The sequence below is a fragment of the Streptomyces atratus genome, assembly GCF_040655115.1.
GTDB lineage: Bacteria > Actinomycetota > Actinomycetes > Streptomycetales > Streptomycetaceae > Streptomyces > Streptomyces atratus_D.
The window spans coordinates 167,040-224,710 of the sequence record NZ_JBFAJH010000001.1; the positions used below are offsets into that span (position 1 = coordinate 167,040).

Annotated in this window: 44 protein-coding genes and 3 pseudogenes (2 of these 47 cut by a window edge); 19 read left to right on the forward strand and 28 right to left on the reverse strand. The window is 71.4% G+C overall.

Annotated elements, in window-relative coordinates:
• The 7 genes from AB0I23_RS00830 to fxsT all read left to right on the forward strand — a co-directional run.
• On the forward strand, positions 1 to 1,895 hold the 3' portion of the coding sequence (locus AB0I23_RS00830; protein WP_359105509.1) for a trypsin-like peptidase domain-containing protein. It extends 130 nt beyond the left edge of the window; the window shows 1,895 of its 2,025 coding nt (coding positions 131–2,025); its start codon lies off the left edge, out of view; its stop codon occupies positions 1,893 to 1,895.
• 115 nt (positions 1,896 to 2,010) lie between these two features.
• Positions 2,011 to 3,057 (forward strand): AAA family ATPase, encoded by a 1,047-nt coding sequence (locus AB0I23_RS00835; protein WP_359105510.1) that lies wholly within the window; start codon positions 2,011 to 2,013, stop codon positions 3,055 to 3,057.
• A 7-nt stretch (positions 3,058 to 3,064) separates the two neighbouring features.
• On the forward strand, positions 3,065 to 6,529 hold the full coding sequence (locus AB0I23_RS00840; protein WP_359105513.1) for an SAV_2336 N-terminal domain-related protein: 3,465 nt from the start codon (positions 3,065 to 3,067) through the stop codon (positions 6,527 to 6,529).
• Between the two features lie 181 nt (positions 6,530 to 6,710).
• A complete protein-coding gene (fxsA, locus tag AB0I23_RS00845; protein ID WP_436846854.1) occupies positions 6,711 to 6,956 on the forward strand; it encodes an FxSxx-COOH cyclophane-containing RiPP peptide in 246 nt (81 codons plus the stop codon).
• 217 nt (positions 6,957 to 7,173) lie between these two features.
• A complete protein-coding gene (locus AB0I23_RS00850; protein WP_436846855.1) occupies positions 7,174 to 8,397 on the forward strand; it encodes an FxsB family cyclophane-forming radical SAM/SPASM peptide maturase in 1,224 nt (407 codons plus the stop codon).
• Positions 8,394 to 9,785, forward strand: coding sequence for an aKG-HExxH-type peptide beta-hydroxylase (locus AB0I23_RS00855; RefSeq protein ID WP_359105518.1), 1,392 nt, complete (start codon positions 8,394 to 8,396; stop codon positions 9,783 to 9,785). The genes AB0I23_RS00850 and AB0I23_RS00855 overlap by 4 nt, the downstream gene beginning before the upstream one ends.
• A gap of 101 nt (positions 9,786 to 9,886) precedes the next feature.
• Positions 9,887 to 12,883, forward strand: a complete 2,997-nt coding sequence (gene fxsT / locus AB0I23_RS00860; protein ID WP_359105520.1) for an FxSxx-COOH system tetratricopeptide repeat protein — start codon at positions 9,887 to 9,889, stop codon at positions 12,881 to 12,883.
• 89 nt (positions 12,884 to 12,972) lie between these two features.
• Here the strand turns inward: fxsT and AB0I23_RS00865 are convergent, their stop codons facing one another.
• From AB0I23_RS00865 to AB0I23_RS00905, 9 genes are all read right to left on the reverse strand, one after another.
• Positions 12,973 to 16,824 (reverse strand): multifunctional oxoglutarate decarboxylase/oxoglutarate dehydrogenase thiamine pyrophosphate-binding subunit/dihydrolipoyllysine-residue succinyltransferase subunit, encoded by a 3,852-nt coding sequence (locus AB0I23_RS00865; protein ID WP_359105522.1) that lies wholly within the window; start codon positions 16,822 to 16,824, stop codon positions 12,973 to 12,975.
• Between the two features lie 259 nt (positions 16,825 to 17,083).
• Positions 17,084 to 18,160, reverse strand: a complete 1,077-nt coding sequence (locus tag AB0I23_RS00870; protein ID WP_359105524.1) for a HAMP domain-containing sensor histidine kinase — start codon at positions 18,158 to 18,160, stop codon at positions 17,084 to 17,086.
• Positions 18,157 to 18,894, reverse strand: coding sequence for a response regulator transcription factor (locus tag AB0I23_RS00875; RefSeq protein WP_037689162.1), 738 nt, complete (start codon positions 18,892 to 18,894; stop codon positions 18,157 to 18,159). Before AB0I23_RS00875 ends, AB0I23_RS00870 begins: the two co-directional genes overlap by 4 nt.
• 236 nt (positions 18,895 to 19,130) lie before the next feature.
• On the reverse strand, positions 19,131 to 19,823 hold the full coding sequence (locus AB0I23_RS00880) for a spermidine synthase (RefSeq protein WP_359105526.1): 693 nt from the start codon (positions 19,821 to 19,823) through the stop codon (positions 19,131 to 19,133).
• Positions 19,824 to 19,937: 114 nt separating this feature from the next.
• Positions 19,938 to 20,546, reverse strand: coding sequence for a hypothetical protein (locus AB0I23_RS00885; protein WP_359105529.1), 609 nt, complete (start codon positions 20,544 to 20,546; stop codon positions 19,938 to 19,940).
• Positions 20,543 to 21,856 carry a hypothetical protein gene (locus AB0I23_RS00890; RefSeq protein WP_359105531.1) on the reverse strand — a complete coding sequence of 438 codons (1,314 nt, stop codon included), beginning with the start codon at positions 21,854 to 21,856 and terminating at the stop codon, positions 20,543 to 20,545. The genes AB0I23_RS00885 and AB0I23_RS00890 overlap by 4 nt, the downstream gene beginning before the upstream one ends.
• The gene (locus tag AB0I23_RS00895) at positions 21,853 to 22,656 is read right to left on the reverse strand and encodes an ABC transporter ATP-binding protein (protein WP_359105533.1); all 804 of its coding nucleotides are present in this window, start codon (positions 22,654 to 22,656) and stop codon (positions 21,853 to 21,855) included. Before AB0I23_RS00895 ends, AB0I23_RS00890 begins: the two co-directional genes overlap by 4 nt.
• A 10-nt stretch (positions 22,657 to 22,666) precedes the next feature.
• Positions 22,667 to 23,611, reverse strand: a complete 945-nt coding sequence (locus AB0I23_RS00900; RefSeq protein WP_359105536.1) for a hypothetical protein — start codon at positions 23,609 to 23,611, stop codon at positions 22,667 to 22,669.
• Entirely contained in the window at positions 23,608 to 24,207 is a 600-nt protein-coding gene (locus AB0I23_RS00905; protein ID WP_359105539.1) for an RNA polymerase sigma factor, read from the reverse strand. Before AB0I23_RS00905 ends, AB0I23_RS00900 begins: the two co-directional genes overlap by 4 nt.
• Before the next feature lie 167 nt (positions 24,208 to 24,374).
• Between AB0I23_RS00905 and AB0I23_RS00910 the strand changes: the two genes are divergently transcribed.
• The 3 genes from AB0I23_RS00910 (at position 24,375) to AB0I23_RS00925 (ending at position 28,238) form a co-directional block, all read left to right on the forward strand.
• Entirely contained in the window at positions 24,375 to 25,169 is a 795-nt protein-coding gene (locus tag AB0I23_RS00910; RefSeq protein WP_359105542.1) for a rhomboid-like protein, read from the forward strand.
• A 324-nt stretch (positions 25,170 to 25,493) separates the two neighbouring features.
• Positions 25,494 to 27,914, forward strand: a complete 2,421-nt coding sequence (lon, locus tag AB0I23_RS00920) for an endopeptidase La (protein ID WP_359105544.1) — start codon at positions 25,494 to 25,496, stop codon at positions 27,912 to 27,914.
• A 114-nt stretch (positions 27,915 to 28,028) separates the two neighbouring features.
• Entirely contained in the window at positions 28,029 to 28,238 is a 210-nt protein-coding gene (locus tag AB0I23_RS00925; RefSeq protein ID WP_359105546.1) for a hypothetical protein, read from the forward strand.
• 11 nt (positions 28,239 to 28,249) lie between these two features.
• Here the strand turns inward: AB0I23_RS00925 and AB0I23_RS00930 are convergent.
• Positions 28,250 to 28,459: pseudogene (locus AB0I23_RS00930) on the reverse strand (polysaccharide deacetylase family protein); the annotation flags it as partial.
• A 48-nt stretch (positions 28,460 to 28,507) separates the two neighbouring features.
• A complete protein-coding gene (locus tag AB0I23_RS00935) occupies positions 28,508 to 29,359 on the reverse strand; it encodes a lysozyme (protein WP_359105549.1) in 852 nt (283 codons plus the stop codon).
• A gap of 226 nt (positions 29,360 to 29,585) precedes the next feature.
• Between AB0I23_RS00935 and AB0I23_RS00940 the strand changes: the two genes are divergently transcribed.
• On the forward strand, positions 29,586 to 30,083 hold the full coding sequence (locus AB0I23_RS00940; RefSeq protein WP_436846856.1) for a MarR family winged helix-turn-helix transcriptional regulator: 498 nt from the start codon (positions 29,586 to 29,588) through the stop codon (positions 30,081 to 30,083).
• Between the two features lie 140 nt (positions 30,084 to 30,223).
• On the opposite strand, the gene AB0I23_RS00945 is transcribed toward AB0I23_RS00940, so the two are convergent.
• Positions 30,224 to 31,009, reverse strand: coding sequence for a hypothetical protein (locus AB0I23_RS00945; protein ID WP_359105551.1), 786 nt, complete (start codon positions 31,007 to 31,009; stop codon positions 30,224 to 30,226).
• Between the two features lie 367 nt (positions 31,010 to 31,376).
• Here AB0I23_RS00945 and AB0I23_RS00950 point away from each other — a divergent pair, with 367 nt between their 5' ends.
• From AB0I23_RS00950 to AB0I23_RS00970, 5 genes are all read left to right on the forward strand, one after another.
• Positions 31,377 to 34,286 (forward strand): sensor histidine kinase, encoded by a 2,910-nt coding sequence (locus tag AB0I23_RS00950; RefSeq protein WP_359105553.1) that lies wholly within the window; start codon positions 31,377 to 31,379, stop codon positions 34,284 to 34,286.
• Entirely contained in the window at positions 34,283 to 34,765 is a 483-nt protein-coding gene (locus AB0I23_RS00955; protein WP_359105556.1) for a roadblock/LC7 domain-containing protein, read from the forward strand. Before AB0I23_RS00950 ends, AB0I23_RS00955 begins: the two co-directional genes overlap by 4 nt.
• Positions 34,762 to 35,175, forward strand: coding sequence for a DUF742 domain-containing protein (locus tag AB0I23_RS00960; protein WP_037689183.1), 414 nt, complete (start codon positions 34,762 to 34,764; stop codon positions 35,173 to 35,175). Before AB0I23_RS00955 ends, AB0I23_RS00960 begins: the two co-directional genes overlap by 4 nt.
• Positions 35,156 to 35,806, forward strand: coding sequence for a GTP-binding protein (locus tag AB0I23_RS00965; protein ID WP_359105558.1), 651 nt, complete (start codon positions 35,156 to 35,158; stop codon positions 35,804 to 35,806). The genes AB0I23_RS00960 and AB0I23_RS00965 overlap by 20 nt, the downstream gene beginning before the upstream one ends.
• Positions 35,807 to 35,875: 69 nt before the next feature.
• Entirely contained in the window at positions 35,876 to 37,123 is a 1,248-nt protein-coding gene (locus tag AB0I23_RS00970; protein WP_359105560.1) for a styrene monooxygenase/indole monooxygenase family protein, read from the forward strand.
• 851 nt (positions 37,124 to 37,974) lie between these two features.
• Here AB0I23_RS00970 and AB0I23_RS00975 read toward each other — a convergent pair.
• The 6 genes from AB0I23_RS00975 to AB0I23_RS01000 all read right to left on the reverse strand — a co-directional run bounded on the left by AB0I23_RS00975 (position 37,975) and on the right by AB0I23_RS01000 (position 44,760).
• A complete protein-coding gene (locus AB0I23_RS00975) occupies positions 37,975 to 38,409 on the reverse strand; it encodes a DUF5959 family protein (RefSeq protein WP_359105563.1) in 435 nt (144 codons plus the stop codon).
• 362 nt (positions 38,410 to 38,771) lie between these two features.
• A complete protein-coding gene (locus AB0I23_RS00980; RefSeq protein ID WP_359105565.1) occupies positions 38,772 to 39,941 on the reverse strand; it encodes a C40 family peptidase in 1,170 nt (389 codons plus the stop codon).
• A gap of 195 nt (positions 39,942 to 40,136) precedes the next feature.
• Positions 40,137 to 42,749, reverse strand: a complete 2,613-nt coding sequence (locus AB0I23_RS00985; RefSeq protein WP_359105567.1) for an outer membrane protein assembly factor BamB family protein — start codon at positions 42,747 to 42,749, stop codon at positions 40,137 to 40,139.
• 121 nt (positions 42,750 to 42,870) lie between these two features.
• The gene (locus AB0I23_RS00990) at positions 42,871 to 43,137 is read right to left on the reverse strand and encodes a hypothetical protein (protein ID WP_359105570.1); all 267 of its coding nucleotides are present in this window, start codon (positions 43,135 to 43,137) and stop codon (positions 42,871 to 42,873) included.
• A 33-nt stretch (positions 43,138 to 43,170) separates the two neighbouring features.
• Positions 43,171 to 43,710: a TetR/AcrR family transcriptional regulator gene (locus AB0I23_RS00995; protein ID WP_359105573.1), complete on the reverse strand. Its 540-nt coding sequence runs from the start codon at positions 43,708 to 43,710 to the stop codon at positions 43,171 to 43,173.
• A gap of 114 nt (positions 43,711 to 43,824) precedes the next feature.
• Positions 43,825 to 44,760, reverse strand: coding sequence for an AurF N-oxygenase family protein (locus tag AB0I23_RS01000; protein ID WP_359105576.1), 936 nt, complete (start codon positions 44,758 to 44,760; stop codon positions 43,825 to 43,827).
• Between the two features lie 270 nt (positions 44,761 to 45,030).
• Here AB0I23_RS01000 and AB0I23_RS01005 point away from each other — a divergent pair.
• Both AB0I23_RS01005 and AB0I23_RS01010 read left to right on the forward strand, forming a co-directional pair.
• A pseudogene (locus tag AB0I23_RS01005) lies at positions 45,031 to 45,207 on the forward strand (aminobenzoate oxygenase); the annotation flags it as partial.
• 149 nt (positions 45,208 to 45,356) lie between these two features.
• Positions 45,357 to 45,767: pseudogene (locus AB0I23_RS01010) on the forward strand (ADP-ribosylglycohydrolase family protein); the annotation flags it as partial.
• A 263-nt stretch (positions 45,768 to 46,030) separates the two neighbouring features.
• On the opposite strand, the gene AB0I23_RS01015 reads toward AB0I23_RS01010, so the two are convergent.
• The 8 genes from AB0I23_RS01015 to ligD all read right to left on the reverse strand — a co-directional run bounded on the left by AB0I23_RS01015 (position 46,031) and on the right by ligD (position 55,174).
• Positions 46,031 to 46,501: a DUF3291 domain-containing protein gene (locus AB0I23_RS01015; protein WP_436846861.1), complete on the reverse strand. Its 471-nt coding sequence runs from the start codon at positions 46,499 to 46,501 to the stop codon at positions 46,031 to 46,033.
• Positions 46,502 to 46,594: 93 nt separating this feature from the next.
• Positions 46,595 to 48,052, reverse strand: coding sequence for a peptidoglycan D,D-transpeptidase FtsI family protein (locus AB0I23_RS01020; protein ID WP_359105582.1), 1,458 nt, complete (start codon positions 48,050 to 48,052; stop codon positions 46,595 to 46,597).
• The gene (locus AB0I23_RS01025) at positions 48,049 to 49,428 is read right to left on the reverse strand and encodes an FtsW/RodA/SpoVE family cell cycle protein (protein ID WP_359105585.1); all 1,380 of its coding nucleotides are present in this window, start codon (positions 49,426 to 49,428) and stop codon (positions 48,049 to 48,051) included. Before AB0I23_RS01025 ends, AB0I23_RS01020 begins: the two co-directional genes overlap by 4 nt.
• Before the next feature lie 55 nt (positions 49,429 to 49,483).
• Positions 49,484 to 50,809, reverse strand: a complete 1,326-nt coding sequence (locus tag AB0I23_RS01030; RefSeq protein ID WP_359105587.1) for a HAMP domain-containing sensor histidine kinase — start codon at positions 50,807 to 50,809, stop codon at positions 49,484 to 49,486.
• The gene (locus AB0I23_RS01035; RefSeq protein WP_359105590.1) at positions 50,806 to 51,561 is read right to left on the reverse strand and encodes a hypothetical protein; all 756 of its coding nucleotides are present in this window, start codon (positions 51,559 to 51,561) and stop codon (positions 50,806 to 50,808) included. The genes AB0I23_RS01030 and AB0I23_RS01035 overlap by 4 nt, the downstream gene beginning before the upstream one ends.
• Positions 51,562 to 51,674: 113 nt before the next feature.
• Positions 51,675 to 51,992: a zinc-ribbon domain-containing protein gene (locus AB0I23_RS01040; protein WP_359105592.1), complete on the reverse strand. Its 318-nt coding sequence runs from the start codon at positions 51,990 to 51,992 to the stop codon at positions 51,675 to 51,677.
• Positions 51,989 to 54,145 (reverse strand): HEAT repeat domain-containing protein, encoded by a 2,157-nt coding sequence (locus tag AB0I23_RS01045; RefSeq protein ID WP_359106226.1) that lies wholly within the window; start codon positions 54,143 to 54,145, stop codon positions 51,989 to 51,991. The genes AB0I23_RS01040 and AB0I23_RS01045 overlap by 4 nt, the downstream gene beginning before the upstream one ends.
• 141 nt (positions 54,146 to 54,286) lie before the next feature.
• Positions 54,287 to 55,174, reverse strand: coding sequence for a non-homologous end-joining DNA ligase (ligD, locus tag AB0I23_RS01050; protein WP_359105595.1), 888 nt, complete (start codon positions 55,172 to 55,174; stop codon positions 54,287 to 54,289).
• A 70-nt stretch (positions 55,175 to 55,244) separates the two neighbouring features.
• On the opposite strand from ligD, the gene AB0I23_RS01055 reads away from it, so the two are divergent.
• Positions 55,245 to 56,303, forward strand: coding sequence for a Ku protein (locus tag AB0I23_RS01055; RefSeq protein ID WP_359105598.1), 1,059 nt, complete (start codon positions 55,245 to 55,247; stop codon positions 56,301 to 56,303).
• A gap of 134 nt (positions 56,304 to 56,437) precedes the next feature.
• On the opposite strand, the gene AB0I23_RS01060 is transcribed toward AB0I23_RS01055, so the two are convergent.
• A complete protein-coding gene (locus AB0I23_RS01060; RefSeq protein WP_359106228.1) occupies positions 56,438 to 56,608 on the reverse strand; it encodes a DUF397 domain-containing protein in 171 nt (56 codons plus the stop codon).
• A gap of 37 nt (positions 56,609 to 56,645) precedes the next feature.
• Positions 56,646 to 57,671: the 3' portion of a DUF262 domain-containing protein gene (locus tag AB0I23_RS01065; RefSeq protein ID WP_359105601.1), read on the reverse strand. It continues 834 nt past the right edge of the window; the window shows 1,026 of its 1,860 coding nt (coding positions 835–1,860); the start codon falls outside the window, past its right edge; its stop codon occupies positions 56,646 to 56,648.

Genomic DNA, 57,671 nt, shown 5'->3' on the forward strand with positions numbered 1-57,671 from the left:
ATGTCGCCATGCAGGGGGAGGGGCGGGAGGTGAACGTGCTGTTCAGGGCCGACCCCTACGACGCCGAGCTGACCGAGGTCCCCGGCGTGGTGCTTGCCGCGCTGCCCGAGACCCGGCCGGCCGGCGACCGGGGCTGGCCCGCGCCCGACCTCGCGCTCATCCAGCTGCGGCGGCCCGTCGAACACCCCTGCGTGTATGTCACCGAGCGCTCGGAGGCCATGCTCCGCGGTCGCAAGGTCCGCGTCGTGGGCTGGGCGCCCGCCCCGGGTGGCGGTCTGACGACGCTCAGCGGCGACTGCGAGGTGAAGGGCACGTTCGGCGGCTGGGCCGATGCCGACCAGCAGATCCGGCTCGCCGAGGACTGGCTGGCGCCCGGGATGTCCGGCGGCCCCGTCGTGGACGTCACCCGCGGCGAGGTCGTCGGCGTGATCAAGTCGCGGCTCGACGGCCACCAGGGCGGCACCGCCATCGGAATCGAGCGGCTCCGCTCCCTCACCGTGCCCGCCGGACCTGTGGAGACCGAGACGGACGACACGTACCAGGCCGTCTTCCACGCCCACGACCGCTACCACGCCGACCGGCACAACAGCCCCGCGTCCACCGAGCGGACCTGGGCCGATGTGCAGAGCGAGCTCCCCGGCCCGCCCGGCCGGGTGCTCAGTCCGAAGCGGCGGATCGACCTCCTGGGCAGGCTCGCCGAGTTCCCGCCGCCGGTCAGTACCCGCAATCTGCTGCGGCTCCTCGACGGCCTGCCGAACGTCCACGCGCGCGATCTCCGTCCGGCACCGCGCGGCTGGCGCGACGGACTCGGCGCGCTGTACGACGCCCGCGTCCGCGACCGCGACGCCGCACTCGAACTGATCCTGCGCTACTGCATGGGCGTCCTCGCCGCCGACCGCCCGTACGACGTGCCGTCCACCCGGGCCGCCACGAAGTCCCTGTGGGAATGGGTGAAACGGATCGCCGACGAGGACCTGTCCCGCGACTTCCGGCAGGAACTCGTGCTGCACTGGCGCGCCGTCCGGCAGAGCCGGGACCAGGAACACCAGCGGGCCCCCGAGCCGAGGGGTGAGCCGACCCGGTACGGCGAACGCGCCTTCGTCCTGCTGGAACTGGAACCGCGGGGCTGGGAACGGGACCGTTACGACTGGCGGATCGGCGTCGCCCGCCGCACCGGGGAGGTCCTGCCCGTCGCCGAGGACAGCCAGGGCACGGGGCTCGGCGCTCTCCCGGACCGGCTGGCAGCTCCGCTCGCCGAGGCGTTCCGGCGGTGCGACGAACCGGACAGCCCCGCCATGCTCCAGGTCGCGGTCCCACCGGCGCTGCTCGGCCTGGACGTCGACAACTGGCAGGTGACCCCCGACGGGCTGCCGCTCGGGGCCGTACGCCCGGTCGTCGTCCGCCGCTCGGACCGGGGGCAGCTGCCGGACGGCGACGGGGAAAGACGGCGCATGGCCCGCTGGAACAGCACCCGGGACTCCTCGATACGGGCCGAAGTCGTCGACTGCGAGGACGGAATGGGGGTACGCGTACCGGAGGTCGGGAGGCTGCACACCTTGGCGTACGAGACCGTGCCGGTCCTCTGCCGGTACGGCGCCCGGCCGGACCCCGAGACCACGGCCGGACTGGTGCGGATCCTCGACGGCGGCTTCGGGGTGGCCCTGTGGCGGCGGACCGGGGAACCCGACGGGGTCTGCTCCGAATTCCATCGGCGCGCCCTCAACACCGTCGCGGAGGCCCGCACCGCCGACCGGCTGCCGCAGAGGATCCACGAGCTGAGACGGGACGTGAAGGCGGAACGCGCCGATGCGTTCTGGTCCTACGGCGTCGTCCTGTTCTACGACGATCCGCACCATACGCTGCCCGGCTCCGATCAGCTCCTGGAGGCGCCGTGAACAGCGCCGGCAGGCCCCTTACGGGGGAGTTCACGGATCGATACCGTAAGGCACGTTCGACGGCTGCTGCCCCTCACACCGGACCTGCCGGACGAGTGACGACGAGGAACACGCTATGAGTGAACCCAGCGAGTGGCTCATCTACCGAGGGGCCGGTGAACCGCACGACGGCATCGAACAGCTGCCGTCCCCGCCGCCCTGGCGGGACTTCGCAGCACGCGATGTCCCGGACGCCGGCGAGGACGGGGCCGGGGGCGAACGCACGGACGGGTCCGCCACCCGACGGCTTGGTGGCCACCGGCACATCGCCGAACTCCACCGGCCCGGCGCCGAAGAACTCGAAATGATCAACGCGGCGCTGTACCTGCGGCGCCCGCTGCTGGTCACCGGCAGCCCCGGCGCCGGAAAGAGCACCCTGGCCCACTCCGTCGCCCATGAACTCAGGCTAGGCCGGGTCCTGCGCTGGCCCATCGTCAGCCGGTCCACGCTCCTCGACGGCCTCTACCACTACGACGCGATCGCCAGGCTGCAGGACGTCCAGATCGCCGCGCACGACGCGGCGGCCGGGGCGGCGGGCTCCGACGCGGCGGGGAACGTCGGCAGCTACATCCGGCTCGGTCCGCTCGGCACCGCACTGCTGCCCTCCGACCGGCCCCGCGTGCTGCTCATCGACGAGCTCGACAAGAGCGACATCGACCTGCCGAACGACCTCCTCAATGTGCTGGAGGAGGGCGAGTTCGGCATCCCGGAACTGGAGCGCGTCGCCGACCGGCTGCCCGACGGGGAGGCCGAGGTGCTGACCGACGACGGCACCAGGGTGACGGTCAGGGGCGGCCGCGTGCAGTGCGGGGCGTTCCCGTTCGTCGTGCTCACCAGCAACGGCGAGCGCGACTTCCCGGCTCCGCTGATGCGCCGCTGCATCCACCTGGAGCTGGGCCGCCCCGACCACCAGCGGCTCGCCACCTTCGTCCGCGCCCACCTCGGCGACGAGGCGGCGCGCTCCGGAGACGATCTCATCGCCCATTTCCTGGAGCGGTCGCGCAGCGAACTCCTGGCCACCGACCAGCTGTTGAATGCCATCTACCTCACCGACGCCGCCGCCCCCGCCGGCCGGGACCGGCTCGCCGACCTGCTCATCCAGCGACTCGACCGGCCGAGGTGATGAGCTGATGCCCGACGCCACGGCACGCCACGGCCCGGACGGAGCAGGGGGAGGGCGTCCTGCGGAACCGGAGCCGTACGACGGAGGCCTGCTGCCCGCACTCGTCGCCCGGCTGCGCGGGGCCGGGCTCGACCCCGACGCCGAACAGCTCTGCGACGCTCTCTGGCTCGCCCGATGGACCCGTCACGCCGACACGCCGGAAGGGGCTGAGGAGCAGGGTGGCCCCGCCGTTCTGTCCTCACGCGCCGAGCCTTCCGACGCGGGACCGACCACGCCGCCCGCCCGCGCCACGGCCGGGCCCGGTGCGGACGCCGCGCCGGACGACGGCGAGCTCCCGGAGCAGGGGGATCCCGCGGCCGCCGACCGCCGCGTAGCGCTGTATCCCGTACCGCCCGCGGACTCCGTCCCGCACCGCGAAGGGCAGCGTGAGGGCGGCGGACCGCACGGCCTTGGGCGCCGCAGCGCCACCACCCTCACCCTCGGCGTGCCCGCCGCCCCCGCCCTGCCCGCACCTCTCGAACTCCAGCGAGCCTTACGCCCCTTGCAGCGCTATCGCCCCGCCGCACCTCCCCTGCGCCGCACCCTGGACGAGACGGCCACCGCCGAACTCAGCGCCCGCGCGGGAGGGTTGATCATGCCGGTGTTCCGCGGGGTGTCCCGGGCCGACGCGCTGCTGCAGTTCGTCATGGACGCCTCCTCGTCGATGCGTGTCTGGGACCGGATGTTCGGTGAACTTCAGCAGATATTCGGTCAGTTGGGAGCCTTTCGGGATGTCCAGGTGCGCTATCTGCACCGTGGTCCCGACGGTTCCTGCGCGGTCAGCCGCAGCCCCGACCCGGCCGCCGCCCCGCTGAACTCCGCGGACCGGCTCAGTGATCCGACCGGCCGCCGCGTCACCGTCCTGGTCAGCGACTGCGCCGGTCCGCTCTGGCACAGCGGGCGCGCCCACCGGCTGCTCCACCAGCTGGCCCGGCAGGCCCCCACTGCCGTACTGCAGCCGCTGCCGCAGCGGATGTGGAACCGTACCCGGCTACCGGTGACCTACGGTGCGCTCTCCCGCGGCGATGGACCCTCCGGGGCCGCGGTCCTGAAGGTCACCGAGGAGGCGGGCGGGTCACCCACCGCACGTCCCGGCGCCCTCGCCGTCCCCGTACTCCCGCCCGTGGCGGGCGCGCTCGCCGCGTGGGCGCGACTTCTCTCCGGAACCGGCGCCGGCCGCATCTCCGGGGCGGTCGGCTGGGTCAGGGCCGACCAGCCCGCCGCGCCCGCACCACGCCCCGGCGACCGGCCGTCCTCGCTCCAGCTGGTCAGCCGCTTCCGCTCGGCGGCCTCCCCGGTCGCCGGACAGCTCGCGGTCTATCTCGCCGCGGCACCGCTCTATCTGCCGGTGATGCAGCTGGTGCAGCGGACGATGCTGCCCGGCTCCGGCCCCTCCGAACTCGCCGAGGTGCTGCTCAGCGGACTGATCTCGCGGAGCAAGGGCGACGGCGTGGGCGACGGGCAGTGGTACGAGTTCGCGCCCGGCGTCCAGGAAGCGCTGCTCGGACCGCTGGGACGGGACGAGGCGCTGCTCGTGCTCAAACACTGTTCGGAGTACATAGAGCAGCGGTTCGGCAAGGGCGGTCCGAACTTCCCCGCGCTGGCGTTCGCCCAGCTCGGGGACGGCCGGCGCGCCTCCTCGTACGCCGCCGAGCCCGGCCGTCACATGCAGAGCGACGGTATCGGGCCGAACGCAGAGAACGCAGAGAACGCCGAGAACGACGAGGGCGACGAGAACGGGGAGAGCGACGGCAGCGGCGGGTCGCGTGTTCCTCACCCCTTCGCCGAGGTCGCGGCTCGCGTACTGGAGCGCTTCATGCCGCTGCCCGAGCAGTTCGCCCTCTACGGCGACCGGGGTGGCCGCGACGCCCCCGGCCGGATGACACACACGGCGGTGGAGAGCGCCCGCGCACTCCTGCGCCGGTTCGACTCGGACAGCATGGTGCAGTACCTGATCGACGCCGTGCAGCTGCTCCGGGGCGCCACCGAGCGCGAGCGGTACCCGGGCGCCGACCCCGAACTGTGGGCCGAGTACGCCCGCTGCGTGCTGCGGCTGTGGGAGGTCCAGGGCGGCGACGACCTCCTGCGCGAGGCCGAGAACGCGGCGGAACGGGCCGCCGCGCACCCCGGGACGGTACGCGAACGGGCGGTGCTGGCCAAGGTGCTGCACGCCGCGGCCGACGACCGGCGGCGGCGCGGCGACCGACGCGGCGCACTGGCCCTGCTCCGACGCGCCGACCGCGAGTACACGGTCGCCTGCGCGGCCCCCGGCCTCGACCCGGGCGAGGCGCTCCGGCTCACCCTGGAGCGGGTACGGGCCCTGGAGGCGCAGTGGCGCCTCGGCGGCGACAGCGCCCTGTTGCAGGCCGCGGCTGGAATGCTGGAGGCGTTCGCCGACGCCTGGCCCGACCAGGAGAACCGTCCGGCCACGCTGCCGCTGGCGCACGGCCGGACCCTGCTCAAACTGGCCGGGGCGACCGTCGACAGCGAACAGGCGCGGGTGTACGCGGGGCAGGCGGCCCGCTCGCTGCGCACCGCGTTCGGGGCGGGTGGCGGCCGGCACACCCTGGGCACCGAGGTGCGGATCCTGCTGGACCTGGTGGATGCCCTGCTGGCCTCCGGCGGCGAACCGGACGAGGCGACGACCCTGATCGACCAGGCGCTGGAGACCGTGCGGGAACAGCGTCAGCGCGCCGCGCTCCAGACCAGGGCGGGCCGGGTCCGGGTCGCCCGTTACGACCAGCTGGGCGCACCGGACGAACTCGTGGCGGCCGCCGAATGGTTTGCCCGCGCCTCCCGCGGTGTCCCGCGCGACTCCCGGGCCCATGCGGATCTGCTCGCCGAATGGGGCGGGACCCTGTTGCGGCGTGCCGGACTGCCGGACGGGCGTGAGTACATCGGCGCGGCGGTGCGGGTGCTGCGCGACTGCCGTACGGAGACACCGTCCGGCAGCGCGCGCCAGGCCGAGCGGCTGCTGATGCTCGGGCGGGCCCTGATGCTGCGGCACCGAGCCACCGAGGACCGGGTCGACCTGCGGGAGGCGGAGCACCTCTTCGGCGTCGCCGCGCAGGAGGCCCGCGATCCGCTGACCGCGGCGCGCTGCTGGCTGGCGCTGGGCCGGTCCCATCTCGATGCCTCGCGGGTGCTGCAGCGGCCGGCCAGGCTCGACGACGCGGCCGAGGCGTTCCGGGACGCGGCCGAGTCCGCCCGCACGGCGGAAGCGGAGCTGGAGAGTCCACAACAGTGGCAAGAGGCGGTGGAGTTGGGTGCTATGGCCAACCACTGGCGGGGTATGACGTACGAGAAGGCGGGGCGTCCCCGGGCCGCGCGGGAGGCGTACCGGGCGGCCGGCCTCGAATGGCGCAAACTGCCGAACGGCGGCGGCGCGGCGGGCGAGTCGACCGCCGCGCGGTTGGCCGAGCTGGAGCGCTGAGCGCACGACGGTGTGCGCGCGGCGGGTGTACGGCGTGCGCCGGGCTGCCTGAACCGGGGCGTCCGGTGCGGGAGGTCCGGTCCCGGGCGTTCGGGGCCGGGCGAGGTGTGCGAGGCAGCGGTACATACGTGGGGCAGGGACGGGAGCTCGACGGAGGGCGCTCGACGGTGAGCGTGCGACCGTGAGCCCGGTGCAGCGGGAACGGGGAGATGTGATGGGCGAGTCGCGTGAGGTGTACGGGCCGATCCGGTCGACAGCCGACGGCGGGCCGGGCGGTGAACTGCCGGAACTGCCGGATCTGCTGGAGCTCGACCTGGAAACCCTGCGGACGCTGGACCATCCGGTCCTCGCGGCCGTGGTGGCGGATCTGCGGGGCAGGGCGAACCAGCCGCGGGAGATGCTGTGGGGATTCACCAGCGCGCTGTGAACGATCCGAGTCGTCAGGACAGGCCGCCGAAACGCGTCCGGAGCCGAGCCGACCCGCATGGTTTCGGCCCCGGACTCCGCCGAACAGGACGTCGCAGCCCGGCCGGGTTTGCCCTCCCGGAGGGCCAGGGATACTCGCTTCAGGCCGGCACCGAGAGCCGTCCACGCGGCCGTACGCAGGAGCTGTCCCAAGGGTCCGTGCAACAGGGGGTGCCAGGTTGTCCCGACAGGCGCCCCCTCGCGTGCCGTGGCACACCGGCTCTGTGAGCCGCACCCCCGTCCCTTTCGGCCAGTTCATCGTCAAGGTGCACGGCCGCTGCAATCTGGCCTGCCGCTACTGCTACCTGTACGAGGGCCCCGACCGGTCCTGGCGCGACCGCCCGTCCGCCGCCGCGCCCGCGGTCCTGGAGCGCACCGCCTCGCGTATCGCCGATCACGCCGCGGCTCACCGGCTGCGGGAGGTCGCCCTCGTGCTGCACGGCGGCGAACCCCTGCTCGCGGGTGCCGACCGGCTGGCCGCCTTCGCCGACCGGGTTCGTGACCGGGCGCCGGCCGACTGCACCGTACGCGCCACTGTCCAGACCAACGCCACTTTGCTCACCGACGCGCGCATCGCCACACTGGCCCGGCACCGCATCGGCATCGGCATCAGCCTGGACGGCGGTCTGCCCGCCCACAACACCGAGCGCACCGACCACGCGGGGCGCCCCTCCTGGCCGGCGGCCTCGCGCGGCGCCCGGTTGCTCGCCGACCGGCACCCCGAGGCGTACGCGGGCATCCTCACCGTCGTCGACCCACGGACCGACCCGGTCGAGATGTACGAGTCGCTGCTGGCCCTGCGCCCACCGGCCCTGGATCTGCTGCTGCCGCACGGCAATTGGACGGCCCCGCCGCCAGGCCTGGCCGCCACGCACCCGGCGCACTCCGCACACCCCGGCGGAATCGGACGTCCTACCCCCTACGGCGACTGGCTGTGCACCGTTTTCGACCGCTGGTGGCCGGCCGGGCGACGGGAGACCAAGGTCCGGCTCTTCGAGGAGTGCCTCGCCCTCCTGCTCGGCCTGCCCGCCGCCACCGAATCCCTCGGACTCGACCCGGTCAACGCCATCGTGGTCGAGACCAACGGCACGATCGAGCAGATCGACTCCCTCAAGTCCGCCTATGACACGGCCGCGGCCACCGGACTCGACATCTTCCGCCACACCTTCGACGATGCCCTGCGGCACCCCGGCGTCGCCGCCCGCCAGGCCGGCGCCGATGCGCTCGCCGCCGTCTGCCGCACGTGCCCGCTGCTCACCGTCTGCGGCGGCGGTCACTACGCCCACCGCTACCGCGCAGGACACGGCTTCGCCAACCCCTCCGTCTACTGCGCCGACCTCGACCGACTGGTCCGCCATGTGGCGGCCCGGCTGGCCGAAGCGACTGCAGGAGACCCCCCATGAGTCCCACCCTCCCCCACCGCGCGCTGCGCGAACTCGGCCGCACCGAAGGCGACGCCGAGGCCCTGGAACTACTCGTCCGAGACCAGGACACCCGTCGGCTCGTCCTGCTGCGCGCCCTGCTCGACGCGGCGGCGGCCGCCCCCGTGACCATCTGCCCGCCGGACCTGCTCGACCGGCTCCACGAGGACTGGGCGCTGCTGGCGGCGGCCGAGCGTACCGACCGGGCAGCCGCACGTTCCGTCCTGCTCCATCCGCTCGTGGGCCCCTGGGCCGAGCGCTGCCTGAACGGTCTCACCGCCGATGCGCCGGTCCCGGAACTCCGTACCGATCTCGGCCACTTGGGTGCGCTGGCCGCCGCGGCCGCCATCCGCGCCGGGCTGCCCTTCGCGACACGGCTCACCCCGCGCGGCGCGGTGCTGCATCTGCCGACGCTCGGCGCCGCCCACCTGGGCCCGGGCGCGGTCGCTCTCTCGGCGGACGGCGGAGAGGTGAGGCTCCGCCGGGGGCGTTCGGCAGACGTCTCCGTAGGGGTCGACTCCGGCGTCGCGAGTTCCTTGGACCCACGTTGGCTGCCCGTGTCCGCGCTGCCCGCCGTACTGCCGGGCGACAACCCCGTACCGCTGGACGATCTCGACCCGTACCGCGCCGCGGGCGGCGGTCTCGAGCGCCATGGACTGAGTGGCACCATCCACCTCGACGACGACGGGCGCAAGGCCTGGGCCGCGTCCTGGTCGGGCGTGGAGCCCCTGCTCCGGATCGGCGGCGGCCACCGGTCGACTGAAGCGGCCGTCCTGCTTCGCTGTCTTGTGCCACTGGCCCCGCCGCCCGGGTCCGCTCCCTCCGGCGAGGGCGCGGCGCACTGCAGCGGCACCCGGCGCGAGGCGTTCGGGGCCGTCCTCAGCAGCAGGCCGGCCGACGCCGTTCACTTCGCCTCGACTCTCGTGCACGAACTCCAGCACACCAAACTGGCCGCGCTCAGCGCCCTCGTACCCCTGCACCACGAGGACACCGCGCCCCGGCACTTCGCACCCTGGCGGCCCGACCCGCGGCCCTTCGACGGGCTGCTCCAAGGGGCCTATTCGCACATCGCGCTCGCCGACTACTGGCAGCGGTTCGCGCTCGGCGCGGAACGTGCCACCTACACCCAGCGCGATCTGGCGTGGTCCGAGCACGCCCGCCGCCGTGAGCAGGTCGGCGCAGTCCTGCCCGTTCTCGCCGGATCCGGCGCGCTGACTCCCGAAGGCCGTGTGATCGTCAACGAAATGATCACGCTCTACCACCGACTGGCGGATTGGCCACCCCCAACGGGGCACTTGGCTCGCGCGAGGGCGTACGTGGCCACGGCCCGGGTGATATGGCAGCAGAGGAACTATTCGGAGCGAGCGTGACCGGGTGCCGCGGATCAAGCGGCAACAGACTTCAGAAGGAGGTCCGACCCGGTCGCCGGTGTATGTTGACAGGGCTTGTATCGATGCAGGGAGACGGCCGAATGCCCGTAGCGCGTAGACAAGTTGGAGCAACGGGGGCGTCCACCGTCACCATCAGTTTCGCCGGGTTCAACCGGGCCTGGGCGGCCTGGATCGGGGACCGTCTCGAACGGCGTGGTGTGCGCGTCGTGTTCCAGCGCTGGGATCCCCCGGTGGAGACCCCGCTGGAGGACTCGTTGCAGGACCTGATGCTCGCCCCCGGCCGCATCCTCGTCATTCTCAGCGACTGGTACTTCCAACTGGGACCCCGCAGCCACGGCGAGTGGAACGGGGCGCTGCGCGAAGTGGTCGCCCCCGATGCCGAGCGCTTCGCGGCCGTCTCCATCTCCGCCTCCGTCATGCCCGGCGCCACCTCCGTCTTCGCTGCGGCCGACCTGACCAACGTCGGTGCGGACGAGGCCGAGCGGCGCATGCTCGCCCGCCTCGATCTGACCGGCGACCCGGTGCCGCAGTCCGCCGACGCGAAGCCCGGGCCCCGCTTCCCGGCCGACACCCCCGAGGTGTGGGGCGGAGTGCCGCGCCGCAACATCCGGTTCACCGGCCGTGAGGGGCTGCTCAACGAGGCGTACCACGCACTTCAGGAGGCGGGCCCCGGTGCGGGCGTCGTGACACTCCACGGCATGTCCGGCGTCGGCAAGACGCAGCTGGCCGCGGAGTACGTCTACCGCTTCGGCTCCGAATACGACGTCGTGTGGTGGGTCCCCGCCGACCGCCGCGCCCTCTACCGCCAGAAACTCGCCGAACTCGCCCCGGAACTGGGCCTGCCCACCGGCGCCGAGTACGGCGAACGGCTGCGCGCGGTCAGGGACTCGCTGCGCCGCGGTGAACCGTACTCCCACTGGCTCCTCGTCCTCGACGGAGCCGACGACCCCGAACAGATCTGGGACCTGGTGCCGACCGGTCCGGGACACGTCCTGATCACGTCACGCAACCCGGAGTGGGGCGAGCACAACAGCAACCTCCTCGAGGTGCCGATCTACAGCCGGGACGAGTCGGTGGCCTTCGTCCGCCGCCGGGCTCCACGGCTGACGCACACCGAGGCCGCTCAGCTGGCCGAGGCGCTGGAGGACCTCCCGCTGCTGCTCGACCAGACGGCCGGCTGGCTCAACGACTCCGACATGTCGATCGAGGAGTACATCGAACTCCTCCAGGGCGGCATCGACCAGGACGTCGTCAAGGTCTCCAGGGACTTTCCGATCGCCTTCCAGACCGCCTGGTCAATACTGCTGAACAAGCTCAAGGAGACGGTCCCCGAGTCCATCGACCTGCTGCGGCTGTGCAGCTTCTTCGCACCGGGCTCCATTCCCGTACGGCTGCTGAAGGAGATGCCGCCCGGTGAGCTGCCGGAACAGCTCACCGGCCTGATGAACGATCCGCTGCTCTGGAACAGGGCGATCAGCCAGCTGCGGCAGTACTCCGTGGTGCGGCTGGAGTCCCACGAGTCGGTGGACGAGGAGGCCTCGTCCTCGGGAGAATCGCTTTATCTGCACCGCATGGTCCACCAGATCGTGGGCAAGGACATGCCGGAGCGGGACCGGGAGGAGTTCATCGACGTCGTCCGCCGGGCTCTCGCAGCCGCCGACCCCGGACGGCCCATCGACGCCACGCAATGGCCCGCGTACGCCGAGATCACTCCTCATCTGAAGTGGGCCGGCGTCCTGGAGAGCACCGATCCCGCGGTGCACACCCTGGTCCTCAACTGCCTGCGCTACATGTACTTCTCGGGCGAGTACCGGGCGGGCATCAAGCTCGGCGGCCGCGCCATGACGGCGTGGCGCGAACTGCTGGGTGCAACCCACCCCAGGCTCTGGGACCTCAGCTACAACTACGCCAACCTGATGCGGGCCGTCGGCGACTACGCGGGCACCGAGGCCATGGAGCGGGCCGTGGTCGACCACCTGCGCACCGAGCGCGGGGGACAGGACCTCGAACATCTGCGGGCCGCCAGTGGCCTCGCCGCGGACCTGCGGGGCCTCGGCCGCTACGAGGAGGCGCTGGAGATGTCCAGCTGGATCCTCGACACCTACCGCGAATTGCTCGGAGACCAGGACTCCCGCACCGTCAACGCCCAGAACAACCTGGCCATTTCGCAGCGCCTGCTCGGTCGGTACGAAGAGTCCCGGGAGCTCAACCGGCGCACTCTGGAGGCGCGGCGGCAACTGTTGAGGGCCCGGCACAGCTGGACCCTCCTCTCCGAGATCAACTACGCCACGGATCTCCGGCTGCTCGGCCGCTACAGCGAGGCCGAATCGCTCCAGGCGCAGAGCGCCCGGGTGCACCGGATCGTCCTGGGTGAGGACAACCCCCAGACGCTGCTCGCCGAGCACAACCTCGCGCTCTGCCGCTACCGCAACGGCGAACGTGGCAAGGCCGCGCCCGCGTTCACCCGGGTCCTCGAGCGCGGCGAGCGGGTTCTGGGTGAGGGCGACCCCCTGACCTTGATGTTCGCGGCCAGCCAGAGTTTCTTCGCGCGCGAGCACGCCGACATCGACCAGGCCAGGACGATAAGTGAGTACGTCGTCGACGGGTACACCACGATGCTCGGTGAGGAACACCCGTACGTGGCCGGCACCCGCGCCAACCACGCTCTGATCCTCCGCAATGTCGGCGAACGGGACCATGCCCACCTGCTCACCGAAGAAGCGCTCGCCCAGATGACGCGAGCCGTGGGCGAGAACCACCCATGGACGCTCGGCTGCGCGATCAACGCGTCGGCACTGCGCAACCTGGTCGGCGACCCGGAATCCGCCGCCGCGCTGACCGACGTCTGCGTCACCCGGGCCATCGAGACCCTCGGCCGGACCCATCCGCTCACGCTCTCCGCCCGGATCGCCCACGCGGCGGACCTGCGGGGCATGCGGGAGAGGCAGCGGGCCGACAAGGTCGAGAGCGAGGCATTGGGCGACCTCGTCGCCACGCTGGGCGCACAGCACGTCCACACGGTCTCGGCGCGGTCCCGCAACCGCCCGTACTGGGACTTCGAGCCGCAGATCATCTGATTCGATCACCGAAGGAACGGCGATATGCCGGAGGGCCCGGCCCCGCGAATCGATCGCGGGGCCGGGCCCTCCGTACGTACAACCGCCGGTCAGGCCTCGAAGACCTCGGCGACCAGCTGTGCCTGCTCGGCCTGGTGGCGCTTGGCCGAGCCGACCGCCGGGGAGGAGCCGTGCGGCCGCGAGATGCGACGCAGGCGCTCACCGTGCGGGACGTCGGCGCCGACGGCCAGGTCCAGGTGGTCGATCAGGTTCAGGGCGATGAACGGCCAGGCACCCTGGTTGGCCGGCTCCTCCTGGGCCCAGAGATACTTCTCGGCGTTCGGATACTTGGCGATCTCGGCCTGCAGCTCGGCACCCGGCAGCGGGTACAGACGCTCCAGCCGGATGATCGCCGTGTCCGTCACGCCGCGCTTCTCGCGCTCGGCATCCAGGTCGTAGTAGACCTTGCCGGCGCAGAAGACGACCTTGCGGACCGCGCTCGGGTCGACCGAGTCGTCGCCGATCACCGGGCGGAAGCCGCCGGTGGTGAACTCCTCCGCCTTGGACGCCGCCGCCTTGAGGCGGAGCATCGACTTCGGGGTGAAGACGACCAGCGGCTTGTGGTGCGGGTTGTGCACCTGCCACCGCAGGAGGTGGAAGTAGTTCGACGGGAGCGTCGGCATGGCGACCGTCATGTTGCTCTGCGCGCACATCTGGAGGAAGCGCTCCGGGCGGGCGGACGAGTGGTCCGGGCCCTGGCCCTCGTAGCCGTGCGGCAGGAGCAGCGTGACGCCTGAGGTCTGGCCCCACTTCTGCTCGGCCGAGGAGATGAACTCGTCGACGACGGTCTGCGCGCCGTTGACGAAGTCACCGAACTGGGCCTCCCAGATGACCAGCGACTCCGGGCGGGCCAGCGAGTAGCCGTACTCGAAGCCCATCGCCGCGTACTCGCTGAGCAGCGAGTCGTAGACGTTGTAACGGGCCTGTTCGTCGGAGAGGTAGAGCAGCGGGGTGTAGTCCTCGCCGGTCACCTGGTCGACCAGGACCGCGTGGCGCTGACCGAAGGTGCCTCGGCGGGTGTCCTGGCCGGCGAGCCGGACCGGGGTGCCCTCCATCAGCAGCGAACCGATGGCCAGGGTCTCGCCCATGCCCCAGTCGATCGTGCCGTTCTCCACCGAGGCGGCACGGCGCTGCATCTGCGGCATCAGGCGCGGGTGGACCGTGATCCGCTCCGGGATGTTGACCTGGGACTCGGCGATCCGCTTCACGACCTCCGCGGAGACCGCGGTGGTCACGGCGACCGGGAACTCGGGCCGTGCTTCCGGGACATGGGTCTGGGCCGGGTGCGAGGTGGCTTCGCGGACCTCCGCGAAGACCTTCTCCAGCTGGCCCTGGAAGTCCTGGAGCGCCTGCTCGGCCTCTTCCAGCGTGATGTCGCCGCGACCGATGAGGGACTCGGTGTAGAGCTTGCGCACCGAGCGCTTCTTGTCGATCAGGGTGTACATCTGCGGGTTGGTGAACTCCGGGTTGTCGCCCTCGTTGTGACCGCGGCGGCGGTAGCAGATGAGGTCGATGACCACGTCCTTGTTGAACGCCTGCCGGAATTCGAAGGCCAGCCGGGCCACGCGGACGACGGCCTCGGGGTCGTCTCCGTTGACGTGGATGATCGGCGCCTCGATCATGCGTGCCACGTCGGTGGCGTACATCGAGGAGCGGGAGGACTCCGGGGCGGCGGTGAAGCCGACCTGGTTGTTGATCACCACGTGCACGGTGCCGCCGGTGCGGTAGCCGCGCAGCTGCGACATGTTGAGCGTCTCGGCGACGACGCCCTGGCCCGCGAAGGCCGCGTCGCCGTGGAGCGCGACGGGCAGGACCGTGAAGTCCGTGCCGCCCTTGTTGATGATGTCCTGCTTGGCGCGGGCGATGCCCTCGAGGACCGGGTCGACCGCCTCCAGGTGCGAGGGGTTGGCCGCCAGCGAGACCTTGATCTGCTCGCCGTCCAGACCGGTGAAGGTGCCTTCGGCGCCCAGGTGGTACTTCACGTCGCCGGAGCCGTGCATCGACCGCGGGTCGAGGTTGCCCTCGAACTCCCGGAAGATCTGCGCGTACGACTTGCCGACGATGTTCGCCAGCACGTTCAGACGGCCGCGGTGGGCCATGCCGATGACGACCTCGTCGAGGCGGGCCTCGGCGGCGGAGTCGATGACCGCGTCGAGCAGCGGGATGACGGACTCGCCGCCCTCCAGCGAGAACCGCTTCTGGCCGACGTACTTGGTCTGCAGGAACGTCTCGAACGCCTCGGCGGCGTTGAGGCGGCGCAGGATCCGCAGCTGCTCCTCGCGCTCCGGCTTGGGGCGCGGACGCTCCACCCGGTCCTGGAGCCACTTGCGCTGCTTCGGGTCCTGGATGTGCATGAACTCGATGCCGGTGGTGCGGCAGTACGACTCACGCAGCACACCGAGGATGTCGCGGAGCTTCATCATCGTCTTGCCGGCGAACCCGCCGACCGCGAAGTCCCGCTCCAGGTCCCACAGGGTGAGGCCGTGCTCGGTGATGTCCAGGTCGGGGTGCTTGCGCTGGCGGTACTCCAGCGGGTCGGTGTCGGCCATGACATGGCCGCGGACCCGGTAGGAGTGGATCAGCTCGAAGACCCGCGCCGCCTTGGTGACGTCGTCGTCGTGCGAGGCGTCGATGTCCTTGAGCCAGCGGACCGGCTCGTAGGGGATGCGCAGCGCCTTGAAGATCTCGTCGTAGAACTCGTTCTCGCCGAGCAGGAGCTGGGACACGATCCGCAGGAACTCGCCGGAGGCGGCGCCCTGGATGACGCGGTGGTCGTACGTCGAGGTCAGGGTCATGACCTTCGAGATGCCCAGCTTGTTCAGGGTGTCCTGGGAGGTGCCCTGGAACTCCGCCGGGTAGTCCATCGCGCCGACACCCATGATGAGGCCCTGTCCGGGCATCAGGCGGGGCACCGAGTGGACGGTGCCGATGCCGCCGGGGTTGGTCAGCGAGGCGGTGACTCCGGTGAAGTCGTCCATGCCGAGCTTGCCGATGCGGGCGCGGCGGACGATGTCCTCGTACGCCTGCCAGAACTCGAAGAAGTTGAGCGTCTCGGCCTTCTTGATGGCCGCGACGACCAGCTGGCGGTCGCCGCTCGGCTTCACCAGGTCGATGGCCAGACCGAGGTTGACGTGCTCCGGCTTGACCAGGGTCGGCTTGCCGTCCTTCTCCGCGAAGGAGTGGTTCATCGACGGCATGGCCTTGAGGGCCTGCACCATCGCGTACCCGATGAGGTGCGTGAAGGAGATCTTCCCGCCGCGGGCGCGCTTGAGGTGGTTGTTGATGACGATGCGGTTGTCGAAGAGCAGCTTCACCGGAACGGCGCGCACGGACGTGGCCGTCGGCAGTTCCAGGGAGGCGTTCATGTTCTTCGCCACGGCGGCGGACGGGCCGCGCAGCGTCACGTACTCGGGGCCCTCGGCGGCAGCGGCCGGGGCCGCCTTGGCGGGTGCGGCGGCCTTCGCGGCCGGAACGGCGGGCGCAGCCGGAACGGCGGGCGCGGCCGGAGCGGCGGGCGCGGCCGGAGCGGCGGGCGCGGCCGGTGCCACCGGGGCAGCGACCGGAGCGGCAGCCGCGGGCTTCGCCGGGGCGGCCGGTGCGGCGGCCGGGACCTGCGCCGGAGCGGCAGGCGCGGTCCGGGCCGGTGCGGTGGCGGCCGGGGCCACCGCAGCCCCCGCGGCTGCGGCGCCGGGAACGGGCTTGTCCGCCGTGCCGGACGTACCCGGCTTGTAGTCGGCGAAGAAGTCCCACCAGGCGCGATCGACCGAATTGGGGTCCTGGAGGTACTGCTGATAGATCTCGTCGACGAGCCACTCATTGGGGCCGAAAGCCGCAGCCGGGCTCGTGCCCGGGCTGGCTTGGTCGGTCGAGATGCTTGAGTTACTGGGGGACTGAGACGACACGGCGGCAACCGCCCTCTTCCGCTTCACAAGGTGATGGACAGCGGAAATCAAGGCTACGCCTCCTTGACCGTTCCATGCAGACCGGGCCGGTCTTCGTCGTGCAAGTCACATCAAAGAGCGGGTTTCGGCGCAGGAAATGGCGGGAAACAACCCTGGTTCCGCTTCAGTCCGGGTACGCGAGGCAGTGGCTACGGCCCCATGGACCGTCTCCCCTCGTGGGACGACACGTAGAACGTGCCCTTCCGGTTCGAACCCTATGTCAACTGTGCGATTGAGGGATCCCCGGAAGGGTGACTTGGATCCGGCAGCCGCGAGCCGATTCAGCCACTCCGATGCGGCCGCCGTGCAGATTCACCGCCCAGCGGGCGATCGCCAGACCCAGCCCCGTACCGCCGTCGCTGCCCGGACCGTGCGGGGACGGCACCTCGCCACGGTTGAAACGCTCGAAGACCCGGTGCCGCTCGGACTCGGGGATGCCCGGACCCTCGTCCAGGACCTCCAGGTCCAGCGACTCCGGCTGCGCGCCGCGCCGCGCCCGCACCGTGACCCGGCCGTGCGGCGGGCTGTGCTTGACAGCGTTGTCGATCAGATTGGCCACCACCTGGTGGAGCCGCTCCGCGTCCGCATGAGCGGTCAGTTCGGGCGGCGACACATCCAGATGCAGATGGACGTCCTTGCGGCTGTGGTTCCCGGAACCGGAGGACAGCCGGCGGTGCGAGGCGGCCAGGTTCGCTTCCTTCAGCACGCCCGAGAGATACGGCCACACCTCGAAGCGGCGGGCCTTCAGGGTGACCACCCCGTGGTCCAGCCGGGACAGGTCCAGCAGCGTCTCCACCAGCCTGCTGAGCCGCTCCGTCTGTTTGAGCGCCGTGCGCATCGTCTCCGGATCAGCCGCGGAGACCCCGTCCACGACGTTCTCCAGCACCGCCCTCAGCGCCGCGATCGGCGTCCGCAGCTCGTGCGAGACGTTGGCCACCAGCTCCTTGCGGTGCCGGTCCACGGCCTCCAGATCGTCCGCCATGAGATTGATCGTCTGCGCCAGGTCGCCGAGCTCGTCACGCCGGTCGGCGCCCCTCACCCGTCTGGTGTAGTCGCCGTGCGAGATCGACCGGGCGACCTTCGTCATCTCGTCCAGCGGCGCCGTCAGGCCGTGCGCCACGAACTGGGTGATCAGCAGTGTCGCGATCACCGAGAACACGGTGATGAACCGCAGCTCGGTCCTGGTGCGCACCGCCACCATCAGAAGCCCGGTCGTGATGAACACCGAGACCACGACGAGCGTGCCCAGCTTCGCCTTGACCGAGAAGGGACGCAGTCCGGAGCCCGGCCGGGTCATGGCGCCGGGGTCTCCAGGGCGTAACCGACCCCGTGCACGGTACGGATCCGCTCCGCACCGATCTTCCGGCGCAGCGCCTTGATGTGGCTGTCGACGGTACGGGTGCCGGAGGCGTCCGCCCAGTCCCAGACCTCCGCGAGCAACTGCTCCCGGGAGAGCACCGCGCGCGGTGTGCCGGCCAGGCAGACCAGCAGATCGAACTCGGTCGGCGTGAGGTGGACGTCCTCGGCGCGCACCCGCACCCGGCGCTGCGCGTGGTCGATCTCCAGCTCGCCGAGGCGCAGGATGCCGCTGCGCGGCGTCACCGCGGCCAGTGCGGCACGCTCCACCCGGCGCAGCAGGACATGCACCCGGGCCGCCAGCTCGCGCATCGAGAACGGTTTGGTCATGTAGTCGTCCGCGCCGACACCGAGGCCGACCAGCATGTCGGTCTCGTCGTCCCGGGCGGTCAGCATCAGCACAGGCACCGGCCGTGTGGCCTGCACCCGGCGGCACACCTCCAGGCCGTCGAAGCCCGGCAGCATGATGTCGAGCACCATCAGGTCGGGCTGCCAGGCCTCGGCCGCGTCGACGGCCGCGGGGCCGTCGAGCGCGGTCTGCACCAGGAAACCCTCGGCCCGCAGACGGGCGGAGATGGCGTCGACGATCGTCGCGTCGTCCTCGACCACCAGCACCCGGCGCTGTGCGCCCGGGGTGGCCGCGACACCGTTGTGGGTGGTGTGTGTCTGTTCCATCGCCCCGCCCCTGCCCGTTCTCGCGGGGGCCATTCCCCCGGACGCACGGTCTTCGCTTGTGAATTTCGTGGGTGATCCCGTTTGCCGCTCAGCAGCGTAAAGCCACCGGACGGCTCCCGGCTACGCAGGGTGCAACGGCACGGGAACGGGTTGGACGCGAGGAGGAGGCGGAGTGTCTGCCTTGTGGCGCTTGGCCCCCGGGCGTCCGGGGGCCACGCATACCCGGTGGGGGGACCTCAGGCCGTCCGAAGTGCGAGATGAACCACGTCGGGCACACCTCGGGCAACATGCACCTCTTCCGTCCTTACCCCGCTGAATCCGGCATTCCGCAAGGCCTGTTCGAAGTCGTCGGACGGCCGGGCGGACCAGACCGCGAGCACCCCGCCCGGATTCAGCCGTTCCCGGCAGTCGGCGAGACCGGCGGGCGAGTAGAGGCTGTCGTTGTCGTCGGTGACGGTCCAGTCCGGTCCGTTGTCGATGTCCAGACACAGTGCGTCGTAACGGTCCGTAGTCGTGTGGAGGTACGCAACCAGATCCGTCGCCAGGATCTCGGTCCGCGGATCGGCGAGCGCGGCACCGGTGATCCGGGCCAGCGGACCACCCCGGTGCCAGTCGATGATCGCCTGCTCCCGCTCGACGACCGCGATCCGCCCCCAGCGCGGTTCGGCCGCGGCGTGGGAGAGGGAGAAGCCGACCCCGAGACCGCCGATCAGCACCGCCGGGTCCGGCCGCCCTGCGGGCAGCGCGGCAAGCGCCGCGTCGATCAGCAGCCGCTCGGAGCGACCGTCCGCGGTGTCCATCAGGAAGCAGCCGTTGGCGATGATCTCGAAGTCGTCACCCCGCTCCCGCAGGACGACCTCCCCGTACGGTCCTTCGCGGCGGTCGAGCGTGACGGGGCTGTGGGCGGTGCGGCGGTCGGCGGTGGGCATGTCCTCGGTCTCCGGATAGAGGGCGGGTGAGTCCCTGCCATCCTTGCCCGGCCGCGCGGCCGGGACCAGCGAATTGCCGGATCGGTACGGGGCGCGGAGAGGTGAAAGGCGTGGTCACACGGGCTCCGGCCGTGCGCCGCGCACCACGAGGAGCGCCCCGCCTGCCACATACGCCACCACTGCCACCGCCCACGCCGCCCCCTGCGGCCCCGGCTGCATCGGCCAGGCCCAGACGGCGGCCGCGCCACCCGGGGTGCGGGGCGCCGCCAGGTAGACCGCGCCGCCGTAGACCGTCATCGGCAGCCAGCTCAGCCGGGCACCGATCAGCGCCGCCGACCCGGCCGCCACCCCGGTCGCCCCGAGCATGTTGCGCACCATCCCCGGCGCGCCGAACGCCTCCGGATGCCCCGGCACCGCCAGCGCGAGTGCTCCGGTGACGAACACGGTGAGGGTCAGCAGATGCAGCAGCCGGCGCGGCCACCAGGGGCGTACGGCGGTCTGGTCCAGCTCGGCGGTGTGCGCGTGCATGCCGGTGGAGATCGCGGCGGAGGCGAGCAGCGGGGCGAGCACCAGGACCGGGACGCGCCCGGTGTGGTCGAAGTGGTCCTGCAGCCAGTCCGCGGCCCAGGCGGAGACGAGCACGATGCCGGCCAGGGCGGCGGCGGTGAGGGGGAGGGCGCGCGAGCGGATGTAGAGGAGCGGTCCCTGCGCGGTTCCGTTCACAGTGCCGGCACCTCCGCCGGGTCGCAGCTCTCCCGGGAAGCCAGGTAGCGGCCGAGCCAGGCCCTGCGGCCGGTGTCCGGCATGGCTTCGAGACGGCCCAGGTAGCCCTTGACCTGCGGGTTCTCGACGGCGGGGTCGTTCACGGGAACCAGCCACTCCTGTACCGCGGAGTCGGTGCGGTGCACGCGCCAGTATTCCTTGCTTTCCTTTCCGGTCCCCTCCGACGGGCAGTCCCGCCTCATCAGGCCGGCGGCGGCGTCCTGCGCGTACGCACGGGGATCGAGCAGCTTGTTGCGCACGACGTCCCAGCCGAGCGTCAGGCGCGACAGCGGTACTTCGCCGCCGTCGGGGCGTGCGCCGTTCTCCACGTACCGGGTCGGTGCGTTCGGGACCCCGTCCAGCCGGGAGAGCATGCCGCTCAGGGCGTCCGACACCTGCGCCAGCATCGGGCCGGCATGCCCGTTCACACAGATCTGCGGGACGCCGTCCGTGCAGATCCGGCGGGCCACCGTGGGGTCGTCCCGCCACAGCTCCTCGCCGGTCCGGACAATGAGCGACCCGGCGGCGACCGCCACGACGAGCGGTATGACGGCGATCACCCGGCGCCGCGCCGCGTACCCCAGCAGCACGGTGAGGGCCGGACCGCCCAGCCAGGCCAGCATGACCGGGGCGAACCACCACACCGGGACGGATACATCCAGTTCGACCTGCTCGCCCGGGCTCAGGAAGCGGACATCCGACTCCAGATAGGAGGGGACACCCAGCCCGACGTACGTGCAGACCGCCAGGACCGGCGCGGTCAGCCGCCACGGCGACAGCCGCCCGACGACGAAGCCGACCAGTGCGATCGACGCCAGAAGGGAGCTGTCGGAGACGGCGAGGGAGAGGGACGGGCCGCGGCCGGTCGCGTACGGCAGGTTCGCGGCCACCAGCACCGCCAGCGCCACGAGATACCCCACCGCTGCCCACAGGGCGACGGGCGCCGCCGCCGTCACGGCCCGGCGCAGCCGGCTGCGGGGGACGGCGGACAGCAGCTCGGTGGTGCGGGCGCGGCGTTCGCGGCCGCCCTGCCAGCAGGCGGCTGCCGCCGCGAGCGGACCGCAGAGCAGCGCGTTCACGGAGCGCAGCAGCGACTGGGTCTCGCCCCAGTCACCCTGCCACTGGTCAGCCCTCGCGCCCAGGGTGACGAGGAGGGTGAGCGCGACGGCCGCGCCGGTCCACGGCGGGATGCCGCGGCGCAGTTCGGTGCGCAGCGGCGTACCGGAGGCCGCGGTGCCCGCGTCCCGGACGCGGGTCAGGGTCCCGGTCATCGGCCTGCCACCGCCGTGCGGTGAGCGCGGAGCGCGGCGGTGTAGCCCCGCTCGATCGAGTTGTCGCCGAGGCTGTCGTCCGCCCCGTTGCCGCCGATCGCGGTGAGTTCGGCGGTGGTGCCGCGGTAGGCGATCCGGCCGGCCTCGACGAGCGTCACCTCGGTGCAGGCCGCTGCGACGTCCTCGACGAGGTGCGTGGAGACGATCACCGTGGATGTCTCGCCCAGCTCACGCAGCAGCGCCCGGAACTCGACACGCTGCTCCGGGTCGAGGCCGGCGGTCGGTTCGTCCAGCAGCAGGAGGTCCGGATCGTTGACGATCGCCTGCGCGATGCCGACGCGCCGCACCATGCCGCCCGACAGGGTCTTCACCTTCGCATCGATCCTGTCCGTCAGTCCGACCCGTGCCACGGCCCGTTCGACCGCCTCCGGGACCTGCGCGGCGGGCATCTCCTTGAGCCAGGCGACATAGCCGACGAACTCGCGGACGGTGAAGCCCGGGTAGTAGCCGAACTCCTGGGGCAGGTAGCCGAGACGACGCCGGACGGCCGAGCGGCTGCGGTGGTCCGTCACCGCACCGACCTCGCTGCCCAGCAGTTCGACCCTGCCGCCGGAAGGTGCGGCGACGGTCGCGAGGACCCGGATCAGAGAGGTCTTGCCCGCCCCGTTCGGCCCCAGCAGGCCATGGACCCCGGGAGCGAAATCGAGGTCGACGCCGTCCAGCGCGGTCCTCCTGCGGTGGCGGACCGTCAGCCCGCTGACGCGGACGGTACGGGCGTTTCGGACTGTCACGGTGCTCATGCGTTCACGCTCACAACTTCTCCAGATGGTCGAAGGACCGACGGCGTACGGTCAGCAGGGCGGCGCACAGCAGCGCCCCCGCCGCCCAGCCGCTCTGCGCGAAGGGCCCGGCGAAGTACCGGGCCGCCCCGTCGGCCAGGGCGTCCGGGTCCAGGGGTGTCGCGCCGGCGGACGGCACGACGACGGCAAGGCCCCAGGCCGCGGTGACGGACGAGGCGCCGGCACGGCATCCGGTGTACGAACCCAGCGCCAGCGCGGCCAGGGTCATGGCGACGGCCGGCACCAACCAGGCGACCGCACCGGGCGCACCCGCCGAAGCGGGCAGTACCGCCCCCGCCGCGGTCAGCAGCGGGACGCTCACGCCGAGGACCGCGGCGGTCCTGATCAGCAGGAGCCGCAGCCCGCCGGACGGTGTGGAGGCGGCGAGTTCGTACACGGGATCCGCGTGCCGCCCGTACGAGACGCCGACCCCGGCGAGCGGCAGCACCGGCGCGATCAGGAGCAGCAGCGGACGGACCGGGAGACCGGCCTCCGCCCCGGTCCCGCTCCCTGCGCCGTACGCGAGGGCGACGGCCGCGGCCGCCACCAGCAGCACGGCCACCAGCCAGGGGCCACGCAGCGCGGGTCCGGCGGCCCGGAGGGCGGGGGCGAGGAGGGGAACACGGTGGTGGCGGGGTGCGGACGGGGGCACGGATGCCGGGGCCCGAGCGGGTCCCCGCACCGCGGCCGATCCGCGGACCGCATCCGTGCCGCCCGCCGCCGCGGCGAGCACCGCTGCCCGCACGTCGTCGACCACGGCCGCCGCGCCCCCCTGTCCGCGTACTGCCGCCGACACCCGCGCCGCGCACCTCCCGCACACCTCGATGTGCTTCTCCAGGGACCAGGCGTCGGTCTCCGACGCCGTGCCGGACGCGTACCGCCGCGCCGGCTCCGCGCCCACATGCCAGCCCGTCATGCCATGCCTCCCAGCGGTTCGCCGCCCGGCGTCAGCCGGTCCAGGGCGGCGCGCAGCTCGCGTCTGGCACGCATCGCCCGGGTCTTGACCGTGCCCTCGGGTATGCCGAGGAGCTGTGCGGTCTCGCGGGTCGTCAAGCCGTCGATGACCGTCGCGCGCAGGACCTCCCGCAGTTCGGGCGAGATCCGGTCCAGTGCCGCGCCCACGTCCGCGTACTCCAGGCCGGCCAGCACCCGTTCCTCCGCGGACGGGGCGACGGCGGACCGGTCGGTGCCCCCGGCCTGCTCGGCCCGGGTGGCGCGTTCGGTGCGGGCCTCGGCGCGCCGGGCGTCGACCAGGCGGCGTGCGGCGATCACCCACAGCCAGCCGCCCGCCTGCCCGCCGCGGTGCGTACCGGCGGACCGCCACGCGGTGACGAATGTGTCCTGCAGTACTTCCCTCACCGTCTCCGGGTCCGCGCACCGGCGGCTCAGCCGGGCGAACAACCAGCCGGCATGCCGGTCGTAGAGCGCGGCGAGGGCCGCCGCATCCCCTTGTGCGACGGCGCGCAGCAGCGCGTCGTCATCGTCGGTCAGGTTCTCCCCCGAGGGGCACATCAGCCTCACATCCCCTCTATCGGGCCGTGGCCCCTCGCCGGTTCACCGTGTGGCATGCGCCATGGACGGTGCGGACATGATCGCGGAAGGTTGGGCGTTGTCCCCGGGTACGTGAGAAAACAGGGGGCGTGAGAAGCCGGGGGCGTGAGAAAAGGGAGTCTGGCGCGGTGCACCGGAGTACGTACGGGGCAGCACAGGTACGACGTGACGCGGCCCCGCTGCTCGATGCCGTACCGGGACCGCGGCGTTCGGTACCGCCGGCCCCCGTACCGCCGCCCGACGCGCCCGCCCGGTCCTGGCTGTGGAGGCTGCTGCCGACGCCGACCGGGACGCCGTTCACCTTCTGTTATCTGCTGGTGCTCGTCGCCACGTCCCTGTTCACCGCCTACGCCGATCCGGACACCGTCTCCGCCGTGCTGCGCGAATCGAGCACCGACGTCGCGCATCTCACGCGGACCCCGCTGCGCGTTCTCGTCGCCAGCGCCCTGTGGATCGCGGGCGGGCTCACCTCTCCGTACGCCCTCGGCTTCGCTCTCGTCCTGACCGCCCTGGAGCGGCGCATCGGCGCGTGGCGCACCGCCGGGGTCTTTCTGCTCGGGCATGTGGTGGCGACGCTCGCCACGGAGATCCCGGTCGGGCTCTCCGTGGTGGCCGGACATCTGCCGGAGACCTCGCTGCACCGGCTCGACTACGGCATCAGCTTCGGTCTGATGGCGAGCGTCGGTGCGCTCGCCGGACTGCTCACCCCGCTGCCGCGCACCCTGATCCTGGTCGGCGTCGGGGTGATGCTGGCGCACGATCTGCTCGTGTTCACCGATCCGCTCACCGGCTGGGGGCATCCGCTCGCCCTGCTGCTCGGGGTGGCCTGCCGGCCGCTCCTGCACCGGCGCGAGGGCCTGATCGAGAGCAGGTCCAGATCGGAGACACCGGGAATGGCCGTGCCGCGCGGAACGCTCCCGTAGAGGTAGGCGCTGTGCAGTTGCGTGGTGTCGAACGCATCGGCGATCCGGGAGCGGGCCGCCTCGACCACGCGGGCGAACGCTGCCGGTATTCGGCTCAGTGAGCCTTCACGTCTGATCGTCCCGTCCTTGGCCAGGCTGCTGTCGTCCACGCGTGTGTCGCCCATACGGGAACTCTCCCCCGTGCGCAGGGCAGCCGCGAACGGCTTGCGCAGGCGACGGGTGCGGCGGAAGAAGATCGCTGAGAGCGAACACGGGCCCGGGAACATTAAGTAGGTCAGGAGCATTGAGTCTGCATAGCTCAACTTGACTGCCGAAGGGGAGATCATGGCTACTGAGTCCAACGCGGTCACTCCGCTCACCTTGCCTGTGCTGCCACTCGACGACGAGGTCGTGCTGCCCGGAATGGTGGTTCCTCTGGACCTGTCCGACACGGATGTCCGGGCCGCCGTCGAGGCTGCCCAGGCCGCCGCCCGTCCGGGTGGTGGCAAGCCCGAGGTGCTGCTGGTGCCGCGGATCGACGGGACCTACACCGGGACCGGTGTACTCGGCACCGTCGAGCAGGTCGGCCGGCTCTCCGACGGGGACCCGGGCGCCCTCATCCGCGGCCGTGACCGCGTGAGGATCGGTGCCGGGACCACCGGACCCGGGGCAGCACTCTGGGTCGAGGGGACCCGCGTGGACGTCCCGGTTCCCGACCCGCTCCCCGGCGCCGCCGCCGAGCTGGTCAAGGAGTACAAGGCCCTCGCCACCAGCTGGCTGAAGAAGCGTGGCGCCTGGCAGGTCGTGGACCGGGTCCAGCAGATCGACGACATCTCCGCGCTCGCCGACAATTCCGGTTACTCACCGTTCCTCACCACCACCCAGAAGGTGCAGCTCCTGGAGACCACCGACGCGGTCGCCCGGTTGAAACTCGCCATTCAGTGGCTCGGCGAGCATCTCGCCGAGCAGGACGTCGCCGAGTCCATCGCCAAGGACGTCCAGGAGGGCGTCGACAAGCAGCAGCGCGAGTTCCTGCTGCGGCGCCAGCTCGAAGCCGTACGCAAGGAGTTGTCCGAGCTCAATGGCGATCCGGGGGACGAGTCCGACGACTACCGGGCCCGCGTCGAGTCGGCCGATCTTCCCGAGCACGTCCGGGAGGCCGCGCTCAAGGAGGTCGACAAGCTGGAGCGCTCGTCCGACCAGAGCCCCGAAGGCTCCTGGATCCGAACCTGGCTGGACACCGTCCTCGAACTGCCGTGGACCGAACGGACCGAGGACGCGTACGACATCCGCGCCGCCAAGGAGATCCTCGACGCCGAGCACGCGGGCCTGGACGACGTGAAGGAGCGGATCACCGAGTACCTCGCGGTGCGCAAGCGCCGTGCCGAACGCGGTCTCGGGGTCGTGGGCGGGCGGCGCGGCGGCGCGGTGCTGGCCCTCGTCGGACCGCCCGGCGTCGGCAAGACGTCCCTCGGTGAGAGCGTCGCGCACGCCATGGGCCGCGAGTTCGTCCGCGTCGCGCTCGGCGGTGTGCGGGACGAGGCGGAGATCCGTGGCCATCGGCGTACGTACGTCGGTGCGCTCCCCGGACGCATCGTCCGCGCCATCAAGGAGGCCGGTTCCATGAACCCGGTCGTCCTGCTCGACGAGATCGACAAGGTCGGCTCCGACTTCCGCGGCGACCCGGCCGCGGCGCTCCTCGAAGTCCTCGACCCGGCGCAGAACCACACCTTCCGCGACCACTACCTGGAGGTCGAACTCGACCTCAGCGACGTCGTCTTCCTGGCCACCGCCAACGTCCTGGAAGCCATCCCGGAGGCACTGCTCGACCGCATGGAGCTGGTCAGGCTCGACGGCTACACCGAGGACGAGAAGGTCGTCATCGCCCGCGACCACCTGCTCCCCCGCCAGCTGGAGCGGGCCGGTCTGGAGAAGGACGAGGTGACGCTCGACGAGTCGGCGCTGCGCAAGCTGGCGGGCGAGTACACCCGCGAGGCGGGCGTACGAAACCTGGAGCGGGCCGTCGCCCGGCTGCTCCGCAAGGTGGCGGCCCAGCACGAACTGGGCGACCGGGAGCTTCCGTTCACCGTCACCGACGAGGACCTGCGGGGTCTCGTCGGACGGCCGCACCACGTCCCCGAGTCCGCCCAGGACCCGGCCGAGCGCCGCACCGCGGTGCCGGGCGTGGCGACCGGACTCGCGGTGACCGGCGCCGGTGGCGACGTGCTGTTCGTCGAGGCGTCGCTGGCCGACCCGGAGACCGGCGCGGCCGGACTGACCCTGACCGGGCAGCTCGGCGACGTCATGAAGGAGTCCGCGCAGATCGCGCTGAGCTTCCTGCGCTCGCACGGCGCCGAACTGGAACTGCCCGTCGCCGACCTCAAGGACCGGGGAGCGCACATCCACTTCCCGGCGGGGGCGGTCCCCAAGGACGGTCCGAGTGCCGGTATCACGATGACGACGGCGCTGGCCTCGCTGCTCTCCGGACGGCTGGTCCGTACGGATGTGGCGATGACCGGTGAGGTGTCACTGACCGGACGGGTGCTGCCGATCGGCGGGCTGAAGCAGAAGCTGCTGGCTGCCCACCGGGCCGGCATCACCACCGTGGTGATCCCGAAGCGGAACGAGGCAGACCTGGACGACGTCCCGGCCGAGGTCCTGGAGAGGCTGGAGGTTCACCCGGTGACGGATGTCCGCCAGGTGCTGGAGATCGCCCTCGCTCCGGCCATGGCCAGGGCGGAGGAGAGGATCCCGGCCGCGGCGTGAGCGCCATGGCGTGACGGGCGTGGCATGACGTGCGCGGCCGGTCGGACGGCCCGCACCACCCGAAAGGGCGGTGCGGGCCGTTCCGCGTATCCGGGTGCGGGAACGTGCTGTTCCGTGACCGGGGGGCACGGAAAGGCCACGCTGCTGCCGCAGACCGGCACGCCGCGGTCCGTCGGCCGGACCGCCGTCCCGGTGGGCTCGGTGGTGCGGCCGGTCGACGGGGTGGCGGACGAGGGGCGGCTCGCGATGCGCCGGGGTGACCCGGACGCCACCGGGCACGAGGACACCGGTGCACCGGTGACGGTGCCCTGCTGTGCGTCGTGACCGACAGGTTCTCAGGGGCGGTAGACGGTCCCCGGCACCGGCTCGGCGGGGGCCATCAGCCACGGGACCGTCACCAGGGTGTGGCCGCGTTCCTTCAGCGCGTCGATGATGCCGGGCACCGCGGGCAGGTCCCCCCGTAGATGTCGTGCAGCAGGATGATGCCGTCCTTGCTCGCCTGATCGAGTAATCCGCTTCTTGATCAGCGCGGAGTCGGTCGACGAGGGAGCCCCGGCGACGGGGAGCGTCACCGGGGCTCCGGGGGCGGAGGCTCAGCCGTTGGCGAGTGCCTGTACGCGGTCGAGAGCGCCGTTGAAGTGGTTGTGGTCGCCGACGTACGGGCCGGACGACGTGTACTGCCACATCGTGTAGTAGCCCCAGCCGGCCGGGAGCGTGCCGACCGTGGTGTCGTAACGGGCCACCCACAGCGGGTTGGTGGTGCCGAAGCCCGAGTTGTTCCCGGTGCAGGTCGTCCACCAGCTGGTCGCGGTGTAGATGACCGCGTCACGCCCGGTGCGCGCCTTGTACGTGTTCACGAAGTCGCGGATCCAGGAGACCATGCCGGCCTGCGTCTTGCCGTAGCACTGCGCGCCGTACGGGTTCCACTCGATGTCGAGTACGCCGGGCAGCGTCTTGCCGTCCTTCGACCAGCCGCCCCCGTGGTCCACGAAGTAGTTGGCCTGGGTGGCGCCGCTCGTGGTGTCCGGGGTGGCGAAGTGGTACGCGCCGCGGATCATGCCGACGTTGTACGAGCCGTTGTACTGCTGCGCGAAGTAGGGATTCGTGTAGTACGTGCCCTCGGTGGCCTTGGTGTAGGCCCACCGGACGCCGCTGTTCCAGAGAGTCGTCCAGTCGACGTTGCCCTGGTAGCTGCTGACGTCCACGCCTTCGGTCTGGGCGACAAGCATGTCGCGCGGCAGGCCGCCCCGGCCGTCGTGGGCGATGACGCCCATGCCCATCGTGGCCGACCCGCGCGCGGGCTTCTTGGCGGCGGCTGTGGGGGAGTCGGCCGCGGTGGCCGCGCCGGGCAGGGTGAGCAGGAGCGAAAGTGCTGCGAGGAGGGTTCCCAGCGCCGCCAGGCGTGAGCGGCGGGTCGTTCCGGATCCGGATCTGTGCACGGGCATGTGCGTGCCTCCGAGGCCTCGGTGGGGGGATCTGCAGACCCAGGGGGGCGGCTCGGCGCACCCCTGCGGCATGTCATGGTGTGAACATGCCAGCAATGAAGCTACGCACGTAGACCCGCCTGGCGGAAGAGGGCCTGGGCGCCGCCGTTGGTCTACGCCTGCGAAATACTGGCGGAGCTGCGGCGACGACCGGCGGCTAAAGAAACTTTCAGCGGCAGGAAAGCTCATGAGGGGTGTTGACGTGCACGGGAGCGAGAGCGGTAGTGAACCCGGCGCGGCCGGAGGAAGTGGTGCGGACCACGAATTCCTGGCACTGGAGCGGGAATTGGCCGTCTTTCTGCGCCGCGCGCGGGCCAGTTCCGGTGAGATGGCACGGGAGGTCCATCCCGAGCTGGAGGCCGCGGCGTACGGACTCTTCGTACGGCTGGAGTCCGTGGGGCGGCAGCGGGCCACCGATCTCGCCGCGTACTTCGGCGTCGGAAAGGCGACCATGAGCCGTCAGCTGCGCGCCCTGGAGGAGCTCGGACTGGTGGCGCGCGAGCCCGATCCGGCCGACGGCCGGGCCTTCCTCGTCCATCTCACCGACGAGGGGCTGGCACGCTTCCGCAGTGTCCGCGACGCGCGCCGTGACCGGTACGTGAGCAAGCTCGCCGACTGGGACCGGACCGAGGTGGCGGAATTGGCGCGGCTGCTGCACCACTTGAACGCCCGCGCCGAGGACTGACGCCGGCCGGGCCCGACCCCGGACCGAACCTCGACCGGCCCGGCACCCCCGAGCGCTCTCGGACCCCGGCCTCGGTAAACCGCCCACCGGAGAGCGCCCCTCCATGCCCCGGCCCGGGTCCGACCCCGCACCCGGGTGGCCTACAGCACCGCGAAGACCGCCGTCGCGTCGTCATGCGTCTTGCTGCGCCGCAGATACGCTTGCTCCGCGTCCGCGTCCTCAAGCGCCCTGACCCGGTCGATCAACCCCTGCGAGCCCTCCTTGCGGAGCACCGTGAGGCAGGCCGCCCAGTCGCCCTCGTGGAACATCTCCGTCCAGCGGCTCGCCCCGTCCGTCAGTGCGGCCACCGCCCGCACCTCGGCGAGCGGTGTCCACCCGGTCACGGCGCGGACCGCCACCCCGGGGTCGGCGGCGGCGGTGAAGAAGCCGCCCTCCTTGTTCCGTACCTGCGCATCGGCGATCGCGTCGGTGGCCAGGGAGCCGGGCGGCAGCCGGTCGAGGCGGTCGTCGAGCACTGCGCGCACCGTTCCGTCCGGCGACTCGAACAGCAGGACCGAGTCGGAGAGCACCAGGTGTTCGACCCCTTCCTCGTCCCAGCGCACCAGGACGACGGTCGCCTGAGGCGTGCGTACGTGAGAAAGGTCACACAGGGAACGATGCGTGTCGGCGGTGCGCCGGATGGACTCGGCGAGGATCTCGGTGAGCGTCAGATCTCGCCGCGAACCCGACAGTTCGACCAGCGATCCGCCCAGTCGCGCGGTGAACCAGGGCACAGAGTGCACACAACCGTCGTTCCCCTGCGGTGGAGTGACTCCGTCGAGCAGAACGAGCGTCCCACCCCTGCCGGAAGCGGGAAGCGCGGTGGCTGCCCAGTCCTCGTTGGGGCGCTCGGGGCTACCGGGAGCCGTGGCGACTTCGATGCGCATACGGTCAGTCTGCACGACGCCTTCACGGAGCCTGCACGCGTCAGGTGCTGGACCGTACCAGCAGGTCAGTGGGGGAGTCCTGGGCGGAAGGAACGGCTCCGTGCCGGGTGCGGGCGGGCATCTTGCCAAAGCCCGGGCGGAAGTTCCAGCCGATGGGCCAGGTGTGCTCCACGGCGCTCGAGGGGAGACTTGTTCGTCAACTCTTGAGTGATGTTCACTCGTTCAGGTGGCGGAGCGGTTGATGCGCGCCCCCCTCTCAAAAGCACTGGAATGGTCAGAAGCCGTACCAGGGGTCGGGGTGTCATTCCACATGTGACCGTGTGTCACCTCTGTCTCAAGGGTGGACGAGTCAAGATTGCGAGCACCGGTGCAGAAGAAGCGGCCTCGGAGCAAAGGCAGCGAGCGAAGTGATACCGGGGCGACACCTCCGGCGCCGAGCGGGAGTGAGCCGACCCGGCGCACCGTCCGCGTACGCAGTCGGCTGGTCGCCGGCGTCGCGGTCGTCGGCATCACCGTCATCGCCGCGGGCGCACCCGCGGCCCTCGGCGCCTCCACCGAACTGACCGAGTCCCAGCGGCTGGTCACCCTCGCCGAGCTCAACCAGCAGGCGGTGGCCCTCGCCCATTCCCTCGCGGACGAGCGCGACGAAGTCACCGCCTACATCGCGGGCGGCCGGGACGGGAAGCCCGACGCGAAGAACGACGGCCCCAGCGCCCGCGTCGACCAGCAGATCGACGAGATCCGCGACACGGCCCCCGCCGCGCTGCGCCGCGACCTCTCCACGATCCCCTCCCTGCGGCGCACCGCCCTCACCGGCAAGGGCTCGGCACTCGCCGCCCACCAGGCGTACTCCGAGATCATCGCCAAGCTCCACGACCTCGCCGCCGAACTCGCCGACAACACCCCGCCGCGCGCCGCCGAGGCCACTCGTGCGCCCCTCGCCCTCGGCCAGGCCGCCGAGCAGGCCTCCGCCACCCGCGGGCTGCTGATCGCGGCGCTCTCCGTGCCTCGCAAAGAGGCCACGGCCCCGCAGATCGACCCGTTCACCGGGCTGCCCGTCCAGAACCAGGACGAGAGCAGCAGCGAGGACGACCGCAACCGCGACGAGCTGAGCGCCGCCGCCCAGCAGGCCAGGGTCCGCGAGCTCTCCTCGCTCGCCGACTTCGACCAGGCCGCAGGCAGTGCGGCCCGCGAGAAGCTCTCCTCCACCGTCACCGGACCCGAGGTCAACAGAGCGGAGAAGTACCTCGCCGCACTCACCGACCGCCCCGAACTGTCGGACTCCGACCAGAAGGCCGACCGGAAGAAGGTCGAGGCGTCGCTCTCCGCCCGCATCGACCGGATGCGCAGCGTCGAGTCCGCCCTCGGCACCGCCCAGGTTCAACGCCTGGAGCAGCTGCGCGACGACGACGTCACCGCGCTCGAACTGCGCATCGCGCTCCTCGGCGGCTGTCTGCTGGTCGCCGTCGGCGTCTCCACCGCCGTGGCCCGTACGCTGACCCAGCCGCTCGCCGTCCTGCGGATCGGCGCCGCCCGCCTCGCCGTGGAGCCCGCCACCGCCGAGCCGGTCCGCTACACCGGCCGCAACGACGAGTTCGCCCAGGTCGTACGGTCCCTCAACACCCTGCACGGCAAGCTGCACGGGCTGCTCCACGAGTTCAACGGCCGCTTCGAGGAACTGGAGAACGAGCGCGGCGAACTGAACGCCGGACGCGAGGCCCTCACCCTCCAGCGCACCGAACTCCAGGCCCGCACCGCCGATCTGACCGCCCAGCTGGAGCGGCTCAAGAACACGGTCCACCACACCTTCGTCAACCTCTCGCTGCGCACCCTCGGCCTCGTCGAGCGCCAGCTCGGCGTCATCGAGAGCCTGGAGGAGCGCGAGCAGGACCCGGAGCGGCTCGCCACCCTCTTCAAGCTCGACCACATGGCCACGGTCATGCGGCGCCACAGCGAGAACATGCTGGTCCTCGCGGGCGCCGAGCACGGCCACGGGCACTCCGGCCCGATCCCGCTGGTCGACGTGTTGCGTGCGGCCGTCAGCGAGATCGAGCGGTACGAGCGGGTCACCATCCAGTCCCTGCCGCCGCACGCCCAGATCGCCGGTTTCGCCGCCGACGACCTCAGCCACCTGGTCGCCGAACTCCTGGAGAACGCGACCTCCTTCTCGCCGCCCGACTCCCATGTCGAGCTCTCCGGCTGGCTGCTGGAGACCGGCGAGGTGATGCTCTCCGTACAGGACGAGGGCATCGGCATGTCGTCCGTACGGATGGGCGAGCTCAACGCCCGGCTGGCCGACCCGTCCTCGTTCGAGGCGGGCGAGCAGAACGCCGGAGGCGCGGGCCTCGGACTCCAGGTGACGTCGCTGCTCGCGGCGCGCCACGGGGTGCGGGTCCAGCTGCGCGAGCAGAAGGGCAGCGGGGTGACGGCGGTCGTCGTGCTGCCGCAGGCGCTGCTGCCGAAGGCGCCGCCCGCCGCCACGCCGCCGCCCGCGACCGTACCGGGGGACGCACCTGCGCTGAACCTGCCCGGATCGGTCGCCGAGGCCAATTCCAATGCCCTGCCGCGCCGGACGCCCGTGCTGCCCGGCGACCCGCTGATCGCCGCCGCCGAGCAGACGATCCGTGAGTCGGCGCCGGAGCCGGCCCAGGCGGAGGTGCCCGCTCCCGCAGCGGTGCCCGAACCGCCCGCACCCGAGCCGGCCGGCGCCGAGTCCGAGTCTGAATCCGAGTCCGAGTCCGAGTCCGAGACCACGATGCAGGTCCGGCTCCCGGAGATCCCGGAGTTCCGGGACGCCCCCGCGGCGCAACCGGTCCCGTCGGCCGCACCGGTCCACGAGACCCCGGCGACCCCCGACCCGTACGCCATCGGCCCCGACCGCCACGAGCGCACCGCGGACGAGACCCCGGAGCCCTTCGCCGCCCCGGTTCCTTCCCCGGCGCCCGCCGCCGAGGCCATTCCCGGCCCCCGGCAGCCGGAGCCGCAGGCCGAGCGCATCACCGACAAGGGACTTCCCAAGCGCACCCCCAAGGTCGTCAAGCCCGCCGCCGCCCCCTCCACCGAGCGCAAGGGCGGCCTGGACAAGGACGCGCTGCGCCGCCGTCTCGGCGGTTTCCATCAGGGGGCGAAGGACGGCCGCCGCGACGTCGAGGCGGAGATCGCCGACGGTGCCGACACCGGTGCCGGCACCGTACAGACCGAGCACACCGAGCTGGCAGACCGTTCCGGCGGTCGAACCGATGAGACGGGGGACACAGTCGAGGAGGCACGCAGTTGACTGCGCCCAGCACATTCGGGCTGAGCACCGAGGCCCGGAACCTTCACTGGTTGCTGAGCAATCTCGTGGAGGAGGTGCCAGGGGTCCACTCGGTCACCGTCGTCTCGTCCGACGGACTGATGCTGCTCTCCTCCGACCCCGGCCGTCAGGCAGCCGCGACGACGGACGGCCGGCAGGACGGCCCCCGGGGCTCCAGCGCCGACCTGGCGACCATCGTCTCCGGCATCGGCTCCCTCACCGTCGGCGCCGCGAAACTGATGGACGGCGGCGGGGTCGAGCAGACCATGGTCGCCATGGACGAGGGCAGCGTCTTCGTCATGTCGATCAGTGACGGTTCGCTGCTCGGCGTGCACGCCACCCCCGACTGCGACATGAGCGTCATCGCGTACCACATGGCGCTCTTCGTCGGCCGTGCCGGACACGTACTCACCCCCGAACTCCGCAGTGAACTGCGCAAATCGATGGAGAGCGCCCAGTGACGCCCGCTGCTGAACCCGCCCGCAGGCTCCCGGTCCGCGGGTCCGACCGACGGCCCGCCCGGGTCCGCCCGTACTCGCTCACCGGCGGCCGCACCCGCTTCGGTCACGTCCTTCTCGTCGAGACGTTCGTGGCCGCGCTGGAAGCGCCCGAGGAGCGCCGCGAGCTCACCAACGGCAACCTCGCCACGCGGGTGATGCCCGAGCTCCAGGCCATTGTCGAAATCTGCCGCCGCATGCGTACGGTCGCGGAGATCTCGGCCCTGTTGAAGATGCCGCTCGGCGTGGTCCGAGTGCTGCTCAGCGACTTGGCCGACCAGGGAAAGATCCGTGTGTACGGGACCGGTCACGGCACCGGCCAGCCCGACCGCGCACTGCTCGAAAGGGTGCTGAATGGACTCCGTCGTCTCTGATCCACTCCTGTCCGCCCCGCGTCGGCCGGGACCGGAGGACCAGGCCGAGGAGCCGCTCCAGGCCTGGCAGTTGGATCACACCAGGGCCCCCATAGCCACGAAGATAGTGGTCGCGGGCGGGTTCGGCGTCGGCAAGACGACCTTCGTGGGATCGGTCTCCGAGATCACCCCGCTGCAGACCGAAGCCCTGATGACCCAGGCCAGCGAGGAGACCGACGACCTCACCGCGACGCCCGACAAGGTCACCACGACCGTCGCGATGGACTTCGGCCGTCTCACGCTCGACGACGACCTCGTGCTGTACGTGTTCGGCACGCCCGGACAGCAGCGCTTCTGGTTCATGTGGGACGACCTGATGCGCGGCGCGATCGGTGCGGTGGTGCTCGCCGACACCCGGCGGCTCTCCGACTGCTTCCCCGCGCTCGACTACTTCGAGAGCTGCGGACTGCCGTACATCGTGGCCGTCAACCACTTCGAGGGGACAACCGGTTACGAGGCGGAGGACGTCAGGGAGGCCCTGACCGTACCCCCGAACGTGCCTGTTGTGATCATGGACGCGCGTAACAGGATCACCGTCGTCGAGTCGCTGCTGGCCCTCGTGGGTCACGCTCTTGCCGCCACCCCCGCGTAGGGGGTGACCGGCCCGTCCGGGCCGGACACACCTCGCGCACGTACCACGTAGACGTAACGGAGAACCGCGATGCGGAAGATACTCATAGTCGGAGCCGGCCAGTCCGGTCTCCAGCTCGCCCTCGGACTGCAGTCCAGTGGGTACGAAGTCACCCTGTTGTCCAACCGCACCGCCGACGAGATCCGGTCCGGCCGGGTCATGTCGACGCAGTGCATGTTCGACACCGCGCTGCAGCACGAGCGTGACCTCCAGCTCAACTTCTGGGAGTCCCAGGCCCCGCGCATCGAGGGCCTCGGCGTCTCGGTCGCCGCCCCCGACTCCTCGCGCGCCGTCGACTGGGTCGGCAAGCTGGACGGCTTCGCCCAGTCCGTCGACCAGCGCGTGAAGATGGCCGGCTGGATGGAGACGTTCGCCCAGCGCGGTGGACAGCTCGTCATCCACGGTGCGGCCGTCTCCGACCTCGACTACTTCTCCCGCACCTACGACCTGGTGATGGTATCCGCGGGCAAGGGCGAGCTGGTTTCCATGTTCGGCCGGGACGCGTCCCGTTCGCCGTTCGACGCCCCGCAGCGCGCCCTGGCCGTCGCGTACGTCCACGGCATGGGCCCGCGCCCCGAGCACCCCGAGTTCGACGCGGTCCGCTGCAACCTGGTCCCCGGTGTCGGCGAGCTCTTCGTGATGCCGACCCTGACCACGTCCGGCCGCGCCGACATCCTGTTCTGGGAGGGCGTCCCGGGCGGCCCGCTGGACGTCTTCCAGGGCATCAAGGACCCCTCCGAGCACCTCGCGAAGACGCTGGAGCTCATGGAGCAGTTCACGCCGTGGGAGTACGCGCGCGCCACCAAGGTCGAACTGACCGACGCCAACGGCACCCTGGCGGGCCGTTACGCCCCGACCGTGCGCACGCCGATCGGCCGGCTGCCCAGCGGCGGCCTGGTGCTCGGCGTGGCGGATGTCGTCGTCGCCAACGACCCGATCACCGGCCAGGGCTCCAACTCCGCCTCCAAGTGCGCCGACGCGTACCTCAAGTCGATCATCGAGCACGGCGACCGGGCGTTCGACGCGGACTGGATGCAGTCCACGTTCGACCGCTACTGGGACACCGCGCAGCACGTCGTGAAGTGGACGAACGCCATGCTCGGTGTACCGCCGGAGCACGTGCTGAACCTGATCGGCGCCGCCGGTCAGATGCAGCCGGTCGCCGACCGGTTCGCCAACGGGTTCAACAACCCGGCGGACTTCGACAACTTCTTCTTCGACCCGGAGAAGACGAACGCGTACCTGGCTCAGGTCTCCGGGGCCGCGTCGGCCGCCTGACCTGCGAAGCAGTCGTTGGCGTTGGTCAACGTTGGTGGTTGTGGGCCGTCCTCGGACGGCCCTCGGACGGCCCAGAAGAAAGCCAAGCCGGCCACCTGCGCTTGCAGCGTGACCTCTCTGCCCTGCTGCCGATCTGCCAGATCAGCGGTAACAAGGTCGACTGGGGCCTGCACAGCTTCGCCTTGCGGACGAGTCGAGCCTCGTCTGCGTCCTGCGAGTCCTGCGCGAGGTACTCCGCCTGCCCCTGGGCCAGGCACGTGTGATGGCCAGCGCGCTCCAGGAGACCGGCCTGGTTGGCACGCTGGTCGAGATGGAGCTCATTGCCGACGGGCTGCAACGCCGATCAGTCGCTGCAACGATCGAGACATTGGCCGAATGAACCCTCACGCACACCCAGAATGGGCTCCCGTCCCGTGCGGGCATGGGACGCCGCCGCGGCTCTCCGGGTCCCCAGTTGCGCGGTGACGTTGCCGTCCACCGCTGCTGTCACGAACGCGCCCGTGGTCGCTGGCCGGCCTCGGCCACCGCGGATGGACCGACAGTAGACACGGGATGTTGGCGATCCACGTATGACAAGTTGTCAGCACATTCGCTACGACTGGCCCCCGGCGGCGCTTCGGTGGCCCACACATGGCTCACAGTCCGCTGAGGGTCCATGCCCTTGAGGGCGCACCAGGCAGACCGCGACCGACACCCGCTTTAGGAGCGAGGCGGGGCGAGGCTGTCACTGACCCGGGTAACCCCGACTTCGGGGCCTGCGGCACCTGAGTTCCGCTGACCGCTGCCTTTCCCCGTGAGTCCCCGCACAATCTGGCACGCCTGTGGCACGGGCCGACCCCCTCTGAAGCTCCTCAGTCCGCGGGGATCAGGTGTGCCCAGACGGCGCGGAGCCTCTCGAGCAGGGCGCGCTGCTCGTCGATCCAGCCGCGGTCCATGGTGAGGGAGACGGCCAGCCTCGTGGTCTGCTGGTCTGCGATGGTGACCGTGATCTCATCGTGGTCGTCCTCCCGCCAGTTCAGGCGGATGCCGATCTCGGCGACTCGCGCGGCCTCACGCCAGACGGCGTCGCGCCCTGCGGCGACCTCGTCCAATACGTGCGCCCAGCCGGCCAGGTCACTTGGATCCACATAGGTGTCGAGGACACCGGCCACGAAGTCGTTGTGGACCAGGAGCTGTCCCTGCACGTCCGGGATGCCCGGGGCATAGGAGTCGTTCAACTCGACCACGACACTGCCGCCGCACTTACCGGTGATCCGCAGCAGTGCGGACCGCTCGGACTCCTTCATGTCCCACCCCTGGGTACTCGATCCAGTGCTGATGCTGGGCACTCTAGGCGGCACCACTGACGATGCCCGCCACGCTCAACGTCTCGATGGGCGACTCAAGGCCTGCCTTCTTGCCCCGGGTCTTGCCGGGGATCTTGGTGAGCTGGGTTATTGCTGGTCCGAGCGCTGGTCGGCTGCCCCTGGGTGGTCGTCATCGGTCATCGTTGGCCGCTGTCGAGCGGCCTCGGGCGGCCCAGAGACGGCCCAGCTCACTTCTCCGCGTACTGCCGGAAAGTGATTGGGTCGGCGCGTCGGGCCGGTTCCCGTCGGGAGAGCCAGGGTGCGCGGCCCGGCTGACGTGTGTACCGGGGGTGCCGGATGAGTTATTCGTTGCCGGGCTCGGATGAGGAGTTGTAGCCCTCGTCCGAGCCGCCGGACATGTCCCGGGGCAGCTCCGGGAGGCTGTAGCCACTCAGCGGAGGGCTCTCCGGATCCGGACGCACGGCGCCCAGCAGTGGATTCGACGCCAGCGGCGAGACCTTCACCCGCGACCCGGGCCGGGGCGCCTGTACCACCAGGCCGTTGCCGACGTACAGGGCCACGTGCGTGGCCTTCGGGAAGTAGATCACCAGGTCACCCGGGCGCAGCGCGTTCAGCGGTACCTTCCGCAGCTGCTGCCACTGCTCCTGCGAGGTCCGCGGAATCGTGCGTCCCGCGCTCGCCCAGGCCTGCGAGGTGAGCCCGGAGCAGTCGAACGACCCCGGGCCCTCCGCGCCCCACACATACGGCTTGCCGAGCTGCTTGACCGCGTACCTCACCGCCTCGTCGCCCTTCTGGGACGGCGGCCGGGCCGAGGACAGGGCGCCCGAGGTGACCAGCTTGCCCTGGGCCTTGTCCGTGGCCTGCTGCTCCAGCCGGGACACCTTGGCGATCTGTTCGGCGGAGAGCTTGGCCAGCAGCGCCTCCACCTTCCTCAGCCGCGACTGGACGGTGTCGCGCTGCTTCTTCTGCCGCGCGGCCAGCACCCGCTGCTTCTCGAGCACCTTGCGGGACGCGGTGGCCAGCTCGGTGGCGCGTTTTTCGGCGCCGCTGAGCCGCTTCACGGTCGCGGCCCGGCCGGCCGACATCCGCTGGATCACATGTTCCTGGTCCAGGGCATGCTCGGGATCGCGGGACAGCATCAGCTGTACGTACGAGGAAAAATCGGACTGCCCCTGGTACTGCTCCCGGGCCAGCCGCCCCGCGTCGCTGCGGCTGCGGCCCAGCGCGGTCCGCGACACGGCGAGAGCGGCGGCGAGCTTTCTCTCCTCCGTCTTCCGCTTCTTCAGCTTCGCCGCGGTCTTGTTGTACGCCTCGCTGGCCTCCTCGGTCCGCTGGTACAGCTTCTTGAGCTCGGTCAGCAGCTCAGCGACGCTCTTCGTGGCGCGTGGCTCACGGGACGGGCCGGAGGGGCCGGGACTGCTCGGGTCCGCGGGGGCGGCGACGGCGGGTGAGGCCGCGACCACCGCGGCGAGTGCCGCCGCGCAGACGGTGCGCAGAACCCTGGACGACACGGGATCACCTCCGAAGCCGGGGCGATCGCGGGACCACCCCATGAGTGAGCGCAACGCGTCAATACGGTCACTCGGGGGCGGGTGATGCAAGAACCGTGCGGTTGGCGGCGCCCGGATTCGCCCGGACGGCGGGGCGGCCCCAGGGGTGTCCGGCGGACCACGGCCGGGGCCCTGATCCGCCGGACACCGCCGAGGTCATTTCACCGGGAACGCGTAGAACATCCGTTCTCGCTGGACGACGGCGAACTTCCCGAAAGCCAGCACCCGGTACGGGGCGGTGACCGTGGCGCCCTTCGGGTCCTGCACCCCGATGTCCTGGAACTTCCACAGCCGCCGTCCGTCCGCCGCGGCGAACGCGGTGACCTGCTCGTCCCCGGCCGCCAGCACGGTCCTGCCGGTGGAACTCACGGTGACGACGGGCGCCCGTCCGCCCGGGACCGCCTCGGTGGACCGCCGCCAGCGCAGCTTCCCGGACTCCCGCTCGACGGTGCCCACTTCCTGGTCGCGGCTGGTGGTGTGCAGCAGCGCCCCGGCCGGGACCGGTGTCCCGAACACGGACCCGGGCGTGCCGTTCAGCGTCCACTTCGGCTTGCCCGCGGGCATGTCGAACGACTGGAGGGCGTCGCCCGCCGCCGCGTACAGCAGTCCCCGGTCATCCCCTACGGCCGCCCCGTCCGGACCGACCGCGCCGAACGACCTGGTCCACAGCAGCTTCCCGCTCTTCCGGTCGAACCCGCGGAAGACGGCCTTGCCCTTGGCGGCCTTGACGTCGTCGGGGGTGAGCGTCGCGCTCTTCTGACGTACGACGATGTCGTCGGGGCGGACGGCGATCAGCTGGTAGGCGGGGGTCGTCGATTCCCGGCCGGTCGGTACGGGGGTCCGCCACAGCTCCTTGCGCTGCACGATGTCGTACGCGAACAGGAACGACGTGACGACCTGCGTGTCCTTCCCGCGCTTCTGGCCCTTCTTCGGCTTCTTGGCCTTGACGGTGACCTTGTGGGAGCCGGTGAACCAGATCGCCGGACCGGACTGGCCGATGACGTCGGACACTGTCAGGGACGGTGCGCCTTCGAACTGGTTCTCGTATGCCACCCGGTGTGCGACGGTTCCGTCCTTCGGCGACAGCCAGAGGAACTCGGACGGCCCGGCGACGAAGCAGAACGCGTCACCGGCTGCCAGGGCAGCCTGCCCCTTTGCCGCGTCCGGGCACCCCCAGAGGCGGCGGCCGGTCCGCAGATCGACGGCGGAGGCCTCCGTCCCGCCGGTCAGCACGAGCAGCCGGTCGCGCCAGAGCGCGGCGGTGAGTGGCGCGGGTCCGGACTGGGGGGACGTGTACACCCAGCGCGGCTGCGGCGGCAGTCCGGCCACGGTGGGGCCGCTGGGGGACGGGGCGGGCTTGCCGTCGTCCGGGGCGTCGGAGTCGTCGGACCCGAGGGCGAACACACCCCCACCGCCGACGATCAGCCCGGCCGCGCCGGCGGCCGCACCGAAGAGCAGGGTGCGACGGTCGAGGGTGGGGGAGGGGGATGAGGATGAGGAGGGTGCGGGCGTGGGTGTGACGGGCGGCGGGGGCAGAGCGGGAATCGCCGCTGCCGGGGCCGGGAGGGGGCGCGGCACGAGCGGTGCGGCGGGTGGCAGGACGGCGGGCAGCCGGTCCGGGGGGCCGGTCCGTTCCCGCGGGATGGACAGGTGGGTGGTCGGCCGGTCGGGCTCCGGGGCGCGGGGGCTGCCGACGCTTCCGATCCGGGTGGTCCGGGTGTCCTCTCCGAGGCCGCCGTCGCCGGGCGCGCCGGTGGCGGGGCTGTCGGGCGTGGCGGCCTCAGGTTCGGTGAGAGCCCCGTGGGGGGCCGCGTCGACGGGACCGTCCGTCGGCGCGTCGGCCGACCCCCCGGACACCAGCTCCCTGACGCGGGACTCCTGTTCCGCAAGCGTCTTCGACAGCTGCTCCGGCAGCCAGCCGCCCCTCGTCAGGCCCGCCGCGCCCTCCAGTGCCAGTTCCGCCGCCACCGTCCCGGACCTCGGCCGGTCGGCCGGGTCCTTGGCCAGGCAGCGCGCGATCAGCCCGCGCAAGTCCTCCGGGACCGCGCCCAGTTCCGGCTCCGCATGCGCGATCCGCTCGGCGGCCTCCGCCGCCGGACCGTCCGCGAGCGGGGTCGTGCCGGTCGCCGCGTACGCCAGCAGCAGGCCCAGCACGAAGAGGTCGGAGGCCGGTCCCGCCGTCTCGCCCTCGACCTGCTCCGGGGTCAGATATCCGAGCCGTACGGAGAGCTGCCCGCCCGCTTTGGCCTCGGCATCGGCCGCCGCGCCCAGCGGTCCGAAGGCGGTGAGCCGCGGTCCGTCCCCGGCCAGCAGCACGGTCCTGGGGGCGAGTCCCTCCAGTACGGCCCCGGTGGCGTGCACCCGGGAGAGCGTCTCGGTGATGCCCGCGCCCAGTATCCGCACGGCATGTTCGGGGAGGGGACCTGCGGCGTCGATCGCCTCGGCGAGCGTCAGCGCCGGTACGTATGCCACGGCCGTCCACAGATCCCCGTCGTCCGCACGGGTGGCGAGCTGCGGCTGGACCCAGCCACCCGCCAGCCGGTCCGCGGTGCGTGCCTCCGCCTCGAAGCGGCGGCGGAAGGCGGGCAGCGCGGCAAGCTCGGGCCGGGCCGCGGTGATCACGACGGTGTGGTCCGCGGAGCCGTCCGTGGTGTCGGCCGCGCTCGCGTCATGCGCGACGTACTGGACAGCGCTCGCCGTCTCGCGGAACCGCGCCACCACGGTGTACGGACCGAAGCGGCGTGGATCGTCCTGACGCAGCGCCTCCATGGCGCACCCCCTTGTGACCGTTCTCGTGACCATGGATCCGTCGATCCTAGAGGGTCCGGCAATCGAGAGGCGGCCGACGCACCCCGCCCGGCCCTGCCGGACCGGCGTGGGTCAGCGCGGGTCAGCTCGGTTTGGACCAGGGCCACTTGGGAGTGCGGCGCTCGTGGCCCTCGGGGGCGTACTCGTACACCCAGCCGCGCTGTACACCCAGCCGCTTGGAGTATCCGGCCGGGACCCGCCGGTACGCGTACACGGTGGCCGGTCCGCCGTCGGCGTCCGGCACCGGGACCTCGTACCACTTGGGCGGATGGCCGGTCGCGCCGACGAGGACGGGGAGGACCCGCCCGTCCAGCGGGCCGCCCCTGAAGGTGGTGTTCTCGCTTCTCACGTCCCCAGTCTGACCCAGGGCGTGTTCCGGGGCTCAGTCCGGCGGCAGCAGGTGCGCGGCCCCACCGACCACGGGGACCAGCCGGGCCGCCAGTTTCCCGGCGGGACCGGAGGCGGTCTCCAGCGACAGCAGCGCCGCCACCACGGACGCCGTCTCCTCGTCCGTCGTGACACGGGTGCTCGGCCGCTGCCTCAGGTTCGTCGACGAGCACGACACAGGGTTCAGCAGCCCTGCTGCGCGGCGGAAGCGTCGCCGAGACGTCCCGGACGACGGCGATCGTCGACGAGGTGCCCGTTCCGTGGGCGGGTCTTCGGGCGGCTCGGCGAAGCAGAGCTTCAGCTCGTCCGCCGCGGACCGGAGCGCCGCCTCGTACAACTGCTGTCGCCCGCCGGGGAAGTAGCGGTAGACGAGCGGGCGGGAGACGCCGGCGACCGCCGCGACCTCGTCGAGCGAGACCTCGTCCGGCGCCCGGTGCGCGAACAGGGTGAGGGCGGCGCCGAGGAGTTGCGTGCGGCGCTCCTGCACGCTGAGCCTTCGGTACGCGCGATTCGGCGGGGCGGCGGCAGGGGTCATACCTCGAAGCCCAGGGGGTGCCCGGCGGACCGGGGGCGGACAGGTCGCGGCCCCGGCCCCGGCCATGATCCGTCGGGTACTTCCTGAGGCGTTCCCTCCGCAGAGGGAGCCGGGTCAGGCCAGCAGACCCGAACTCCTCCACAGCCTGCGCCCCACCCCGTTCAGCACACCGATGTCGTCGAGGAAGTCCGTCAGCCGCTTCGCGCCCGACTGCATGACCTCCGCCCGGTGGCCGCTCGCCTTCACCTGGGCGACGGCCTCGCGGCGGTCCAGGCCGACGTTCTCGTACACCTGCGGGTTGATGAAGCAGACGGAGAAGACGCGCGCCGCCTCTCCGCAGCTCAGCCGGGTGAACTCGCGTTCCCAGCGCGGTGCGGTGACCATCTGGCGGCGCAGTTCCTCGCGCGCGTAGCGCACGTGCCGTGCCTCCTCGACGACATGGATCCGGGTCACGCCGCGGACCAGCGTCTGGACGCGCTCGTCCGGGAAGGTCAGCCGCTGCATCCAGTCGAGGATCTCCTCGCCGAGCAGGGTCGCGGCGAACGAACCGGGCGTCGTGGACACGGTCTTCAGCACCCGCGCCAGGTTGTGGTAGACGCGCGGTACGGGATAGCTGGGCGCCTGCCCCCACTGGATCATGCGGCCGAACATCATCGAATGCCGGCACTCGTCCGCTATCTCGGTGAGCGCGTAACGGACATGATTGCTGGTCACCGGCTTGTCGTAGATGTGCCGGACCAGCAACTGCATCAGGATGATCTCGAACCAGATGCCGAGCGAGGCCAGCGACGCCGCCTCGTGCCGGGCCAGGTCCATCCGCTGCTCCTGCGACATCTTCCGCCACAGCGGGGTGTCGTAGAGGGAGAGGAGCTCGGGCGGCCAGAACCATTTGCCGTCCTCGACCGCCGCATCCCAGTCGAGCTCGGTGTCCGGATCGAAGGAGTGCTTGGCCGAGGACTCCAGGAGGCGCTCGGCGATCTGCTCACGGTCCCGTAGCGGGCCGAGTGCGTCGCGGAGCACCTGCACGTCGCGTTCGGTCACTGTCGTCATGGCTGGGGGCACCTCACACATGGTTACCGGCGGTCACCTCTTATGAGACTGCCTGTCAGTAAGGCGGTCAATCCCTCGCGCACGACTTGTTGACCCGGCGTCTACCGACGTGTGAACCTGCCAACCGACGCAACCGCAGCGGAACGTGTCCGAGCATGCGAGGCGAAGGAGCTGTCCGTGTCGACACACGACCTCTGCACCACCGCCCCCGACACGCCCCTGTGGCAGGTGCCCGCCTCCGGTGCCGCCCGCTTCAGCTGGGACTACGAGCGGCTGCAGAAGGCGTACGTCGACATGGGCGTCCTCGAACTCGGCGACTCCGATCCGGACCTGCTCATGGCCCAGGACGAGGAGATGGCCGAGCAGCTGGACCGCGACCGGTTCGCGGCCGAGGAGCAGGCTCGGGTCGCGGCGGTCGAGGAGGCGACAGTGGAGGGAGCTGCGTAGAGGATGCGGGGACGGACCGGTCCGAGGGTCCACGGCGGATGGTGCCCAGAGGCCGGACGTGAAGCCGCGCACCGGCTCCGCCACCCGTGCCGGAGTCGCCGGCAGCGCGGCGTGCGTCGCCGCGACCCCCTCGGCGGTGACGTCCGGCCGCTGCGTCACCAGCTCGGCGAGATCCCGGGCATGCCCACCCGCAGGCCGTCGCGGCGGCGCTGCAGGTGCGGGGCGAGTTCACGCTGACGGCGGTCGCCGACCGTACGCCCGAAGGGACGGTACGGGACGGGGTCCGGCGTGCGGCCGACGTGCCGTTCACCACCGAGCCGTGGAAGGCGGCCGACCTGCTCGGCAACGGGCAGCGCATCCGGGCCGACGACACGGTCCCGTTCGCCCTGTGGACCGCTGCCCGGCACCCGGACGATCTCGAATCGGCGCTCTGGGCCACGGCCGAGGGCTTCGGCGACGTCGACACGACCTGTGCCATCACCGGCGGCGTCGTCGGGGCGGTCACCGGTGTGGACGGAGTGCCTGCCGAGTGGCTGCAGCGGCGTGAGCCGTTGAGCTGAGGAACCCCGAGCTCGCCCGGACCACATTGCTCCAGGGTGCCGCTGAGACGGGCGGCGCAACCCGCGCCCCACCCGCCGAGGAGCTCACTCCCGGCGGCTACGGCATCACGGCCGAGTGCCAGGCGCGCGGCAGTGGGGCGACGAGGTGAGTCGCCGTGGTCACGGCCGACCCCGCGCCGAAGGATCCGAGGGCGATCGATCTGAATCAGCCGGCGGCGGACACCGCCGAGATCCGTGCCGAGTCGCGCGGACCGATCGGCGGATCAGCCCGTGGGCGGGACGGGCGCCGGGAAGGCGGCCCGCAGGGTGAACGCCCGGTCCGTCGGACCGTGTTCGCGCAGGAGCCGCAGGCGTTCCTCGGCGTCCTGCACCGTCGGTCGCTCGCCCGCCGGAACCCACCACAGTGCGGTCATCGCCTCCTCCACCCGCTCGAACCATTCGCGGCGCCGCGCGAGGAGTTCGCGATGCCGTCCCTGGTACATGAAGGCCGTCAGCGCGTCCAGGTCGCGCCACACCGACATGTTCACGATCAACCAGGAGTCGCCGAAGACCGGTACGTCGGTGGCGTTCCCGGTCTCGCTCCGCAGCCTCCAGATGAATCCGGTGGCTTGGTCGGCGACCGCGTTGACCGGATCGAGGGCATCGACAAAGTCTTTCAACTCGGGTGAGTCCAGTGGGAATGTGAGCCGAGCGATGTTCACCTGGGCGAGTTCGTGGCCGGGCCCCGGCGTCATGGACGTCATGGCCGCACAGTAATCAGCGTGCGCCGCGCCGCACGCGCCGGTCCGAGCAGCGAGACGCCCCGGACCGGCGCGCGCCCCGTGCCGTCAGCCCTGCAGCGCCGCCTCCATGACGGCCCGGGCGATCGGCGCCGCGCTGCCGCCACCGCTGATGTCCGCCCGCCTCGCGGCGGCATCCTCGACGACCACCGCGACCGCGACCGCCGGCCGGACCGAGTCCGACGCCTGCGCCCAGGAGATGAACCAGGCGTACGGGGTGCCGGAGTTGTCGATGCCGTGCTGGGCGGTGCCGGTCTTGCCGCCGACCGTCGCCCCGTCGATCGCGGCATTGGATCCGGTGCCCTGCTCCACGACGTCGATCATCATCTGCCGCAGCTGCGTCGCCGTCCGCGGGCTCATCGCCTGATGGTAGGAGCGCGGACCGTTCTGATGGACGGTGGTACCGCTCCTGGTCGTCGTACGGTCCACCAGATACGGGTGCTTGAGGTCGCCGCCGTTCGCGACGGCCGACGCCACCATGGCCATCTGCAGCGGTGTCGCCGTCGTGTTGAACTGTCCGATCGACGACAGGGCCAGCTGGTCGTTGCTCATGTCGGTGTCGAAGTTGCTCTTCGCCACGCCGGACGGAATCTTCAGACCGGTGTCGTTGAAGCCGAACTTCCGCGCCGCCTTCACCATCCCGTCCAGCCCGACCTCCACCCCCAGATGGGCCATCACGGTGTTGCAGGACACCCGGATCGCCTCGGCGAGCGGCGCGTTCTCGCAGCCGCGGGCCTCGTTGGGGAGCGTGGTGCTGGTCCCCGGCAGGACATACGGCGACGGGGTGTCGGTCTCCGCATCGGGGTCCTCGACCACACCCGCGTCGAGCGCCGCGGCCGCCGTCACGATCTTGAAGGTGGAGCCGGGCGGATACGTCTGCCGGATCGCCCGGTTGAGCATCGGCTGGCTCCTCGCCCTGTTGAACTGCCGCCAGGCGTCGGTGACCGACGAACCGGTGCCGGACAGCCGCTCCGGGTCGTACGAAGGGGTCGAGACCAGCGCCAGGATCTTGCCGGTCGACGGTTCGAGGGCGGCGACCGCACCTCGCCGCCCGCCCAGCCCGGCGTACGCGGCGCGCTGCATGGAGTCCCTGACGGTCGTTGCGACATTGCCGCCGGGCTGCCGGCTCCGGGTGATCTCGTCCCACAGCGGCAGCGGGGCGAGCAGCGGGTCGGTGCCGGAGAGGATGTCGTCCTCGGCGTTCTCGATGAGCGTCGTCCCGTAGGTCTGCGAGGCGTACCCGGTCACCGGCGCGTACAGCGGCCCGTCGGTGTAGGTGCGCTCGTACGTGAGCCGCTCGTCCGTGTTCCTGGACCCGGTGACGGACTTCTTGCCGACCAGGATGTTGCCGCGCGGCTGGTCGTAGCGGGCGATCGTTCGGCGGCGGTTGGCGGGGTTGTCGTCCAGCTCGTCCGCCTGGAAGACCTGGATACGGGCGGCGTTCAGCAGCAGCGCCATGAGCAGCAGCAGGCAGAACGCGGCGGCCCGCCGGATGTAGCGGATCACGACGGGTCCTCCACGATGGGTGCGATGACCCCGGTCTCCGCCTGGTCGGGATGGGGGGTGCGGGCGAGGTCGCTGATCCGGATGAGCAGCGCCACGATGATCCAGTTGGTCACGACGGACGAACCGCCCTGGGCGAGGAACGGCATCGCCATGCCTGTCAGCGGGATCAGCCCCATCACACCGCCCGCGATCACGAAGACCTGGAGGGCCAGGATCGATGCGAGTCCGATCGACAGCAGCCGCCCGAAGGGGTCGCGCAGGGCGAGCCCGGCCCGGTAGCCGCGGGCGACCAGCAGCGCGTACAGCAGGAAGACCGCGGTCAGCCCGGAGAGTCCGAGTTCCTCGCCCGCCGTGGCCAGGATGAAGTCGGACTTGGCGGCGAAGCCGATGAGGATGGAGTGGCCGAGACCGAGCCCGGTGCCGAGCATTCCGCCCGCGGCGAACGCGAACAGCGACTGGGCGAGCTGGCTCGGTCCCTCGCCCGCGTCGATGGAGGCGAACGGATCGAGCCAGTCCTGCACCCGGCTGTGCACATGCGGCTCGAAGGAGCCGACGGCGAACGCGCCGACGGCGGCGAGCAGCAGCCCCACCGCGATCCAGCCGGTCCGGCCGGTCGCCACGTACAGCATGATCACGAAGAGGCCGAAGAAGAGCAGCGAGGTCCCCAGATCGCGCTCGAGGACCAGCACTCCGACACTGAGCAGCCAGATCGCCACGATCGGGCCGAGCACCCGGCCGGTGGGCAGTTGGAGCCTCCAGATCCTGCGGCCCGTGTAGGCGAGCGCGTTGCGGTTCGCGGAGAGATACGCCGCGAAGAAGACGGCGAGCAGGATCTTGGCGAACTCGCCCGGCTGGAACGAGAACCCGCCGATACGGATCCAGATCTTGGCGCCGTTCACCGCGGGGAAGAAGATCGGCACGATCATCAGGACCAGCGCGGCGGCGACCGACAGGTACGCGTACCGCTGGAGCACCCGGTGGTCGCGGAGGAAGACGACGACCACGATGAAGAGCGCGACCCCGAGTGTCGACCAGATCAGCTGGGTGGGCGCCGCCTGGTCCTTCGGGGTCTCCAGGTCGAGCCGGTAGATCAGCACCAGCCCGAGACCGTTGAGCAGGACGGCGATGGGGAGCAGCAGCGGATCGGCGTGCGCGGCGCGGAAGCGGACGGCGAGGTGGGCGAGGAGTGCGAGCAGCCCGAGACCGGCACCGTAACCGGCGACATCGGGCGGGATCGCGTGGTCGTGCGCGAGGCCGACGGCGGCGTACCCGTAGACGGAGATGAGGACGGCTCCGATGAGAAGTCCGAGCTCGACCCCGCGCCGCTTGGGCAGGCGTAGCTGCGGTGGGGGCGCGTCCGTCCTCGCTGCGGTCATGCCACGCAACGTAGCAAGAGGTGCACTATATGTCCCTTACGTCACTTCATTTCCGTTACGTCGCCTCTGGTTGGTCGTCATGGCCGGGCGGCTTGCCGCCGTCGCGTCGTACGTACTCGGGGAGCGTCAGCCGCGCCACCGCCCCGCCGTCCTCCGCGTTGGCGAAGACGAGCTCGGCGCCGATGACCGCCGACTGCCCGACGGCGATGGTCAGTCCGAGCCCGTGGCCCTTGCCACTGCCCTCGGTGCGGAACCGCTGCGGACCACCGGTCAGCAGATAGTCCGGGAATCCCGGACCGTGATCGCGTACGGTCACCACCGGCCCGTCGACCGTCACGACCACCGGCGGCCGGCCGTGCTTGTGCGCATTGGCGATCAGATTGCCGAGGACCCGCTCCAACCGCCGCTTGTCGGTCTCGACCCGCACGGGCCTCGCCCCGGTTCCGGCTTTCGCCCCCAGGACGCGGACCTCGGTCTCCGTTCCCGAGGCGCGCGCCACCCGCACGGCGAGCGGAGCCAGCTCGTGAACCGCGAGATCGACCTCTTCCGTGCGTGCGTCGAGCCGGGAGATCTCCAGCAGATCCTCCGTCAGCGCCCGCATCGCCCGTACCCGGTCCTGCACCAGCTCGGCCGGACGGCCCGGCGGCAACAGCTCGGCCGCGGCCGAGAGGCCGGTCAGCGGGGTGCGCAGCTCGTGCGCCACATCGGCGGTGAAGCGCTGCTCGGCCAGTAGTTTGCGCTGGAGCGTGGACGCCATCGTGTCCAGCGCGCCGGCGACGATCGCCACCTCGTCCTGCGGGCGCGACGGGTCCGCGGTGCGGGGGTCGTCGACGCGGGCGTCGAGGTCGCCCGCACTGATCCGGCGGGCCACCCGGGCGGTCTGGTGCAGTCGGCGGGTGACCCGGGTGACGGCGAACGCGCCGACCAGCAGTGTGGCGCCGATCGCCAGCAGCGAGGAGCCGACGATCGCCCGGTCGAGGCTGCTGATCGTGCGGGCGCTCCTGCTGTAGTCGATCGCCGTGGCCAGCGCGCGGCCGTCGGCCGGGCCCGCCGCCCACATGGTCGGACGTCCGTAATGGTCGGCGACGAGCGTGCCCCGACGCCCGCTCGCGGCGAGGGCGCGCAGCGATGCGGGCAGCCCGGGCGGATCGATACCGGAACCCGGCGGGAGCGCCTCGCCCGCCTCGTATGCCGCGGTGACGTCGTTCAGCCGGGAGAGCGCCTCGGCGCGGGCCTCGTCGACGGTCTCCCGGGTCACCGCGGTGTGCACCAGTACGCCCAGCAGTGCGGCGAGTGCGCAGCACATCACCGTGATGAACACCGCCGACTTCCAGGTGAGCGTCGCGGTCCACGCGGGCGCGCGCAGTCTCCGTCGCCTCATCGCCGCCCCGCGGAGGCAACCGCGGGCGGCACCATGCTCGGTTCAGGACTGGGCTCCGCGCTCGGCCGCCCGCTGGGCGCCGCCTGTGGGGTCTTCCGCAGGATCTCGTCCTGAGTCGGCAGCATCGCGCGCTGGTGGTCGTCCCAGGACCAGGCCGTCCGGTACTCGTATCCGGCGATCGCCGACGGCACTCGCATGATCACGTCCCGCCCGGCCGGCTCCACGCTGATCACGGAGTCCGAGACGGCCAGGATCCGGGTCGGCCCGCCCGTCTCCGCCATGCAGACGCGCACGGAGAGCCGCCCGTCGCTCCGCCGCACGCCGAGCACCATGTCGTCCCTGCCGTCGCCCGTCAGATCGCGGTAGTACGGCTGCAGGACCGGGCACTCGACGGGCGCGGTCCGGCACGCGGCGATCTTCCGGACTGTGCCGGCGGGGAGTTCGTCCGAACCGCCGGACCGGCTGATGGCGGCCTTCAGGCCGGCCTGCACCACGGCGACCGGGTCCACCCCGTGCACATCGTCGTGCGGGACCGTGCCCCCGGGGATGCGCGCCGTCGCGCCCTCGTCGTAGTCGTACGGAGCGGCGGAGGCGGGCGGCAGCTGCGGCCGGAGCCGGGCGGGCCCGATGGCGGTCGGGACCCTTCCGGCACTCCTCAGCCCGCCGCCGGTGCCGCAGCCGGCCGGCAGCGTGGCGCCGGCGCCGACCAGGGCCGCCTTCGCCCGGCGCGTCACCCGGCGATTCGGGCGCATGGTTCCCTCCCTTCCCGGACGTCCGGGCATGGGCCCGCCGACCCGTGCCCCATCGACCTTATGCGGAAGGAAGTTCCTTATGCCCTTTTATAGCCGGTGTGGCCGCGGTTGTGTCAGCGCTGGTAGGGGTTCTGTCCGTCCTGGGCATATCCCGGCTGCTGCTGGGCCTGTCCGAACGGGTTGCCGTCCTGCGACGCCGCGTGCTGGGCCAGCAGCTGGTCGGCCTGCTCCTTCGGGATCTTCTGCTCCCCGCCGCAGAACGTGCACTGCGTCGCGTACTTCGTCGAGAACGGGAACAGTGGCACAAAGAACAGCGTGAACTTCGTGACCCGCTTCCGCAGTGTGTGCGCGGCCGGATTGCCGCACCAGCCGCAGACCAGCGTCAGAACGGCCAGTTGGTACAGATAGCCTCGCGTACCAAAAATGATCATGTCGTGGGCCCCTTCCCCGTTACTTCGTGAAGCGCTCGCCGGCAGAAAACCAGCAGCTTTTCGTCCTCGTATGTGTCGTGGTTGCCGTACCCGCCGGCCATCGCGTTGTGACGTCGTACGGAGGCGAGTTCGGCGCGCAGTACATGTGCCGCATCCGACCCTGCACCAGCAACACCCATCAGCGCCAGGCATTCGGCCACCCGGACCCTGACATGACGGTTCTTCTCCCAGGCGGCGAGCATGACCGGTACGGACTCCTCGGTCCGCCCCGTCACCTCCCACAGTGCGATCGCCGCGTCCACCCGCAGCCACAGCTCGTCGTGGAGCAGCAGCGCCCGCAGCCGGGGCGCCACCGCGGCCGCGTGCGCACCCAGCCCGCCCAGCGCGCTCACCGCCGAGCGCCGCTCGTGCGCATGTTCCGCCCCCAGCCCCTCGATCAGGACCGGCAGCACGGCCTCCGCATCCCCCTCGACCGCCCACAGCGCCTGCGCCGCTTCCGTCGCCGCCGGGCTCCCCGGACGGCGGATCAGCGCCCGCAGCTCCGGGACGGCGCACCGGGCGGCCGGACCGAACGAGCCGAGCGCCCGCAGCGCCGAGGTCCGCAGCCACTCCCCGCGGTACTCCGGCGCCCCGCGCAGCACCCGCAGCACCTCCGGTGCCGCCTCCCCCGCCCGCAGCGCGGTCAGCCCGCTGAGCAGCGGACTCGCCCGGTCGTACACCCCCTCGTCGAGATCGAGCCGGCTCAGCCGGCGCCGCAGCACTCCGGCGAGCGGAGCCGCGGCCGCGCCCAGATACCCGATGGCGAACCCCACGTCGTGCGGTACTTCGGGCCGCTCCAGGGCGGCGGCCAGCGCGGGCACCGCCCGGGCGTCACCCAGCCGGGCCAGTGCCTTCACCGCGCTGCCGAGCCCCGACGGCTCGCTCGCCCACTCCTTCACCCAGGACCCGGGATCCGCCGCCACCCGCGCCGCCAGCGCGTCCGCGGCGGGCGCGGCCAGCCCGAACAGCTCCTCCAGTACGTGCGAGGCGGCCTCGGCCAGCCGCGGCTCGGGGTCCGCGAGCTGGGCACCCACGAGATGGACCAGCTCCTCGTACGAACCGCGCCAGGCCCGTATCAGCCCGCTGCTCATCCGTACCGCGTCGATACGCTGCCGGCGGTCGGGGCTGCGCAGCTGGTCGATCAACAGCGCTGTCCGGTCGGCGACCCGGTCGTCGAGCCCGACATGCAGCGTCCGCAGCAGATCCGCCGTCCCGGGGGCGCTGCGCCCGGTGGGCTCCGCCGCGGACAGTGCCCGCACCTGCCCCACCGGAGTCACCGGCGCACCCCGCTCCTCGGCGGATTCGCCCGGACCCGGCTCGTCGGCCTGTGCGGCGGCGCCCACCGGATCCGGCACGCCGACCGTCGCGCCGGGCGCCGAGCGCAGCTCCGCCAACAGCCCCGCCACCATCCGTATGACATCGCCCGGCAGCGCGTCCGGCGCGCACCGGGCCAGCTGGGCGAGGGCGGCCAGCCGCAGCGCCGGGGCGTACGCCTCCGCGGCGAGCCGGCTCAGCCAGTCCGCCGCCTGCCCGGCCTGCGGGCGGTGCCGCAGCGCGACCCGCCCCGCCGCCTCCACGAGCGCGAGCCGCACCTCCTCGTCCGGCTCCACCGGCAGCCGCTCCCGCAGCAGCGCGAGGACCCGCGCCGGGTGACCGTGCAGTGTGGCGAGCGCCAGCGGCGCGGCGAGCCGTACCCCTGGGTCCTCGTCGGCGATGAGTTCGAAGAACACCCCGGCGCACGCGGTGACGGCGGAGGCCGCCATCGCGTAGTTCGCCGCGCCCTCGATCTCCTCCTCGTCGATCTCCTCGTCGTCGAACTCTTCGTCGTCCTCGGCCAGATCGATGCCGCCGATGCTGGTGAGCAGCTCGACGATGCTGCCCCGGTCGTGGATCCCGGGATCCACGACCAGGTCGAAGAGGAAGGGAATGCAGGCGAGCGTGCAGGCATACACATCGCCCTGGTGGTGAACGGCCCCGTACATACCGTCCAGCGCCTGTTCGCGCTCCGCCGGGTCGGCGGACGCGAGTCCCCGCAGCAGGTCCGGAACGTCGTCGGCAGGCCCGTAGGCATGCTCCATCGAGGCCCAGTCGACCTCGTCGATCCCCGCGAACATGACATCGCCTCCCCGCGTATGCACGTAGCGCAGTGTGCCTGCGCAGAGTGTGCATCACGGCTCGGGCAATCCACCCGCTCCATGCAGGCCTTTTGCCCGCAGACACGACAACGGCCGGATGCGTGCGCCACGACCTGGCGATCAGGGCAGCGGCCGGGCCCGGTTCGGATTGATGAGCGGGCCGAGCAGATCCCCGTACCGCTCCAGCCGCCCGGCCATGTCACCGGCCAGAAAGACCAGCTCGGCGGGGCTCCGGCAGTCCTCGATCTCCGCCCAGGTGACGGGCGCGGACACGGTCGGCTCGGCCCTGGCGCGCAGCGTGTACGGGGTGGCGGTCGTCTTCGCCGCCGCGTTCTGACTGAAGTCGACGAACACCTTCCCCGGCCGCAGCGCCCGCGTCATCCGGTGCACCACCAGCTCCGGAAGATCCCGCTGCGCCTCCACCGCCAGCTGTTTCGCGTACGCCGACACCCGATCGGAGGAGACCGGCTCCAGCGGTACGAGCACATGCAGCCCCTTCGACCCGGAGGTCTTCCCGTACGCGAGCAGTCCGTCCGCCGCCAGCCGGTCACGCAGCCACAGCGCCACCGCACAGCACTCCACGACGGTTGCCGGAGCCCCGGGATCGAGGTCGAACACCATCCGGTCGGCCACCCCCGGCGTATCGGCCTGCCACTGCGGCGTATGGAACTCCACCACCAGGTTCGCCGCCCACATCAGCGACGCCAGATCCTGGATGAGCACCTGCCGGGCCTGCTGCGCCGTATGCCGCGGCACCTCGGCGATCCGTACCCAGGACGGGGTGCCCGGCGGCGGGTTCTTGGTGAAGAACCGCTGGCCGTCCGGCCCGTCCGGGTAGCGCAGGAAGGACACCGGCCGGTTGTACAGATGTGCGAGCAGGGACCCCGCCGCCGTGGCCGCGTAATAGTGCAGCACCTCGCCCTTGGTGGTTCCGGTTGCCGGATACAGAACCTTGTCGAGATTGCTGAGCGCCAGGCGCCGCCCCTCCACCTCGGTGATCGGCGTCATACGATAAGAATCACATGAATTCAGGATCAACGGATATCTATCGGTATCTCATGGGACAAAGGGGTGAACGGTGAGGTCCATCTGGAACGGCGCGATCTCCTTCGGGCTGGTCAGCATCCCGATCAAGCTGGTCAACGCCACCGAGAGCCACTCGATCTCCTTCCGCCAGATCCACCTCGCCGACGGCGGCCGGATCCGCTACCGGAAGGTCTGTGAAATCGACGAGCAGGAAGTGACGGCCGCCGAGATCGGCAAGGGGTACGAGGACGCGGACGGCTCGATCGTCCCGATCACCGACGAGGACCTCGGCTCGCTCCCGCTCCCCACCGCGAAGACGATCGAGATCGTCGCCTTCGTGCCCGCCACGGAGATCGACCCGCTCCAGATGGACACGGCGTACTACCTCTCCGCCAACGGAGTCCCCGCCGCCAAGCCGTACACGCTGCTGCGCGAGGCCCTGAAGCGGAGCCAGAAGGTGGCCGTCGCCAAGTACGCGCTCCGCGGCCGGGAACGGCTCGGCATGCTGCGCGTCGTCGACGACGTGATCGCGATGCACGGCCTGCTCTGGCCCGACGAGATCCGCGCCACCGACGGGGTGGCCCCGGAGACCGACGTCACGGTCCGTGAAGCCGAACTCGACCTGGCCGACGCCCTGATGGCCACCCTCGGCGAGGTCGACATGAACACCCTCCACGACGACTACCGCGAGGCGGTCGAGGCGCTGATCGCCTCGAAGGCCTCCGGCGAGGCGCTCGAGCCGGCAGCATCCGGCGAGACCGGCGGTGGCAAGGTCATCGACCTGATCGCGGCGCTGGAGAACAGCGTCCGGGCGGCGAAGAAGGCCCGCGGCGAGGAGGCGGAAGAGGCGGAGGAATCCGAGAGCGCACCGGGGGCCGAGGTGACGTCGCTCGCCGCCCGCAAGAAGAGCGGCGGAACCGGCGCGAAGGAGAAGGCCTCCGCGACCGCCACCCCCCGGAAGGCCTCCGCGAAGAAGTCGACGCCGGGCAGAACCCCGGCGAAGAAGGCCGCCGCACGGTCGGCCACGAAGTCGACCGCGAAGACGGCGACGAAGAAGACCGCGAAGACCACGGCCAAGAAGGCAGCCCCCAAGAAGCGCGCCTCGGCCTGACGGGGGCGCTCCTCGGCCGAGGCACCAACCTGCCGAGCCTACACCTCTGTTGGTTTCCCGCGGCGATCAGCGGCTTGCGGAGCGGGGCCCCTTGCCGTGCGGAAGCGGAGCGCATGTGGAACTCGCTGTGGAAGTCAGGGCGAGCAACGATGGGCGAGGAGACGGCTGAGCGCGGGGACCGCTTTGCTGTCGCGGATGGGGACGAAGCGGGTGAGGCTGTCGGCGGCTTCGACGCACTCGTCATTGCTGCCGCGGTACGAGCTGGTGCGCCACCTCGAGCCCGATAGGTGATGCCGCTCCCGCAGCGCTTCCTACAACAGATGTCCCTCTGCTGGGCCCCGCTCATGCCCCCTCGACAGAGTCGACGACCGGCATGGCCCGCAGCTCCGCCTCCGACGGCCAGATATGTACGGCCAAGGAAGCGAGGTAAGCCCCTCGGGCATGGATCCGGTGCTCGTCCCACGAGGAGCTCCAGTCGCCGAAAGCGCTGATGTGGGCCCCCGCTGGCGCATTGAGCAAGGTGCCGTGGGTGAGCCGGAGAAGGCTGTGTTCACCGAGCCATTTCCGTTTGTCCTCCCACGCCATGTTTCCCAGCGCGGGGTTGAGACGGGCGGTCACCAAGGTCAGATTGCCGAGCGAGTGGACCAGCTCGTCACGGCCGGAACCCTCGTCGGGATCGTCCTCCAGCGGCGGCCAGTTGTCGCGCCAGCTCTGCGGCATGACGTGCTCGATCGTCAGCTTGGATCCGAGATCCACGCCGACCGGCACGGTGAGCTGCTCGGTGTGGTCGGTGCGGAGCGCGTCCTCCAGGGCCTCGAGCAGGATCCGCACCCGATGGCGGTAGAGGCGCGTGTAGAGCGGGTCCTGTTCCAGAACGGTCGTGAAGTCGATGTCCGTGGGCCACTGACGATGGTGGCCCTGCATCCCCGCCAGTGCTGTGATGACCGCTTCGTCGGCGGTTTCCGGCTGCTTGGATGCGGCTGCGACAAGGTCACGGAAGACGTGGTTGTAGTCGCGGTTGCTGAGGTTGAGGATCGCCCGACGGACGAGGTAACTGTCCATGGCGCGGATCGCACGCCGGCGCCGCAGTGGAGGCAGCACCTTGTCACCCAGACCGTAGAGGAATAGAAGCAACGGCATGGGTGTGGAGGTCTGCATGACCTTCAGCCGGTACAGGAACCTGCCCTCGCTGCCGTCGAGCGGGTGTTTGTCGATGCGGTCATAGATCTCTGCGTACCGCGCCAGCTCGGCGAAAACGTCCTCAGTGGGTACGTTCTCCGCCCGCAGCCATCGCTCGAACTCCTTGAACAGGGCGGATGCGGTGAACTCGCGCCGCGTGCGCATGGTCAGCCAGTAGGTCAGGAAGAC

Excerpts from the sequence above, each read along its gene's own strand:
- AB0I23_RS00835 (WP_359105510.1), top strand. The coding sequence starts at position 2,011 with ATGAGTGAACCCAGCGAGTGGCTCATCTACCGAGGGGCCGGTGAACCG.
- AB0I23_RS00840 (WP_359105513.1), top strand. The coding sequence starts at position 3,065 with ATGCCCGACGCCACGGCACGCCACGGCCCGGACGGAGCAGGGGGAGGG.
- AB0I23_RS00855 (WP_359105518.1), top strand. The coding sequence starts at position 8,394 with ATGAGTCCCACCCTCCCCCACCGCGCGCTGCGCGAACTCGGCCGCACC.
- fxsT (WP_359105520.1), top strand. The coding sequence starts at position 9,887 with ATGCCCGTAGCGCGTAGACAAGTTGGAGCAACGGGGGCGTCCACCGTC.
- AB0I23_RS00870 (WP_359105524.1), bottom strand. The coding sequence starts at position 18,160 with ATGACCCGGCCGGGCTCCGGACTGCGTCCCTTCTCGGTCAAGGCGAAG.
- AB0I23_RS00875 (WP_037689162.1), bottom strand. The coding sequence starts at position 18,894 with ATGGAACAGACACACACCACCCACAACGGTGTCGCGGCCACCCCGGGC.
- AB0I23_RS00880 (WP_359105526.1), bottom strand. The coding sequence starts at position 19,823 with ATGCCCACCGCCGACCGCCGCACCGCCCACAGCCCCGTCACGCTCGAC.
- AB0I23_RS00890 (WP_359105531.1), bottom strand. The coding sequence starts at position 21,856 with ATGACCGGGACCCTGACCCGCGTCCGGGACGCGGGCACCGCGGCCTCC.
- AB0I23_RS00895 (WP_359105533.1), bottom strand. The coding sequence starts at position 22,656 with ATGAGCACCGTGACAGTCCGAAACGCCCGTACCGTCCGCGTCAGCGGG.
- AB0I23_RS00900 (WP_359105536.1), bottom strand. The coding sequence starts at position 23,611 with ATGACGGGCTGGCATGTGGGCGCGGAGCCGGCGCGGCGGTACGCGTCC.
- AB0I23_RS00905 (WP_359105539.1), bottom strand. The coding sequence starts at position 24,207 with ATGTGCCCCTCGGGGGAGAACCTGACCGACGATGACGACGCGCTGCTG.
- lon (WP_359105544.1), top strand. The coding sequence starts at position 25,494 with ATGGCTACTGAGTCCAACGCGGTCACTCCGCTCACCTTGCCTGTGCTG.
- AB0I23_RS00935 (WP_359105549.1), bottom strand. The coding sequence starts at position 29,359 with ATGCCCGTGCACAGATCCGGATCCGGAACGACCCGCCGCTCACGCCTG.
- AB0I23_RS00940 (WP_436846856.1), top strand. The coding sequence starts at position 29,586 with ATGAGGGGTGTTGACGTGCACGGGAGCGAGAGCGGTAGTGAACCCGGC.
- AB0I23_RS00945 (WP_359105551.1), bottom strand. The coding sequence starts at position 31,009 with ATGCGCATCGAAGTCGCCACGGCTCCCGGTAGCCCCGAGCGCCCCAAC.
- AB0I23_RS00965 (WP_359105558.1), top strand. The coding sequence starts at position 35,156 with ATGGACTCCGTCGTCTCTGATCCACTCCTGTCCGCCCCGCGTCGGCCG.
- AB0I23_RS00970 (WP_359105560.1), top strand. The coding sequence starts at position 35,876 with ATGCGGAAGATACTCATAGTCGGAGCCGGCCAGTCCGGTCTCCAGCTC.
- AB0I23_RS00975 (WP_359105563.1), bottom strand. The coding sequence starts at position 38,409 with ATGAAGGAGTCCGAGCGGTCCGCACTGCTGCGGATCACCGGTAAGTGC.
- AB0I23_RS00985 (WP_359105567.1), bottom strand. The coding sequence starts at position 42,749 with ATGGAGGCGCTGCGTCAGGACGATCCACGCCGCTTCGGTCCGTACACC.
- AB0I23_RS00995 (WP_359105573.1), bottom strand. The coding sequence starts at position 43,710 with ATGACCCCTGCCGCCGCCCCGCCGAATCGCGCGTACCGAAGGCTCAGC.
- AB0I23_RS01000 (WP_359105576.1), bottom strand. The coding sequence starts at position 44,760 with ATGACGACAGTGACCGAACGCGACGTGCAGGTGCTCCGCGACGCACTC.
- AB0I23_RS01015 (WP_436846861.1), bottom strand. The coding sequence starts at position 46,501 with ATGACGCCGGGGCCCGGCCACGAACTCGCCCAGGTGAACATCGCTCGG.
- AB0I23_RS01025 (WP_359105585.1), bottom strand. The coding sequence starts at position 49,428 with ATGACCGCAGCGAGGACGGACGCGCCCCCACCGCAGCTACGCCTGCCC.
- AB0I23_RS01030 (WP_359105587.1), bottom strand. The coding sequence starts at position 50,809 with ATGAGGCGACGGAGACTGCGCGCGCCCGCGTGGACCGCGACGCTCACC.
- AB0I23_RS01035 (WP_359105590.1), bottom strand. The coding sequence starts at position 51,561 with ATGCGCCCGAATCGCCGGGTGACGCGCCGGGCGAAGGCGGCCCTGGTC.
- AB0I23_RS01040 (WP_359105592.1), bottom strand. The coding sequence starts at position 51,992 with ATGATCATTTTTGGTACGCGAGGCTATCTGTACCAACTGGCCGTTCTG.
- AB0I23_RS01045 (WP_359106226.1), bottom strand. The coding sequence starts at position 54,145 with ATGTTCGCGGGGATCGACGAGGTCGACTGGGCCTCGATGGAGCATGCC.
- ligD (WP_359105595.1), bottom strand. The coding sequence starts at position 55,174 with ATGACGCCGATCACCGAGGTGGAGGGGCGGCGCCTGGCGCTCAGCAAT.